Consider the following 57,671-nt stretch of genomic DNA (forward strand, 5'->3'; position numbering starts at 1 on the left):
GACGGCGCCAAGGCCGACATCGCGCCATTGCAGACTGCGGTCGGGCAGCACCTTGTAGATCGCGGCAAACAGCAGCGCGATCAGGGCAAACGAGACAATCCCGTTGACCGCGCTCAGGATGATGGTGCCGAACGGCAGATAGGCGTTGATGACGTCTCCGAGCGCCGAAATCGCGGCGCTTACAACCAAGGACACCAGGAGCAGGAAACCGAGAGCGGCGACCAGGCCCAGGCTTGCAATGCGTGCCCGCACCAGCCGTGAGATCGTTGCTGCCCTCGGTTTGACTTTCCAGATTTCGTTCAGCGCCAGCTGCATTTCGCCGAACACGCCGGATGCGGCGACGAACAGCGTGACCAGCCCCAGAATGCTGGCAAGGGTTCCCGCTTCCTTCTGCGAAGCGTTTTCGATCGTCGCCTGCAGCAGCTCGGCACTTTGCGGTCCCATCAGGCCGGCGATCTGTGCCGAAAGGGCGAGTTGTGCCGCCTCGTGCCCGAAGGCCATGCCGGCGATAGCGACGACGATCAGCAGGATCGGCGCAAGCGAGGTCGTGGCATAAAAAGCTATCGCCGCCCCATGGCTCAGCGCATTGTCATCGATGAAGCCGAGGACGCTCTGCTTGAGGAGCCTCCAGCTCTCTGCTGCCAAATTCCACATGTGGGCCTCGCATGCTGTCAACAAACAAGTAGCGGCGGCGCAGCGCTGGGCGAGGGAGGGGCGCGAAGATCGCAACGGAGCGGCACGACAGGCCACGACAAGAACACCTCTTGCCCGAACACTTGCCAAGCGCCGGCCATCATGATGCCATGGCGCTGTGGAAGATTGCACGCTGGGTTGGGGTGGGCGATGTTGTTTCCAGGTGCAACAGGGCGCATAGGCGTGGCGTTTGCCGCGCTGCTTTTGTGCGCGCTGGTTCCTGCTCGGGGCGAGGAGCCGAAGGCGCTAAAAGGCGTCGCGCTCGTCATCGGGCAGTCCGACTATGAGCATGTCGGCAAGCTGCCCAATCCGGAAAACGACGCCCGCGCCATCGAGGAGATGTTCGACAGGCTCGGCTTCGAAACCGATGTCGCCGTCAATCGCGACGCGCGCAAATTGCGGCGCGACCTCGAAGGCTTCGTCGACGATGCCGAGGGTGCCGACGTCGCCATTATCTACTATTCCGGCCACGGCATCGAAGCCGGTGGCGAGAATTTCCTGGTGCCCGTCGATGCCGACATTGCGGCGCTCGAGGATGCCGGCGAGAAGCTGGTCCCGCTGTCGTCGATCGTGGCCGAACTGAAGGCCAAGGTGCCGGTCACCATCGTGCTGCTCGATGCCTGCCGCAACGACCCGTTTCCGCCGGGCACGCTTTTGAAACTCAAGCCGGGTGAAGCGGGCAAGCCGATCGGCGCCGGCGGCCTCGGCGAAACGCGCAGCGTCGTGGCGCTGAACGACAGCGCGCCGGCCAAGGGTTCGGCTGGCGACAGCGGTTCTGCCGACGACAGCCTGGGCCAGGTCATCGGCTTTGCCGCCGAGCCCGGCAAGGTGGCGCTCGACGGTCCCGCCGACGGCAACAGCCCCTACGCGGCAGCCATATTGCGTCACATCGACACGATGGGCGGCGAGGAATTCGGCACCGTGCTGCGCATGGTCGGCGAGGAGGTCTATCTCAAGACCGGCGGCCGGCAGCTGCCATGGGTCAATGAGAGCCTGCGCCGGCTGCTCTATTTCGGCACGCCCGCCGAGGTGCCGAAAGGCGAGGAAGGCGAGATCCTCTCAGAGCGCCGCCGGTTGCTGCTGACGATTTCGACGCTGCCCGACCCGCAACGCCGCCAGATCGAGACGATTGCCCGCGACGGCGGCGTACCGATGGACGCGCTCTACGCCATGCTGAAGACGCTGGGCACCGAGACACCCAGGGATGCGGCCGAGCTCGACAAATTGCTGCGCGGCCAGACCGAGCGGCTGAAACAGGTACTGGCCGAGCAGGCGACACTGAAGAGCCAGGATCCGGAAATCGTCCGGCTTTCAAAACTGGCCGAACAAGCGGTGCAGGAAGGCGCGCTCGAAGCAGCGCAGAAAATCCATGAGCAGGCCAAGGCCCGCGTTGGCGAACTGTCGAAAACCGTCGACCAGGCCGAGGCCGATCTCAAGGCGCGTCGTTTCGAGTTTGCCGAGGTTTTCGGCGACAGCGCCAAAACCTACGAAATCTCCTTCAGCTATCAGGCGGCAGCCCAGGACTATGCCAAGGCCTATGAGCAGGTCGAGAAATGGGACGACCATGAAGCCTGGTTCTACAAGGCAGCCGAGGCCCAGGCGCTCTCCGCGCATGGTTCTTTCTCGGGCGACAACGCCTTTCTGGTGCAGGCGGTCGCTGCCTATGAAAAGGCGCTGACCTATGTGTCGCGCGAAAACAGCCCGCGGCAATGGGCGGCCATGCAAAACAATCTCGCCACCACACTGTCGACGCTGGGCGAGCGCGAGGCCGGCCGCGAAGACCTCGACAAAGCGGCAGCCGCCTTCGATCAGGCGCTGAGCGTCTACACGCGCGACGCCAATCCGGACGACTGGGCCTCGACGCTAGGCAATCTCGGCACCGTCTATTGGCGGCTCGGCCAGCGCGAGAACGGCACGACGTTGCTCGACAATGCCGTTGCTTCGTTCCGCGCGGCGCTCGAGGTGCAAGTGTCGAAAAAGCTGCCGCTCGAATGGGCGGCGACTGAGAATAATCTCGGCATCGTGCTCTCCGAACTGGGTGAGCGCCAAGCCACCAGCGACAGCTTTCGCGCCGCCATCGAAGCGCATCGCGCCGCGCTGACCGAATACCGCAGGGAGCGCGTGCCGCTCGACTGGGCGTTGAGCCAGGTCAATCTCGGCGCGGCCTTGTTCCGCCTCGGCGAGCGTGAACAAGACGTACCGACGCTTGAGCAGGCCGTTGCCGCCTATCAGGCGGCGACGGAGGAAATGACGCGCGAGCGCGCGCCGGCGCAATGGGCGACGATCCAGAACAATTTGAGTTCGGCGCTGGAATCGATCGGCCAGATCAATGGCGACATTGCTACGCTGCAACGCGCTCGGAAGGCGGCAGAGGCCGCACTGACGGTGTGGACGCGCGAGCACGCGCCGGCGAGCTGGGCAAACGGCCAGTTGACGCTTGGCAATGCCTTGCAGCGCCTCGGCGCCAGGCAGGACGGCGATGACGCACTGCTCAAGGCGGTCGCTGCCTATGAGGCCGCACTTTCTGAATATCCGCGCGAAAAGCTGCCGCTCGACTGGGCTTCGTTGAACCAGAATCTGGGCTCGGTCTATGCGACGCTTGGCGATCGGGACACCGGCATCGACTATCTCCGGAAGTCGGCGTCCGCCTATCGCGAGGCCTCGCAGGTCTATACCGTCGCCGCCGCGCCGCTCGAATTCGCCTCAATAGAGCACAGTCTCGGCAACACGCTGTCGACCTGGGGCGACCGTGCTCGCGACAAAGCGGTCCTTGAAGAAGCGGTCGCCGCCTATGATGCAGCGCTCACCGTGCGAACCAAGGAGAGCGCCCCGAAGGACTGGGCGAAGACGCAGTACCGGCTGGGCGCAGCACTTTCCATGCTCGGCAAGGCCGATGGCGGTTCGGACGAGGCGCTCCAGCGCTCGGCGGTGGCCTATCGCGCGGCGCTCGAAGTGCAGAGCCGTGACAGCGACCCCGACGCTTGGGCGGCAACGCAATGGGGTCTCGGCCATGTGCTCCTGGTTCTGGGCGACCGCACGCAGGACGGCGAAGCGTTCAACCAGTCGGCGACGGCGCTTGAAGCGGCGCTGCCCTTCTACGATCTCGCCACGGTGCCGGAAGATCACGCCCAGCTGCAGAACGAACTCGGCAGCGCCTATTACTACCTTGCCGGCAGCGCCAATGACCCGTCGCTCTACCAGAAGGCGGCGGCCGCGCATGAAAAGGTACTGGCCGTCTATGCCACGCTGCCCGACCGCTCGCTCTGGGCTTCGGTCGAAGGCGACCTCGGCAATGCCCGCATGATGCAGGCAAACGCCAGTTCCGACCCGGACGCCATGGCCAAGTCTGTCCAGGCCTATGAGGCGGCACTGACGGTGATAAGCCGCGACAGGGATGCCGACGAATGGCTGCGCAACCAGACCAATCTGGCCAGCGCGCTTTCGACGCTGGGCTACTGGCGCGACGACGTTGCCCTGCTGAAGCGTTCGGCCGGCATCTATCGTTCGATCCAGAGCGTGCGCACGCGCGACCGCGCCCCCGAACGTTGGGCCAGCACGCAGGCAAGCCTGGCCAATGTGCTTGGCATGATCGGCGCGAAAGAGCCTTCGCCGGCTTTGTTCCACGAGGCGGTCGCCGTCTACCGAGCATTGGCAGACCAGGTCGACCGCGACCGCGACCCCGAGCGCTGGGCGAGCCTGCAAAACGAGATCGGCTATCAGCTGACGCTCGCCGGCCGCGCCGGAAACAACGTCGCCAAATTCGAGGAGGCGGTGCCGATCCTGCGCGAGGCCATCGCCGTGCAGAAGAAGATCGGTTCGGTGCCGGGCATCGCTTTCACCGAGGACAGCCTGTGCGACGTGCTTACCGATCTGGGTGCTGCTCGCAAGCAGAAGGCAATGGCCGAGGAAGCGATAGCCGCCTGCCAGCATGCGCTCGTCATCTTTCGGGATGGCAAGATGGACGACCTTGCCGCCGGCTCCGCAAAGAACCTTGCCGAGGCACAAGCCTTGCTGGCCGAATTGCAATAGCGCACAGGAAAAGGTGGCCGCGGCCGGTTTCGATTGGCAAAGGGTTGCCGTTCCCTGCTATTCCCGCTTCAAATCAAAAAAGCAGTGGACGTTTCCAGCATGACCAATGTCGCCTTGACCGGGCTTGCCCGGGATCTTGCCAAGCGCGCGGCGGAAGGCCGCCCGGTGCGCATCGGTGTCATCGGGTCGGGCGAGATGGGCACCGACCTGGTGACGCAAGGCATGCTGATGCCGGGCATTTCGGTTTGCGCGATTTCGACCCGCCGGCCGCATACGGCGCGTGACGCCATCCGCATCGCCTATGGCGACGAGGCAATGGCAGCCGAAGCGGACAGCGCTTCGAAGGTCAGCCAAGCGATCGAGAGCGGCAAGATCGCAATCACCTCGAACGAGATGCTGGTCACCAATCCGCTCATCGATGTTGTCATCGATGCCACCGGCAAGCCCGGCGTCGCCGCCGATTTCGACCTGATGGCGATGCAGCACGGCAAGCATCTGGTGATGATGAATGTCGAGGCCGACGTCACTATTGGCTGCTACCTCAAGCAGCAGGCCGACCGGCTCGGCGTCGTCTATTCGGTCGGTGCCGGCGACGAACCGTCGAGCTGCATGGAGCTGATCGAGTTCGCCTCGGCGCTCGGCTACACCATCGTCTCCGCCGGCAAGGGCAAGAACAACCCTCTCAACCACGACGCCGTTCCCGACGACTACCGCGAGGAAGCGCTGCGCCGCAACATGAATCCGCGCATGCTGGTCGAGTTCGTCGACGGCTCGAAAACCATGGTCGAGATGTGCGCCATTGCCAACGCCACTGGGCTGGTGCCCGACGTTCCCGGCATGCACGGCCCCAAGGTCGACCGCGACGAGCTGGTCAAGGTGCTGATCCCGCGCGAGCAGGGCGGCATCCTGTCGAAGAAGGGCGTCGTCGACTACACCGTCGGCAAGGGCGTGGCGCCCGGCGTCTTTGTCATCGTCGAGGCGACGCATCCGCGCATCATCGAGCGCATGGACGATCTGCATATTGGCCACGGCCCCTATTACAGCTTCTTCAGGCCCTACCATCTGACCTCGCTGGAAGTGCCGCTGACGGCCGCCCGTATCGCGCTTTACGGCAGGCCCGACATGGTGCCGCTGCCGAGGCCGGTGGCCGAGGTCTGCGCCGTCGCCAAGCGCGATCTGGCGGCAGGCGAGACGTTCGACGCGATCGGCGAGACCTGCTACCGCTCCTGGACCATGACGGTCGAGGAGGCTCGCGCCCACCACGCCGTGCCCGTCGGTCTGCTCGAAGGCGGCAAGGTGCTGAAACCGGTGAGGAAAGGCGAATTGCTCACCGCCGACAATGCCGCGCCCGACCCGACGACCAGGCTATTCGCCTTGCGCCGGCTGCAGGACGAAATGCTGTATGGGGCGGGGTAGGTGCGGTGCAGAAACTTTGACGTCGGCGCGAAGGAGCGCTGCGTAGCGGCTTTTCTACAGGCGGCTATTGCCGCTGAAACGCACGGCAGACCATCGCCGCCGACCGGCTCCCCCAAAAGCCCTACTTCCCCAGCTCTATCGACCGCAGCCGCGCCGCTTCCACCGCCTCGGTGAGCAGGCGTGTCAGCCGGTCCTCGCCCATCAGTACTGCAAGGGCCGCAGCCGTGGTGCCGTTGGGGCTGGTCACCTGCTGCCTGAGCACGCCGGGCTCCTCGCCGCTTTCGGCGGCCAGCGATGCGGCGCCGTAGACCGTCTGCATGGCCAAGAGCTTGGCAGTCCTGGTCGGCAGGCCAGCCTCCTCGGCGGCCACGGTCAGCGCTTCGATGAAATGGAAGATATAGGCTGGACCGGATCCGGAGACTGCCGTCACCGCATCCATCAGGCCCTCGTCATCGATATCGGCCACTTGCCCGCTTGCCGAAAGCAGGTCGGCGACAAGGCGTTTGGTGTCCTCGGAAACCAGCCTGTTGGAAAACACCACCATCATGCCCTTGCCGATAGCCGCCGGCGTGTTGGGCATGCAGCGCACGATCGGCGCGCGGTCGCCGAGAATGCCTTCGAACGTGGCGACCGGCGTCCCGGCGGCGATGCTGAGGAAAGTGGTTCGGCCATCGTTGAAGCGGATGTAGCCAGCCGTCACGTCGCGGATCACCTGTGGCTTGACCGCAAGGACGACGAGGGCCGGCACGGCGTCCGCCGGGATGACGCCGGCATCCGCGGCAGCAGCGCAGCCCAGTGCTTCGGCACGCTTGCGCAACTCGGCATTGGGCTCGACCACGAACACCGCAGCCGGAGCCAGCTTGCCGGCTTTCAGCCAGCCCGAGAGCATGGCGTAGCCCATATTGCCGCAACCGGCGAGAACAAGCCTGATCGTCATCGAAGCTCTCCATTCGAAAGGTTGGCTTTGCCATAGACGTTCATGGGCGGACGGGGAAGCCCCTCTCGGACCTTGATCAGGGGCCGGGTTATGTCGCCGCTTTCGCCGCCTGATCGGGCTCGGTCAGTCCTGACGCGATCACTCTGGACGGCCAGGTTCGGCCCATCCCAGACTAAAAACAGGGATTGCAGACGAGGTGGGAGCGATAGCCTGGATTCTCCAACAGCGCACCAAAAAAGCCGACAAGAAATCCTCCCCAACCAAGCACAACTGCCACGGCCACGACGCCGACTCCCATAGCCATCTTGCAAGCCGCCACGGCCCCTGAAGAAAAGCGCCATGGGCGTATCAAAGCAAGGATTGCGGTCCCTGCCAGCAGACTAAGCACCGGAACTCCGAAGAGCACAGCGTGCATCTCCAGCATCAGCGCAAACGGAGTGTCTGGCGTTATCATACGGATAGCCTCCCCCGAATTCTGACGGTGTTCAAGAAGGCGACTTCATGAACCCTTAACCGACATCCCGCCATTTTTCGAGTGATCGACCAATCGTGGGCGACGAACTCGATGGCATTGTCTTAAGGCGGGAAACGAGGTCTCTCAGCCGACCAAATTAACCTTTTATTTCCTATGCCTGTTTAGCATCGCTTAACCAGTGGGCGGTCGCTACGTCCCAGCCCTAGGGGAAAGCTCCAGGAACCATGGCTTACAGGAATAATCGTGAACACTGGAGGAACGAGCGGTCTTTGCTGTCGCTCGTCGAGGCAGTGCGCGACGAGGACGAAGCATCGCTGGCTTCGCTAGAGGACCGTGCAGGCGCGTCATGGCGCGAGGATGCCGCCACACGGCATCGTCTCGCCCGGTCGCGCCGCGAGGCGCATGCCAGTCCGATCCTGTTGGCAGCCGCCGGCACAAGCCAGCTCCATCCTGATGGGCCGGAGGCCGCCACCATACTGACGGAAGAGCCTGCAGCTGCCGATGTATTGTTCGACCCCGCTGGCTCCGTTGGCGGCCGCGATGCCGGTCCCGCTGAGGACAAAGCGTACCGGGCAGCGCGTCGGGGTCCGATCGGTACCGTGTTGTCAGCGCTGCGCAGGCTCATGCCCGGCAGAGCGCCGGAGGAGATGGCGTCCGGCGAGACTTCCGCCGCGACAAATTCCGGCGCAGCGATGCCGCCTGCCTTCGATCTACAGCCGCTCTATGCCGGACAGCCACCTTATCCGCAGCAACCCACGCCGCAGCATTCGGCCTATACTCAGGCCTGGTCGAAGGAGGCAAATCAGGTTTCGGAAGCCGCCGATCAGCAAAGCCAGATCGAGGAAATCCGTGCCAGCCTGCGTGAATTCCGCGAAGCGGTTCGCGAGCTCACCGAAAACCGCACGCGCCGCTATTTCTAAGCGTCGAATAAAACATGCCGGTTTCGAGTTAGCGGCATGGGACGGCGCATTGACGGGATTGCCCGGCTCGATTTTCGTGAAAATGCCGCGCTGCATGTCCGCCCGGCTGCGCATGGTTCTGGGCAACGACATGCATAAAAGGTATCTGGAGTACGCCGCGGGATGCTTTAACGCGGCAGGCTTAGGCGATCGGCGTCGAGGGTGGTTCATGGCTGAGTTGATTGACGGAAAAAGCGTCGCCGAAGACGTGGTGCGGCGGGTCAAGGCCCTGGTCGCCGAACTGGCGGAAAAGGGCGGACGGCAGCCCGGCCTCGCGGTGGTCATCGTCGGCGAGGATCCGGCGAGCCAGGTCTATGTCGCCTCCAAATCCCGCACCGCCAAGGAATGCGGCTTCCATTCGGTTCAGCACACGCTGCCGGCCGAGACCTCCGAGCCGGACCTGTTGAAGATCATCGGCCAGCTCAACGCCGATCCGGCCATCAACGGCATCCTGGTGCAGCTTCCGCTTCCCGGCCATATCGATGCCGGCAAAGTCATCCAGACCATCGCGCCGGAGAAGGATGTCGACGGCTTCCACTTCATCAATGTCGGCAAGCTCGGCACCGGCGAGTTCGAGACCGCCTTCGTGCCTTGCACGCCGGCCGGCTCGATGCTGCTGATCGAACGGGTGCGCGGCAAGGATCTGTCCGGCCTCAATGCGGTCGTCGTCGGGCGCTCGAACATCGTCGGCAAACCGATGGCGAATCTACTGCTTGCCGCCAACTGCACGGTCACCATCGCACACAGCCGCACCAGGGACCTGCCGGCGCTTGCCCGCACCGCCGATATTCTGGTCGCAGCCGTCGGCCGGCCTGAAATGGTCCGCGGCGACTGGGTCAAGCCTGGCGCCACCGTCATCGACGTCGGCATTAACCGCATCGCCGCACCTGAAAAGGGTGAAGGCAAGGCCCGCCTCGTCGGCGATGTCGAGTTTGCCGAAGCAGCGAAGGCGGCCGGCGCCATCACGCCGGTGCCTGGCGGCGTCGGGCCGATGACCATTGCCATGCTGATGGCCAACACGCTAGCTTCCGCCTACCTCGCAGCCGGGTTGAAACGGCCTTCCTTCTGACCAGAGAGCAGCGTCCTTGCCGAACCTCACTGTTCCCCTAGAACGGCCGGTCACCAATGATCCCGTTCAGGGCGGCCGGCAGTTCGGGTTTCTGCTGGTCGACAAGTTCTCCATGTTCTCGCTGGCCGCGGCAATCGACACGTTCCGGTCGGCGAACCGGCTGCTCGGCCGCGATTTCTATGGCTGGACGACGGTGTCGGCCGACGGCGATGCCGTCATGGCTTCCAACGGCCTGCCGCTCAAGATCGACTACGCCGTTGTCGATCTGCCGCCGGTCGATATCCTTTTCGTCTCGGTCGGGCTGACGACGGAATTTCCCGGCAAGAGCAAGGTGCTGGCGGCGCTGCGCAGCTGGGGCCGGCGCGGCAATGCGCTCGGCGCGCTTTCGGTCGGCTCCTATTTGCTTGCCGAAGCAGGCCAGCTCGATGGCTATCGCTGCACCATCCATTGGGAAAACCGCGCCGGGTTCCTCGAACGCTTTCCGGACATCAACTGCACCGGCAACGTCTTCGAGATCGACCGCAAGCGCTACACCTGCGCCGGCGGCACCACCTCGATCGACCTGATGCTGGAAATCGTGCGCGGCGATTTCGGCTCGAGTCTCGCCAATGGCGTCGCCAACCAGTTCCAGCATGAGCGCATCCGCTCGGCCGGGGACCGCCAGCGCGTCGGCCCGGAACGCGACCTGACCGGCAAGTCGGAGAAGCTGCGCCGCATCGTCGAGCTGATGGCCGACCATCTCGACGAGCCGCTGTCGGCGGTGCAGCTCGCCAAGTCGGCGGGCCTGTCGGTGCGCCAGGTCGAGCGCCTGTTCCTGCGCCATCTCAGTGTGACGCCCGGGCGCTATTACATGCGGCTCAGGCTCGAGCGGGCGCGCGAATTGCTGCGCCAGACCAACATGCCGATCCTCGACGTGGCAATCGCCACCGGCTTCACCTCGCATTCCTATTTTGCCCAGAGCTACCGGCTGCAATTCGGCCGGCCGCCTTCCGAGGAACGCCGCACGACCTATTGAGGGTTTGGCAGAGAGGCGACGCAGCTTCGTACTCCGTCCGGGCTTGTGTCGCGACGCGGCGTCAAATAGCGTTCCGGCGCCGAGCGGCGGCGACTGACGGGGGAGATTTTTGATGGCGGGATTTGTGCGGAGCGTCGCTGCGGCGGCCCTGTTGCTCTGGACGACGGGGTTCGGTTTCGCCGCCGATCGCGTCATCGTCATTCTCGATGCCTCCGGCTCGATGTGGGCGCAGATCGACGGCAAGCCCAAGCTCGAAATCGCCCGTCAATCGCTGCGGAACGTGCTGCAATCGGTCCTGGCCGATGAGGAAATCGGCCTCATGGCCTATGGCCATCGTGAGAAGGCCAGTTGCGACGACATCGAACTCATCGTGCCGCCGCAGGCAGGCTCGGCAAGTGCGATCTCAGCCGCGGCCGACAGCTTGAAATTTCAGGGCAAGACGCCGCTGACCGCCGCTGTCAAGCAAGCGGCGGAAGCATTGAAATACACCGAGGACAAGGCGACGGTCGTTCTCATCACCGATGGCATCGAGACATGCAGCGGCGATCCCTGTGCGCTCGGCAAGGAGCTTGAGGCTGCCGGCATCGACTTCACCGTCGATGTCGTCGGCTTTGGCCTGACGGCTGCCGAAGGCAAGCAGGTCGCCTGCCTGGCCGATAACACCGGCGGCAAATATATCGAAGCATCGGATGAAAAGGCATTGCAGGACGCCCTCGTCGAGACCGTTGCGCCGCCGCCATCCGCTCCTGAACCGGCTGCCGCCCCGCAGCCTGCTCCCCAGCCGGCGCCTGCCCAGCCGGCGGAGTCCAATTTCGTGCCCACCGTCGTGCTTGCCGAAGGTGGCGATCCCGTCACCGACGGCAATGCCTGGGAGATCTATAAGGCGAATTCCGACGGCACGCGCGGCGATCCCGTCGCCACCGAATACGGCGCCTACAAGGGCAATCTGGAGGCGGGCGACTATATCGTCGTCGCGCGCGCCGGCGAGGCCAAGGCCGAACAGAAGATCAAGATCGAGCCTGGCCAGGTCGCCAAGCCGCTCTTCACGTTGAATGCCGGCACGCTGGTTATCCACCCGCGGCCAAGCGAAGGGGCGGACGTTGACGGCGGCGCGGCGGTCGTGATCGCCTATCCAGGCGTCGACACCCTGCCGACCTACTATGGCGACACGAAAGTCGTGCTGCCGGCCGGCGACGAGAAGGTGACCGTCACGATCGGCCAGGGCGTGGTTACCGAGACGGTCCCGCTTGCCGCCGGCAGGGTCATCGACAAGGATATCATCGTCGGCGTCGGGCATGTCGTCGCCAACGCCTACTATGCTGCCGGTGGCGACAAGGCCGAGGGTTCTGGCGTCGGCTTCAAGGTGTTCCAGGCGAAAAAGGACATCGGCGGGACCAGGCAGGAGGTGACCTATGCCTACGGCCCCGACAGCAAGTTCGATCTGCCGCCCGACGATTATGTAATGGTCGCGACCGTCGATCTCGCGGTGGCCGAGCAGCCGTTCAGTGTCAAAATTGGCGAACATCAGGATCTGAAGATCGCCATGAACGCCGGCGTGCTGGCGATCACCGCGCCAGGGGCCTCGAAGATCGAGATATTCGAGGCCAAGAAGAACATCGATGGAACCCGCAAGTCGGTCGGCTACGCCTATGACCAGAAGTATCAGGCCACCTTGTCGGTTGGCGACTACGCGGTGGTTTCGGAGAAGTCGGACAGCAGCTCGAAGGAAGGCGCGGTAACGGTCAGGGCCGGCGCGCGAGCCGAGCTGACGGTTCAATAGATCCAAGGGAGAGCGGCCACCAGCCGCTCTTCCTCATGGCCGAAAAAGTCACGCCACGCCGAAGGCGCTCGCGCCATGGTCGGCGCGGCCCACCATCTGCCGGAACCCGGCGAAGAGCTCCCGGCCGAAGCCGAATTCATTGCCTATGAGGTCGCTGTCCGCGGGCCGGCGCAGTGCGAAATCGCCGGCCGGCACCAGCACCTCGAGCGTTCCGGCCTCGGCGTCGAGCCTGATAATATCGCCGTCATGAATCCTGGCGATCGGCCCGTCCTCCGCCGCTTCCGGCGTCACGTGGATCGCCGCCGGCACCTTGCCGGAGGCACCCGACATGCGCCCGTCGGTAACCAGCGCCACATGCTGGCCGCGGTCCTGCAGGATGCCGAGCACGGTGGTCAGCCGGTGCAATTCCGGCATGCCGTTGGCCTTCGGGCCCTGGAACCGAATGACGGCGATGAAGTCGCCGGTCAGCGACCCCGCCTTGAACGCCTCGTTCAGCCCTTGCTGGCTGTCGAACACCTTGGCCGGTGCCTCGATGATGCGCCGCTCCGGCTTGACCGCCGATGTCTTGATGACGGCGTGGCCGAGATTGCCTGAAAGCACTTTCAGCCCGCCGCTCGGCTGGAACGCCTTCTTGAACGGCGCCAGCACCTTCTCGTCGCCGCTCTGGCGCGGCGAGGCCTCGCGCACGACGCCGCCATCGGCGCCGAGCTTGGCCTCGACCGCGTAGGGGCGCAGCCCTTCGCCCCACACCGTCTGCACATCCTCATGTAAAATGCCTGCGTCGAGCAGTTCGCGGATCAGGAAGCCGAGCCCGCCGGCGGCGTGGAAGTGGTTCACATCGGCAAGGCCGTTCGGATAGACCCGCGCCAGCAGCGGCACCGCTTCCGAGATGTCGGAAATATCCTGCCAGGTAATGGCGATGCCGGCCGCCGCCGCCATGGCGATCAAATGGATGGTGTGGTTGGTCGAACCGCCGGTGGCGTGCAGGCCGACGATACCGTTGACGATCGAGCGCTCATCGATCATCCGCCCGGCTGGCGTGTAGGCGTTGCCGAGCGCTGTGATCGCCAGCGCCCGCTTGGTCGCTTCCCTGGTCAGCGCGTCGCGCAGCGGCGTGCCCGGATTGACGAACGAGGCGCCAGGCGTGTGCAGGCCCATGATCTCCATCAGCATCTGGTTGGAATTGGCGGTGCCGTAGAAAGTGCAGGTTCCCGGCCCGTGATAGGATTTGGATTCGGCTTCGAGCAGTTCGGCCCGCCCCGCCTTGCCCTCGGCATAGAGCTGGCGGATCTTGGCCTTTTCGTCGTTCGGAATGCCGGTCGTCATCGGCCCGGCCGGGATGAAGACCGCCGGCAGATGACCGAAGGTCAGCGCCGCGATCACCAGCCCCGGCACGATCTTGTCGCAGACGCCGAGATAGACGGCGGCATCGAACATGTTGTGCGACAGGCCGATCGCCGCGGCCATGGCGATCACGTCGCGCGAGAACAGCGACAGCTCCATTCCGGGCTGGCCCTGGGTTACGCCGTCGCACATCGCGGGCACGCCGCCGGCCACCTGGGCGATGCCGCCGGCCTCGCGGGCCGCGTCCTTGATCAGTGCCGGAAACGTCTCGAAAGGCTGATGCGCCGACAGCATGTCGTTATAGGAGGTGATAATGCCGAGGTTCGGCACCCGGTCGCCGCCAAGCGCCACCTTTTCGGAAGGACTGCACACGGCAAAGCCATGGGCCAGGTTGCCGCAGGACAGCACGGCCCGGTTGGCGGTGCGGTTCGAGGCTTCGGCGATGCGGCCGAGATAAGCCTCGCGACCGGGCCTGGAGCGCTCACGGATGCGCTGGGTGATGGCTTCGATGTCGCGTCTTGCGGTCATGGCGGTCGGTCCTTTCAGGCGAGGTCCCGCAAACACCTTCCGGCTGTTGCCGGGACCTGCAGCCAAGTTGAGATCAGGGTGCCCAGAAAACCTCTACGGGCTTTTGAGTTGCATCGAGCACGGCGCGAATGGGCTTTCGTGTTCCAACTCCAAGCGCGGCCTCGAATGCGGTGCGTTTTTCCGCGCCCTCGATATGCAGCGCGATGAAGGCGGCATTGATGATCCGCGCCAGTGACAGCGTCAGCCGCGGCTCGCCGGCGCTTGCCGCGTGAACCGGAAGCACGATCCTTTGCGACGACGGATCGAGCAATCTTACCAGGTTGTCGGCATCCGGAAAGAACGAGGCGGTGTGGCCATCAGTTCCCATGCCGAGCACAACAACATCGAGGGGCCAGGGCAGCACTTGCAGCGCCTCACTGTCGGAGACCGCTGCGCCCGCGATAGTTGCCGCAGCGTGGTAGAGCGGCACGAAATTCGCGGCGGCGGCCGCGTTCTGCAGCAGGTTGGCGGCAACCAGACCGGCATTGGAGCGCGGCGACGAGGGCGGCACGAAGCGCTCGTCGACCAATGTTATCGTCACCTTTTCCCAGGCGATAGGAACGGTCGAAAGCGCCGCGAAGAATTTCGCCGGCGTCGTGCCGCCCGAGACTGCAAGCAGTGCCGTGCCGCGCTCGGCGATCGCCTTTGACAGGCGGCCGGCGACGTGGCCGGCAAGCGCTGTCGCCAACTCCTGGCGTCCGGCAAATTCGTGCCAGTTGTAGGCGCCGCCTAATTGCTCTCGTGCCATGTCCGCCCATCGCGTTCGATCAGCGCAATCGAGGCCGAGGGGCCCCATGTGCCTGCGGTGTAGCCTTGCGCCTCTTGCCTTCCGCTTTCCCAGGCGTCCTGGATCGGGTCGATCCATTTCCACGCAGCCTCGACCTCGTCGCGGCGCATGAACAGCGTCTGGTTGCCACGGATGACGTCCATGATCAGCCGCTCATAGGCATCGGGCGCGCGGCCGTCGAAGGATTGCGCAAAACTCATGTCGAGCGGGATCTGGCGCAGCCGCATGCCGCCCGGGCCCGGATCCTTGATCATGATGAACTGCTTGACGCCTTCGTCGGGCTGCAGCCTGATGACCAGTTGGTTGGCGGAGATCGGCCCGGCGCTCTCGCCGAAGATCGAATGCGGGATTGGCTTGAATTCGATAACGATCTCCGAAACGCGGGTCGCCAGCCGCTTGCCGGTGCGGAGGTAGAACGGCACGCTGGCCCAGCGCCAGTTGCCGATCTCGGCCTTGAGCGCAACGAAGGTCTCGGTGTTGCTGTTCTTGCCGAGTTCCTCGACATAGCCCTTCACCGGCCCGCCGGCCGAGGCGCCGGCACGGTATTGCCCACGCACCGTGTGCTTGGGCGCTTCGTTGCCGTTGATGCGTTTCAGCGCCCGCAGCACTTTCAGTTTTTCGTCACGGACGGCATCGGCGTCCATCGACGACGGCGCCTCCATGGCGACGAGGCAGAGCAGCTGCAGCATGTGGTTCTGTACCATGTCGCGCAACGCGCCAGCCTTGTCGTAATAGGTGACGCGGTCTTCCAGGCCGACCGTCTCGGCCACGGTGATCTGCACATGATCGACATTGGCGGAATTCCACAACGGCTCGTAGAGCGCGTTGGCGAAGCGCAGCGCCATCAAATTCTGCACCGTCTCCTTGCCGAGATAGTGGTCGATGCGGAAAATCTGGCTTTCATGGAAGTCGTCGCCGACCAGGTCGTTGAGCGCGCGCGCCGAAGCGAGATCGCGGCCGATCGGCTTTTCCAGCACGATCCGCGAATTCGGCGTGATCAGCCCGTGCTCCTTCAGCTTGTGCGAGATGTCGCCGAATAGCGCCGGCGCCACCGCCAGATAGAAAGCGCGGATGTGTTCGCTGTCGCCGATCGCCTTCTTCAGCCTGTCGAAGCCGGCACCTGTGGTTGCGTCGGCCGGGACATAGGAGAGCCGTGCGAGGAACGTCTTCAGTTCCGTGGCGTCGATATCTTCCGGTTTCACATGATCGGCAATCGCCTGCCTGGCGAAAGACTGGAATTCCTCGTCGGTCATCTTCGAACGTGATGTGCCGATGATGCGCGTCGGCTCGGAAAACTGGTGGTCGCGCTGCCGGTGGTACAGTGACGGCAGAAGCTTGCGTTCCGACAGATCGCCGGTGCCGCCGAAAATGATGAAGTCGAAAGGGTCGACGGGGATGATCTGGCTGGTCATGGTCTGTCCGCTCTGACGCCGGTCGCGATAACGCGGCTGATATAATCTAATCGATTTAAACTTGCCAGTGTCATTGCGTCACATCCGCGTGTGCTCTTGACACCGGCTCTGGCCGGAGGCTTGTCGGCAAGCAATGCTTCCGGGAGCGTTCGCAGGTGCAGCATAGAGCGGGATCAAGGCGAAAGCCAAAGGAGAAATCGGCAATGGACACACATCTTTCGATGGCCATGGCCAAACGCGTCGTCGAGGTCTTCAACGATGAGTGAGAAAAGCATGCGCCTCAAAAACAAGGTCGCCATCATCACCGGCGCTGCCTCGGGCTTTGGCGAGGGCATGGCCAGGCGCTTTGCCGAGGAGGGCGCGCGGGTAGTTGTCGCCGATCTGAACGCCAAGGGCGCAGAGCGCGTCGCCGGCGAGATCGGCGAAATGGCGATCTGGACCCAGACCGACGTCTCGCTGCGGTCCGAGTTCGACGACCTGGTCCATGCTGCAATGAGCGCCTTCGGTCGCATCGATATCATGGTCAACAATGCCGGTTACACCCATCGCAACGGTGACATGCTGGAAGTCGACGAGGCGACCTTCGACCTGATCACGTCAGTCAACATGAAGGCGATCTACAACGCAGCACTTGCCGTGGTGCCGGTCATGGAGCGGCAAGGCGGCGGCGTCATCCTGACGACGGCTTCCACGGCCGGTATCAGGCCGCGGCCTGGTCTCACCTGGTACAACGCATCGAAGGGCTGGGCGATCACCGCGACCAAATCGATGGCGGTGGAACTCGCGCCAAAGAACATCCGTGTCAACTGCCTGTGCCCGGTCGCCGGCGAGACCGGCATGCTTGAGAAATTCATGGGCGCCGACACACCCGAGATCCGCGAGAAGTTCCGCGCATCGATCCCGCTCGGCCGGCTTTCGACGCCGCTTGACGTGGCCAATGCCGCGCTTTGGCTCGCATCGGATGAAGCAGCTTTCATCACCGGCGTGGCGCTGGAGGTCGACGGTGGCCGTTGCATTTGAACCGCCGGCCATCCGGCGACAGGCGGCTGATGGCGAGCGATCCGAGCCGCGATCGCTCTGTCGGCCCTACGCCCCGGTTTTGACGTAGCTCTTGTAGACCCAGCCGCGCTTGCCGTTGTAGACGATCTGGCACCACTGCTTGCAGCTCATCACTTGCACCGAGGTCTTGGCTGGCACGGTGAGAATGGCGGCCGCATTCTTCTTTGGGCCGGTGCGCATGGTGACGGATCTCAGGATGCGTCCGGTACCGGCAGTATTGGCTTTTCCGGATTTTGCCTTGGTGCTGCCGTTGTCGTCCGCGCTCGCGGACTGCGCTGTCGGCAGTTGCGGCTTGGGTGTGGGGATGGCAGCGGTCTGCGCACCGTCGGGCCCTGTGTTTTTCGTCGAGCTGCCGGGAGCCGCCACCTTGGCAAACAATGCCGCAGCGTCGGGTTTCGCTGCCGGATCGGCGAATGCCACCGAAGCAGACGATTTATCGGCCGCCTGCTCGGTCTGGCTTGCCAGTTGGTCGGATGCTGCTGTGGCGGCGGCCGATGCCGTCTTTGGTCCCGTCCAGCGGGGATCGTTGGGAGCCAGCGCCGGTATGTCGGCTTCCGCCGCGGCCACCGCCGGGGAAACCGCGTCGGCCTTGCCCGTCGTCCGCGGCGCCGCAGCGACCTTGGAAGGCAGGATCTTCGTCGTCTTGACCGGAATGGTCGGAACGGTCTGCTCAGGGCTCGCCGCCGCCTGTCGTTCATTGGCCGGCAAGGCCAGCCACAGCGCCACTGCGGCAACGCCGAGCAGTGCTGCCGTGCCAAGCGCAGCGATCACGAGATGCGCGTTCGACCGGACCCCGTGCCAGAACGTCGGCCGCATATCGTAACCGAATTGCATCGCAAGGCGCCGTCGTTCCGGCGCACCGAAACTGAAGGGCTCTCTCACACTTGCCACCTCCATTTGCGGGCCGATGTTCTCACGACCGATGCCGGAGAGCCGGCATTTCGATCGGCATCGTTCCCAAACCAAAAGCGGGCAGGCCCGCAAAAATTCCCCGTTCAGCTGCCCACGAGCATCATCTTTCGCCCGCGATTGTGGCATCACTGCGCCCTTGGCGGGGATTCTGCGCCCTGGTTAAGGATTCTGCAACGCCTGGTTAAATCCTGTCCCGCAACGCGTACCAGTTGAGCGCAAGAAAGAGCAGTGGCGCGCGGAAACGCCGGCCGCCGGGGAAAGGCGGAATCTTCAGATCCTCGATCAGCTTCAGCCGGTCGCGGTTGCCGGCGACCGTCTCGGCATAAAGCTTGCCGAAAAAATTGGCCAGCATGACGCCGTGGCCGGAATAACCACCGACCGAGATCACATTGGGCATGACTTCGCGCACGAACGGCTTTCTCGGTACGGTGATGCCGACATAGCCGCCCCAGCCATGGGTGATCTCAATGTCCTTCAGTGCCGGATAGATCTCGGCGATCTGCCGGCGGATGTGGATGTGAATGTCCTTGGGATCGTTGACTGCGTAGATCTCGCGCCCGCCAAACAGCAGCCGCCCATCCTTCGATTTGCGGAAATAGCGCACGACGAAGCGCGAATCGTCGACCGCCTCGCCACCCGGCAACACTTTGGAATCGGCGCCCAGCGGTACCGTTGCGCCGATGAATGAGCCGATCGGCATGATATGCGAAGCACTCACCGGCTCGAGCGTGCCGCCATAGGCGTTGACCCCGATCAAGCACTTCCCGGCGATGATCGTGCCCTTCGGCGTCGTCACCCTCACTTTGCCGCCGCCGGAGGTGATGCCGGTCGACGGTGTCTGCTCGAAAAGCTTTGCGCCGGCCTGTGCCGCGACTTTTGCGGTGCCGATCACCAGCTTCAGCGGATGGATGTGGCCGGTGCCCGTGTCGCGGGTGCCGCCGAAATAATGCGTCGAGCCGAGCCGCTCGGCTGTCTCCGCGGCATCCATGAATGAGATGTGCGGATAGCCGAACCGGCTTGCCATGATCTCGGCATGCGCCTTGTAGTCGTCGACATAGCGCTTTTTGTGCGCCACCGACATTTGGCCGGGCATATAGTCGATCTCGATCTGGTGCACCGCGGCGAAGTCGAGGAGATGCGCCTTGGCCTCTTCGGCCAGGTCGAACAGCGCCTTGGCGCAGGAAAAGCCGTATTCCGCTTCCAGCTCCTCTGCCCAGGCCCGCTGTCCGGTGCCGAGCTGGCCGCCATTGCGGCCCGATGCGCCGTCACCGAAACGATGCGTTTCGATAAGCACGACATCCGCGCCTGACTTGGCGAGATGAGCCGCAGCCGACAGGCCGGTAAAGCCGCCGCCGACGATCACCACGTCGCATGTCCGGTCGCCGTCGAGCGCCGGATATTCGGGCCTTGGTCCGGCCGTGTCCTCGTACCAGGAGCGGCCGGGGGAGATTGGGGATTGGTAAGTCATGATGCTCGGCTAGGGGAGTAGGGCAGTAGGGCAGTAGGGCAGTAGGGCAGTAGGTGTCTATTCAGCCGACAGCTTGCGGATGAGAAGCCGCAAGAGCTTTCCTACGCTCTCGCTGTGAGGCATCAATGATTCGACTGCCTCGCGAGAGGTAATTCCAACCCGTTGCGCGATTAGAAGGTGTGTCTCCAGTTCCTTGAGTGATCCCTGGGCGATCCTGAGAAACTGCTGGTAGGAAGCTCGGCTTTCTCCGCCGTAACCCTCGGCGATGTTGGCTGGCACAGACGTTGCTGCCCGACGCACCTGACCCGTCAGCCCGTAGAGCTCGTCCTTCGGCCAGGTCCTTGTGACTTGGGAGATTGCAACCGTTAGGTCCATGGCTTGCTGCCAGACGATCAGATCCCTGTACGATGCGATCTTGTCCGTCATCCTTGCCCTACTGCCCTACTGCCCTAACTGCCCTACTGCCATATTGCCCTACTCTCCTACTACACATTCAGCAGCAAATACTCCCGCTCCCATGGGCTGATCACTTCCATGAAGGTCTCGAATTCCGCCCGCTTGATCGCCGCATAAGTCGCTGCGAAGGATTTGCCGAGTAGGGCGCAGAGTTCCTCGTCGGCCTCGAACAGGTCGACGGCTTCGAGCAGGCCGCGCGGCAGGTCGATCTCATCCTCATTGGCGGTCGTCAGTACCGGCGGATCGGCCTTGATCTTATTGGTCATGCCGATCAGCCCGCAGGCGAGCGATGCGGCCAGCGCCAGATAGGGATTGGCGTCGGAGGAAGGAATGCGGTTTTCGACGCGCCGCGCTGCCGGGTCGGAGCGTGGCACGCGAAAGGCCGTGGTGCGGTTGTCGTAGCCCCATTTGTTGTTGACCGGCGCCGAGGCCGCCTGCGTCAGCCGCCGGTAGGAATTGACGTAGGGCGCAAACATCACCAGCGCGTTCGGCACATGTTTCTGCATGCCGCCGATGAAGTGGAAGAAGGCCTCGGTCTCCGAGCCGTCCTCCGCGGAAAAGACGTTCTTGCCGGTCTTCTTGTCGATGATCGACTGATGGATATGCATGGCCGAACCGGGCTGCCCCTGGATCGGCTTGGCCATGAACGTGGCATAGATCTCGTGCTTCAGCGCCGCCTCGCGGATGGTTCGCTTGAACATGAACACCTGGTCGGCGAGCTCGATCGGATCGCCGTGACGCAGATTGATTTCGAGTTGGCCGGCGCCCTCTTCGTGGATCAGCGTGTCGATCTCCAGGCCCTGGCTTTCGGAGAAATGATAGATGTCGTCGATCAGTTCGTCGAATTCGTTGACCCCGGCGATCGAATAGCCGGCGCCGCCGCCGATCGGCCGTCCGGAGCGCCCGACTGGCGGGGTCAGCGGGTAGTCCGGATCGGGGTTCTTGCGCACCAGGTAGAACTCGATCTCGGGCGCCACCACAGGTCTCAGCCCGCGTCTGTCATAGGCGGCAAGCACGCGCTTCAGAACGTTGCGCGGTGTGAACTCGACCGAGCGGCCGTCCTGGTGGACGAGGTCGCAGATGACCGCCGCCGTCGGGTCCTCCTCCCACGGCACCACCGTCAGCGTCGAGAGGTCAGGCATCAGCTTGAGGTCGCCATCGTCCTCCGGATAGTGGAAGCCGTTGCCGTCCTCCGGATAACCACCCGAGATCGTCGTCATGAACACCGCCGAAGGCAGGGCAAGCGAGGTGTTGGAGGTGAACTTCTTCGACGGCATCATTTTGCCGCGCGCAACCCCGGCCTGGTCGGGCGTGATGCATTCGATGTCTTCGATGCCGCGCCATTCCAGCCAGGCGCTGACTTCCTTCCAGTTCTTGACGCCACGTTGGTTTTTCACGAAGGCAGGCGTGCGGGCGCGTCCTCCGCGGCTCGACGGACGGACTTCCTTTTTTGCAGGCGGCATCAATCACCAGATTTGTTGCAGATTGTGGAGTATAGCCGTTGCCGGCGACCAAAGGGAAGGGGAGCCGGCTGGCGTGCGCCTCGATTACCGGGGGAACACAACGACTTCCGGATAAAAACATCCTGGTCTAGGGTCGGCGTCCCGCAACGCCGCAATTGAAGACGCCGAATGCAACACAGCCGCAAACTGACGACGATCGGCTTCGACGCCGACGACACGCTGTGGCAGAACGAACAGTTCTTCCGCATGACCGAGAAGCGCTTTGCCGCGCTGCTCGCCGACCACGCCGAGGAGGACTGGATTTCGGCAAGATTGCTGGAGGTCGAGAAGCGCAACCTCGCGGTCTACGGCTTCGGCATCAAGGGATTTACGCTGTCAATGATCGAGACGGCGATCGAGGTCACCGAAGGCCACGTGCCTGCCTCAACCATTGCCGAAATTCTCGCCGCGGGCCGCGAGATGCTCAGCCATCCGATCGAGCCGCTTCCCTATGCGCGCGAGACCGTGGAAAAGCTGGCCGGCGCCTACCGCCTGGTGCTGATCACCAAGGGCGACCTCTTCGACCAGGAACGCAAGCTCGCGCAATCCGGACTGGGCGAGCTGTTCCATGCGGTCGAAATCGTCAGCGATAAGAGCGCTGCCACCTATAGCCGGATCTTCAGCCGCTACGGCGATGGCCCGGAAAAGGGCATGATGGTCGGCAACTCGCTCAAATCGGACGTCGTGCCGGCAATCGAAGCCGGCAGTTGGGGCATCCACGTGCCGCATGAACTGACCTGGGTGCTGGAGCATGTCGAGCCGCCGGTCTCAGCACCGCGCTTTCGCCAGATAGCCAATCTCGGTGAACTGCCGGGCCTGATCGAGCGTATCGGCGAGATTGATTGATCAGGTCTGCAGTCGACGCGTCGCGATAGAGGTCAGTTGCGGCCGAGCCCGACCAGCCGGTCGATCACCGGCTGCAGCCGTTCGGTGGTGATCGGCTTGACGACCACCGCATCGATGACGCTCGACAGGCCCAGGGTCTCCGGAGTGCCGGTCTTGACTGAGAGCAGGATCACCAACGGAAGCGATTTGCCTGACGCCCTTCGCAGCGCATCGATGCCCGACAGCAAGGCGTCGCAGTCACCGTTCTCCGCTCCGCCGTCGAGAACGACAGTGCCGGGAATCAGCGCGTGCAAGGCCTTTGCCGCGGTTTCGGGAGTTTCCGAGATCGGTTTGAGGCCGGACCGCTCAACGATCTTTGAAACCACGACCCGGTTGATCGGTGATTTTCCGACCACCAGCACCCGCGAGAAATCTGGGAGCATCCGCGTCTCCACGCCCCGGCTAACGAACGCCGCCTGCTTTGCAGTCTCGATTTCGCGATTCGCTGGGCACATGGCGGGGCAGGCCGTTGTTCAGTGTTTCAATGCAGGGTTGAAACTTGAGAGGTAATTGGCGTGAGATCGCTGCTCATGTCAAGCTGAAATGGCATATCAGGAGAATATCGCAAGAAACATTAAAATTAAAATTAAGTGCTTTTCTTTGCCGCCGCTCGAAAGGAGAAGTCGCCATTACAACTGGGCAGGCTTCAGCGAAGTTTGGCTGTGCAGCGCGAACGCATCAACTCGCAGCCGTAGCCGGATTGAAGCAGGTTGGATGAAGGCGAGGCAAGTCTGTCGCGAGCTTGTCGCATCGCCTCGCTGGACTATCCTCCTCGTTGGCTAAGCACGTCTCTTTGAGCGACGGGAGATGACAATGGAACTCGTGACTCATAAGAAATTTAAAAACGGCCGGTTGATGCCATGGGGAAAGGGTACGGTCGTTACCGGCGCAAAGGGGTTTGTCTACCTTTCCGGAAATACCGCGACGGCCGAGGACTACGATCCGATCGGCAAAAGCGGCGGCGGCGCCATTGGCGACGCGGCAGCACAGTGGCGCGCAGTTCTCACCAACATCAAATCAGATCTGGAGGAGCTTGGCAGCGCGCTCGAGCATCTCATCCGGCTGACCTTCTTTGTTAAGGGGCCATTTCCCGATGGCGGCGTTCTGAGCTCCCCCAATTTCCGCTTGGACGTCTTGGACGAATTCTTTGCGGTGCACTGCCCGAAGCACTGCAGCTACAACAACCCGCCGCCCTCGGAAGTTATTGGAGTTGCAGCGCTTGCTCAGTCTGATCTTGTCATTGAAATCGTTGCATTAGCAGCTCTGCCGGACTAGGCAGAGCCGCAGCCTGCGAGGTGCGATAGCATGCGTTCAAAAAGGCGCGGTGCGGTAGAATTCATTAGTCGTGGCTCCGCTGTGTGACGATGACCGGGATCAGCAGATCGCCCCAGTTGCCATCGCCGCCATGGTGACGTGCCGAGCGCACCAGTTCGACCGAGACGCCGGCCTCGACCGCCTTCATCACCGACTGATTGAGCCTGTGCAGATCGTTCGCCAACATGCGAATGGTCGCCTGCTGGTCGACATTCATGCTGGTGGCTTGCTCTTCGGCCCGTTCCTTGACGCGGCTTATCGATGCCATTGGTCTTCTCCTTGTGTTGTCATGCCCGTTTGGGCGTTCCCTCTGTTTGTCTGCTATTCCGCTATTCCGCTGCCGGCCTGAATTGGGCGTGCTCGGTCGATCCATGCATGGCCGTGGTCGAAGACTGGCCACCGGTGATCGCCATCGAGACGGCGTCGAAATAGCCGGTGCCGACCTCGCGTTGGTGCTTGGTGGCGGTGTAGCCATTGGCTTCCGCGGCGAATTCCGCCTGCTGCAGTTCCGAATAGGCCGCCATCTGCCGCTCCTTGTAGCCGCGGGCGAGCTCGAACATGCCGAAGTTGAGCTGGTGGAAACCGGCCAGCGTAATGAACTGGAACTTGTAACCCATGGCGCCGAGTTCCTTCTGGAACTTCGCAATCGTCGCGTCGTCGAGATTCTTCTTCCAGTTGAAAGACGGCGAGCAATTATAGGCAAGCAGCTTGCCGGGATGGTGCTTGCGCACACCCTCGGCAAACGTCCTGGCCTGCGCCAGATCGGGCTTGGAAGTCTCGCACCAGATCAGGTCCGCATAGGGCGCGTAGGCGACGGCGCGGGCGATGCAGGGCTCGATGCCATTGCTGACACGATAGAAGCCCTCCGCGGTGCGGCCGGCGCCATAATCGACGAAGGGCTGGTCGCGCTCATCGATGTCGGAGGTCAAGAGCTGTGCCGCTTCCGCATCGGTGCGGGCCACGACCAGCGTCGGCGTGCCCATGACGTCGGCGGCAAGCCGCGCAGCGTTGAGGTTGCGGATGTGTGCAGCGGTCGGGATCAGCACCTTGCCGCCGAGGTGGCCGCATTTCTTCTCCGAAGCCAGCTGGTCCTCGTAATGGACGCCGGCCGCACCCGCCTCGATGAATGCCTTCATGATCTCGAAGGCGTTGAGCGGCCCGCCGAAGCCGGCTTCGGCATCGGCGACGATCGGCGCGAACCAGGTGTCGACCGACAGCCCCTTGCCTTCGGAAGTCTCGATCTGGTCGGCGCGCTGCAAGGTGCGGTTTATGCGCTTGACCAGTTCGGGCGCCGCATTTGCGGGATAAAGCGACTGGTCCGGGTACATGGCGGAAGCGGTGTTGGCATCGGCGGCGACCTGCCATCCCGACAGATAGATCGCTTTCAGCCCGGCCCGCACCTGCTGCATTGCCTGGTTGCCCGACATGGCACCGAGCGCGTTGACGAAATCCTCTTCATGGATGAGCTGCCACAGCCGGTTTGCCCCCATTTCGGCGAGGCTCTGCCGAATCTGCACCGAGCCGCGCAGCCGTCTCACGTCCTCTGGCGAATACGGCCGTTCGATGCCATCGAAGCGCCCTTGGGGCGCCGACGGGACAAGGTTGTAAAAATCGGTCATTGGTCACTCCAGGCTGGCTTTAATGCCGGTTTCGGAAACGCCGTACAGAAGGAATATGTGCGCCGTGTGCGTGACATCATTTACATGTCGGCACTAGGCAAGCGAGACAAACTCCGAAATTGGCCATGAAATAAGAGAAAACCTGTGTTGTGTTTGACTGATGAGAGCTGTAAATTTGTCATGATTGTAAACGCCGCCATGCCATCAGCGGATGTAAATTCTTGTCAAGGACAGTCGATTGGCCGACCATAAAATCTTTGCCGGGCCGCGCATTCGTCGCATCCGCAACGCCAAGGGCCTGACCCAGACGGCGATGGCCGAAGGGCTCGGCATCTCGCCGTCCTATCTCAATCTCATCGAGCGCAACCAACGGCCGTTGACGGTGCAACTGATCCTGAGACTGGCGTCCGTCTACAAGGTCGACCCACATGAATTGCAGGGCGAGGCGAGGGGTTCGGTCGCCGATTTGAAGGAAGTGTTTTCAGATCCGTTGCTGGCCGGCGAACTGCCAGGCGACCAGGAACTCATCGAGCTTGCCGAGGCGGCGCCCAACGCTTCCGCCGCTGTGATAAAGCTGTTTCGCGCCTATCGCGAGCAGGCCGCGCGGCTATCCGATCTCAACGAGCTGCTCGCGCGTGAGGGCAAAGCCACCGCACTCTCCGGCGCCCGGCTGCCGATCGACGAGGTGCATGAGATTTTCGAACGCCGGCCGAACCATTTTACCGCGCTCGAAGAGGAAGCCGAGGCATTCACGTCGGTGCTCGATCCCGGCGACGATCTGTTCAGTGCGTTGAAGGCTTGGCTGCGGCGTGAATTCGGCGTCGTCGTCAAAGTACTGCCGGTCGCCACCATGCCCAACTGGCGCCGTCGCTATGACCGTCACTCGCAGCGCCTGTTCCTGTCCGAGCGCCTGTCGCCATTCGATCAGCTGCGCGAGGTGGCTATGGAGGCCTGCCTGATCCGCATGAGCGTTGCTGTCGCTGTCGAGATCCAGGCGCTGAAGCTGGCCACGGACGAAGCCCGCCGGCTCGCCCGTTTCGAGCTCGGCCGCTATGCCGCGCACGCGCTGATGATGCCCTATCAGCCTTTTCACGCCGCTGCGGTCCGCGCCCGCTATGACATCGACATGTTGCGGTCGCGCTTCGGCGTTTCCTTCGAGCAAGCGGCGAACCGGCTGACCACGCTGCAGCGGCCGGGTGCGTCGGGCGTGCCGTTCTTCATGCTCGAGGTCGACAGTGCCGGCAATCGCTTCCGCAAGGCGGGCAGCCACGGCTTTCCGCAAAGCCGCTTCGGCGGCGGCTGTCCGAAGCTGCCGGTCCATACCACCTTCGCCCAGCCCGGCCAAATCCTGGTCGAGGCCGTGGAAATGCCCGATGGTGCGGCGTTTCTCTGCATCGCCCGCACGCTCGAAGGCCCGCAGGGCTCGTTTGCCGAGCGACCGCGCCGCACCGCGCTGCTGCTCGGCTGCGACATCGGTTTTCGCGATGAGATCGTCTATGGAGCAGCGTTGCCGGGGCCGGCCGCCATCGGCAAGGCCGGACAGAACGCCACTGTGTCCGCGACGCCGGTCGGCCCTGCCTGCCGGCTGTGTGAACGCATCGGCTGCCTCGCCCGCGCCGAGCCACCGCTGACACGCCCGCTCGGCCTCGACGAGATGGTGACGGGACTGTCGGCGTTCGATTTTCAGTGACGGCAAACAGAGTTGCCGGGGATCGTGCCGCGGGCGCATTCTTCTATCGGCTACCGCTGCCTATCAGAACGTCCATTTCAATCGTCAGCGGCTCTCCAGGGCTCGGCGAAGCTAGCCCGCGCCAGACCTCCTCGCGCACGATGTGCTTCATATCCGGAGGAAGCTGGACATACTCCTGACCGCTCAATGTTGCGCCCTTGGCGATGCCGCTGAAATAGTCGTCGAAGGACGAGAACTTGATGGGCCGCGTTTCGAGCTGGACGTCAATCTTTCGAAACCCGGCGCGATAGAGCAAATCATGCAAGCATGTGGCGTCGGGGACGGAGAAGAAGCGATTTAGCTTTTCAGCTTTCTCAGGGGCATGGCGGGCGATTACCGCACCTATTCTGGCGAACAACGAACGCTCTGGCGTCGTTGTCACGCTAACTGCAGTCCAGCCGTTGGGGCGCAGAACCCGGCGAAATTCCGAAAGCGCTCCAAGCTGGTCCGAGAAGAACATGAGCCCAAGCTGACAGGTCACTGTGTCGAACCGACGGTCCTCATAAGGAAGCGCGTGGGCGTCGAACGTAGCGAGGGTGATTGGCTGGTCTTTCAAATTGCGTTTGGCGGATTCGAGCATGGCCGGCGAGATGTCGCCGCCAATCACGGCGCCGGAAGGGCCTACAATGATGGCAGCGGCTTGCGCTGCCGCTCCGGTGCCCGTTGCGACGTCGAGCACGCGATGGCCAGGCGCAATCCGTGCTGCCTTCAGCAAGGACGGGATAAACGAGTTCGTCGCACGGGCGAACAACTCGTCATAGCCAATCGCCGCCGTTTTGTAGAATGGCTCATCCATGGGGGCGCCCTATACATTTGCACCGTACGTCGAGCATGGGGCGTCTGTCGATGATCGGGCATCTCTGTGCACCTGTCGGTGCGCCAAATGGAACACGATGCTGGATCACTCCCCATCCCCGTCTTTGCGTTACGCGATTAAGGCACGTTTCTGTCGTCCGCTGTGCATCGTGCCGCCTCGAAATCGCCGACAGTCCGACTCATGACCGACATATCATCACCGCAGATCGCTGTTTCGCCTCCGCGAAATGAGGAGCGTATCGGTTTCCTGCTGGTGTTCCTGTCGGCCCTGATGTGGAGCCTCGGCGGTACCATTGCCCGTTTCATCGATGCCGGCGACAGCTGGACGGTGGTGTTCTGGCGCTCGGTCTGGGCCGCCGCCTTCCTGCTCTGCTTCATGGTCTGGCGCGACGGCTGGCGTGGCACGCTGAAGCTGTTTCGCGGCATGGGCCTGGCCGGCCTTGCGGTGGCGTTTTGTTTCGCCACGGCGTCGACCTCTTTCGTCGTGGCGCTTGCATATACCACCGTCGCCAACATCCTGTTGATGCAGGCCGGTGTGCCGCTTCTGGCGGCGTTGTTTGCCTGGGCGCTGTTTCGCGAGCGGGTGGCCGTGGCGACCTGGCTGGCGATCGCCGCCGTCATTGCTGGCGTCGCCATCATGGTCTCGGAATCGCTCGATGGCGCCGTATCGCCGATCGGCGACGGGCTGGCGCTGCTCATTGCCGTCATGTTCTCGATCGCCACCGTCATCACGCGCCGCTTTGCCCATGTGCGTATGACCCCGGCGACCTGCCTCGGCACGATGCTGGCGGCCGCCTTTGCGGCCTCCCAGGCGTCGGCACTCGGCGTTTCCAGCCACGATATGGGCTTCCTCTTTGCCTTCGGCGTGGTCAATCTGGGGCTCGGCCTCGCCTTCTTCGCCACCGGCGCCCGGCTTGTTCCGGCGGCCGTCGCGGCGCTGCTCGGCACGTTCGAGCCGATCCTAGGCCCGATCTGGGTCTGGCTCATTCATTCCGAGGTGCCGTCGGCGCGTACCATCGTCGGCGGTGCGGTTGTCGTCACGGCACTCCTCGTCCATATCGGGCTCGAATTCAAGCGCCAGACGCGGCCGCAACGGGCGGGCGTCACCGGTGTGCCTTCGCCTAATTGATGCAGCGCGCGCGCCAAAGCGAGATGGACCATTGACAATGTCGCAGCCGCGCGGGCAGGCTGCGATCACGGCAACAACAAGACAGGCGTATCTTGCCAAGTCTCCATGCCGGCTGCATCGAGGCCGGACAACATCGTCGTCTCCCTGCGCGCGCCGTAGCGAAAGCTTCTGACGGCGCCGCAACACCACCAACGCCACGCCAAGTCTTCACTGTCGCCTCGTCGCCGAACCATAATGGCGCCGGCAATTCGCGCTTGTCGCCTGCCTGCAAGCTCAATACCCTGAAGCAAATGCCCAGCCGGGCGCACGCCGCGACGAGCTGGCGACGGAACACTCATCAAAGGAGAATAGCATGACCCGCAAAGCGCTCTGGCTTTCGGCGACTTCGGCGTTTCTGGCAGTTTTCACCTTGGGCGCGCATGCCGAGGACCGTGTCGTCAACGTCTTCAACTGGTCGGACTATATCGACAGTTCGATCATCGACGACTTCACCAAGGAAACCGGCATCAAGGTCGTCTACGACACCTATGATTCCAACGAAATTCTCGAAACCAAGCTGCTTGCCGGTGGTAGCGGCTACGATGTCGTGGTGCCGACGGCAAGCCCGTTCCTGGCCCGTCAAATCCAGGCCGGGGTATATCAGAAGCTGGACAAGTCGAAGCTGCCCAACCTTTCCAATATGTGGAACGTGGTGATGGAGCGGGTTGCGAAGTTCGACCCCGGCAACGAATACTCGGTTAACTACATGTGGGGGACCACAGGCATTGGCTACAACACCGAGAAAGTGAAGGAAGCCCTCGGCGTCGACAAGATCGACAGCTGGGATGCGGTCCTGAAGCCGGAGAATATCGCCAAGCTCGCCAATTGTGGCGTGTACTTCCTGGATTCGCCTACAGACATTTTTCCGACTGTGCTGAACTATCTTGGCCTCAAGCCTGACTCGACCTCTCCTGACGACCTTGCCAAGGCCACAGACCTCATGCTGAGCATCCGGCCTTCTATCCGCAAATTCCATTCGTCGGAATACATCAACGCGCTCGCCAATGGCGACGTCTGCGTGGCTGTCGGATTTTCGGGGGATCTCTTCCAGGCCCGCGACCGTGCGGCGGAAGCGAAAAAGGGGGTCGACATCGCCTACACGATTCCAAAGGAAGGTGCGGAAATGTGGTTCGACGAAATGGCGATCCCGGCCGATGCACCGCATGTCGCCGAGGCACACGAATTTCTGAACTACATGATGAGACCAGAAGTTATTGCCAAATCCACCAACTTTGTCTTCTACGCCAATGGCAACAAGGCCTCTCAGCCGCTCGTCAGCAAGGAGATCCTTGATGACCCGGGCATTTATCCGGATGACTCGACGCTGGCCAAGCTGTTCACTGTCGGTCCATATGACCCCAAGACGCAACGTCTCGTCACCAGATCGTGGACCAAGGTCATCACGGGACAATAGTGATCTGACGCGACCCCGGTGGCTGACTGCCGGGGTCGTTTTTCAGGGGCAGAATCAGGCACGGAGTGGGACATGAAATCGCTTGGCAGCATCCGCAGGGATTTCGCGCCATGGAACGATCCGAATGCCAAGCCATACATCCAGTTCGACAACGTCACCAAGAAGTTCGGCGACTTCACTGCCGTCAACAATCTGTCGCTGACCATCTTCGAACGCGAATTCTTTGCCCTGCTCGGGGCCTCGGGCTGCGGGAAATCGACGCTGCTCAGGATGCTTGCCGGCTTCGAGGAACCGACCGCCGGCCGTATCCTGCTCGATGGCCAGGATCTGCGCGGCATCCCGCCATATCGGCGGCCGGTCAATATGATGTTCCAGTCCTACGCCTTGTTTCCGCACATGACGGTCGAGAACAACATCGCGTTCGGCCTCAAGCAGGAAGGCATGGCCAAGGCCGATATCGACAAGCGCGTCGCCGAGATGCTGAAGCTGGTCAAACTCGAGCAGTTCGCCAAACGCAAGCCGCACCAATTGTCGGGCGGCCAGCGCCAGCGTGTCGCACTGGCCCGCTCTGTGGCCAAGCGGCCGAAAGTCCTGCTGCTCGATGAGCCGCTTGGCGCGCTGGACAAGAAGCTGCGCGAGGAAACCCAGTTCGAGCTGATGGATCTGCAGCAGAGCCTTGGCCTCACCTTCGTCGTCGTCACCCATGACCAGGAAGAGGCGATGACGATGGCCGACCGCATCGCCATCATCGACAAGGGCGAGGTGATGCAGGTGGCGACGCCGGCCGAGGTCTACGAGGCGCCGGGTTCCCGCTTCGTCGCCGGCTTCGTCGGCAATGTGAATATGTTCGACGGCAAGATCGCGGCTGGCGAGGCCGGCAGCGCAAGCATCGACGCCGGCAACGGCATCACCATCCGCACCGAAAATGCCGGCCGTGCCGCCGCCGGAACGTCCGTTACCTTTGCTATCAGGCCGGAGAAGATCAAGGTTTCCTCCACGAAACCGGCTGGTGCCGTCAATGCCATCGAGGGCGAGGTCTACGACATCGCCTATCTCGGTGACATGACCATCTATCACGTCAGGCTGGATGACGGTCAGGTGGTGCGGGCAAGTACCATGAACGCGGCACGCATCACCGAGGATCCGCTGACCTGGAACGACCGCGCCTGGGTTTCCTTCCGACCCGACGCCGGCGTCGTGCTGACACGGTAGGGACTGATCATGTCCGCTGTCACCGCCGCAACAAGCTCCTCGGCAAGCGCTGCCGGCAAATCCGCCTTGGCCAGGCTGGGAGCGGCTTTGGTTAGCCGTCTCGTCATCATCATCCCCTACCTCTGGCTGCTGTTCTTCTTTCTCGTCCCCTTCATCATCGTCTTTAAGATTTCGCTGTCGCAGACCGCGATAGCCATGCCGCCCTACACGCCGGTGCTCGATTTCCGCGACGGCGTTTCCGGGGTTGTCGCGTGGTTTGGCGCGCTCAATTTTGACAACTACATCTGGCTGACGCAGGACGCGCTCTACTTCAACGCCTATGTGACGAGCGTCATCGTCGCCGCCATCTCGACGGTCCTGACGTTGGTGATCGGTTATCCCATCGCCTATGGCATGGCACGCGCTCCGGCGACGATCCGCCCGACCTTGCTGATGCTGGTGATCCTGCCGTTCTGGACCTCGTTCCTGATCCGTGTCTACGCCTGGATCGGCATTCTCAAGCCCGAGGGCCTGCTCAACGAGCTGCTGCTCGCCACCGGCATCATCAGCCATCGGCTGATCATCCTCAACACCTACACGGCGATCTTCATTGGCATCGTCTACTCCTATCTGCCGTTCATGGTCCTGCCGCTCTATTCGGCATTGGAGAAGATGGACAATTCGCTGATCGAGGCCGCCAAGGATCTCGGCTGCCCGCCGACCAGCGCCTTCTGGAAGATCACGTTCCCGCTGTCGCTGCCCGGCGTCATCGCCGGCTGCCTGTTGGTGTTCATTCCCGCCGTCGGCGAGTTCGTCATCCCCGATCTGCTCGGCGGCTCACAGACACTGATGATCGGCAGGACGCTGTGGAGCGAATTCTTCGGCAACCGCGACTGGCCGGTGTCGTCTGCCGTTGCCGTCATCTTGCTGCTGCTGCTGATCGTGCCGATCATGCTCTTCCAGCGAGCCCAGGCGCGTGCCCAGGAGCAGGACCTATGAACGCTACCTGGAGCCGCTTCAACATCGTTTCGATCGTGCTCGGCTTTGCCTTTCTCTACCTGCCGATCGTCCTGCTCGTCGTGTTCTCTTTCAACGAGTCGAAGCTGGTCACCGTCTGGGGCGGCTTCTCGACGAAATGGTACGTGTCGCTGTTCCACAATCAGGGTCTGATGGACGCCACCTGGGTGACGGCGCGCGTCGGCGTCATCTCGGCCACCGTGGCGACCGTGCTCGGCACTCTGGCGGCGCTCACCCTGACGCGCTACACGCGCTTTCGCGGCCGGCTGCTGTTTTCCGGCATGGTGTTTGCGCCGCTGGTCATGCCGGAAGTCATCACCGGCCTGTCGCTATTGCTGCTCTTCGTCGCTGTCGGCTTCGACCGCGGCTTTCTCACGGTGACGCTTGCCCACACCACGCTGACCATGTGCTTCGTCGCTGTGGTGGTCCAATCGCGCCTGATCACGTTCGATCGTTCGCTGGAAGAAGCCGCGATGGATCTCGGTGCGCCGCCGGTAAGGACCTTCTTCCAGATCACGCTGCCGGTCATCATGCCGGCGATCGTCTCTGGCTGGATGCTGGCCTTCACGCTCTCGCTCGACGACCTGGTTATTGCCAGCTTCACCTCGGGGCCTGGCGCCACGACGCTGCCGATGAAGATCTACAGCCAGGTCCGCCTTGGCGTGACGCCGGAAATCAACGCGGCGTGCACCATTCTGATCGCGGTCGTCGCAGTTGGCGTGATCATCGCTTCGCTCGCAAACAAACGCCGCGAGGTGCAGCGGCAGCGCGACGAGCAGGCGGCGCAGCGAGGTTGAGTTCCTGCTGCTTACTCGCCTGAAACACCGCGACTTATCGGCGAGATGAACGGCGTGCTCCAGGTGCCGCCGACGAAGAACGACGACTGCTGGGGCGCTTGGCCGTTCGTCTGCGTGGCAGCCTGGCTCGGCTGGACGATGCCGCCGGACAGCGCCAGCCCGCGTCCGGCATAGGATGCGATGCCGGAAAGCCAGATCTTGTATTGCGCGGAATTCACCTCGGCCTTGTCGATGCGCGCCACGCCGTTCGAAACGCTCGCCTTGAGCTCGGCCCCGTCGATCGGCAGCGTTCCGTCCGAGACGTCGTCGAGCGCGAAGAATCCGCCCTGTTCGGTGTGCTTGAGGAACGCCGGCAGGTTAAGCCGGCTCAGCGCACCCGCGCCGAAGGTCGCGGACAGCGAGCCATTGGCGTTTTCGAAAATGGAGTCCCAGGTTCTGCCCGGCCCCTTGAGGATGACCGAAACGGTTCCGGTGCCGATCGGCACCAGCCGCGTCATCCCGGCCGCGGTGCCGAAAGCGCCGCCGTCGATGTCGGAAGCAAGCAGCCGGATCTCGACTTCCGTGCCGGCGGGCTTGCGGTCGAAACGGACGCTGCTTTGGACGTTGCCGCCAAAGGCGGATGCATCGGAGATGTCGAAGACGGCGAGGCCGTTCTTGACCTGGGCGGTGGCGGCGACGTCGGCAAGCTGGATTGCACCTGCCGTGGCATGCGCGGCGGACAGCCTGAGATCGAGATTGATCCGGTCGGCGAAGCTTGTGTCGATCTCGCCCGGACCGGCGGCGCCGGCGGATGGTACGGGGGTAAAGGCGGAGAGAAACGATCTGAGGTCGAGCGTATCGAAGGCAAGTGTGCCGGAGATCACCGGCAGTGCCTCGCCGTAGGTGAAGTCCAGCGCGCCCATTCCAGGGTTGTGGTCGAGGGTCAGGGCCGTATTTTCGAATTTGATGCGCCCGGCCGTCGCGGTGATCTTGCTTGAAACCGAGATCGAGCCGATTGCCGCACCGGGCGCGATGCCGGCCTGCGACCATTCGAGCACGCGTCGCAGCGAAGGTGCGGCAAATTTTGCCTGGCCGTCGAAATAGCCGTTCTCCGACATGCTGGCCAGCCCGTCGAAGGAAAAGCTGGCCGGCGCCGCCTTGAAGGAAAGCGTGACCGGTGCTGCGCCGCCGCCAAACAGCACAAGCGGGTTCGGCGATGCGGCGTCGACGGAAACGCTTTCGCCGCGCCATATCCCGGTTGCCGACAGCGTCGCATTGCTGTTCATCGCGGCCCAATTCGCCTGGCCGCTCAGGCTGCTCAATATCTCCTGGTCCTTGCCGCCGATGGCGGCGACCACGCGGCCGTCCCTGAACTCGACTGTGCCGAACGGATCTGCCGGCAGCTTGCCGAGATCCGGCTTGGCGGGATTTGTGTTGATCACCGCGCGGGCAGCATCGATCGAACGCGTAATGCGCCCGCCGCTCGGAATCGCAGGCAGGAAAAACCCGCTCGCGGTACGCTGAACCCTGATCGTCGGTCGCACCAGCCGCGCAGTCGAAAACACCACGTCGCCACGCAGCGCCGCCATGGCCGAGAGGTCGACCTCGACCCGCTCGGCCTCGATCACAGGCGGTGCATCCGTCTCTGTCCATTGCGACAGCGTCACGTCGCTCAGGATCGCCCGGAAATTCGGCCAGACCTCGATGCGCGGCGCGCCATCGATGGTGACCCTGAAACCGCTCCAGGCGCTCATTTCCCACGCGATGCGGTCACGCACGATACGGGTCGAGGCGATCAACGGCAAGGCTGCGACAACCAGCGCGATGACGATGACGGCTGCGCCGATCGCCCATATTCCGCGTCGGATCAAAGGTGATGGCATATCGCCCCGTATGCTTCCATTCCGACAAAATCGCCCGACGGGTGTAACCGACGGCTGACGCATTTCAAGTCTTTATGGCCCGGCGATGGCATTTGCGCACACCCTGACCGGCGCGGTCCAACAAAATCTTGCTCTGCTGCATCGCGATATGCATAAGCGATGCAGCCTGCGGAGGAACAATGATGGCCGACGACGCACCGCTCTGGATGCCGACGCAAGAGCAGATCGACGCTGCGCCGATGACCGCCTTCATGAATGCCGCGGCGAGCAGGGCCGGCAAGGCTTTCTCCTCCTATGCCGACCTGCATCGCTGGTCGATCGATGACCGCGAGACCTTCTGGAGCCTGGTCTGGGACTTTTGCGGCATCGTCGGCGACAAGGGCGAACGCGTGCTGGTCGATGGCGACAAGATGCCCGGCGCGACCTTCTTCCCTGACGCGAAGCTGAACATCGCCGAGAATCTCCTGAAGAAAACCGGGCTTGGCGACGCCATCGTCTTTCGCGGCGAGGACAAGGTCGAGCGGCGGCTGTCCTGGAACGAGCTGCATGCGCTGACCTCGCGCCTGCAACAGCTCTTCCTGTCGCTCAAGGTGAAGAAGGGCGACCGCATCGCCGCGATGATGCCGAACATGCCGGAGACCGTTGCGGCGATGCTGGCTGCCGCCTCGATCGGCGCCGTCTGGTCGTCCTGCTCCCCCGATTTCGGCGAGCAGGGTGTTCTCGACCGGTTCGGCCAGATCGAGCCTGTCGTGTTCATCGCGCCGGACGGCTATTGGTACAATGGCAAGGCGATCGAAGTCGCCGACAAGATCGCGGCCGTGGTGGCGAAGCTCGCCACCGTGCGCAAGGTCCTGATTATCGATTATCTCGGCACCTCGACCGACGTCGCGGCAACCATCGGCAAGGCGGCTGCGCTGGAGGAGGCGCTGTCACCCTTTGCCGCCAGGCCTGTCAGTTACGAAGGGCTGCCGTTTTCGCATCCGCTCTACATCCTGTTTTCGTCAGGCACGACCGGCATCCCCAAATGCATCGTCCATTCAGCCGGCGGAACGCTGATCCAGCACGTCAAGGAAGAGCGGCTGCATGCCGGCCTGCTCGACGGCGATCGCTTCTTCTATTTCACCACCTGCGGCTGGATGATGTGGAACTGGCTGGTGTCGGGCCTGGCGTCGGGCGCCACCTTGCTGCTCTATGACGGCTCGCCTTTCTACCCGGACGGCAATGCGCTGTTCGACTTCGCCGATGCCGAGAAGATGACCTACTTCGGCACCTCGGCCAAATTCATCGATTCCGTGCGCAAGGCCGGCCTGAAGCCGATCCACACGCATGATCTTTCCAGTGTGCGCACCATCTCCTCGACCGGCTCGCCGCTGTCGCCGGAAGATTTCCGTTTCGTCTATGAAGGCATCAAGAAGGACGTGCATCTCGCCTCGATCTCCGGCGGCACCGATATCGTCTCCTGCTTCGTGCTCGGCGTGCCGATCGAACCGGTATGGCCCGGCGAGATCCAGGGACCCGGCCTCGGCCTTGCCGTCGACGTCTGGGGCGATGATGGCCGTCCGCTTCGCCAGGAGAAGGGCGAGCTCGTCTGCACCAAGCCGTTTCCGGCAATGCCGATCGGCTTCTGGAACGACCCTGACGGCAGGAAATACAAGGCCGCCTATTTCGAGCGCTTCGACAATGTCTGGTGCCACGGCGATTTCGCCGAATGGACCGCCCATGGCGGGCTGATCATCCATGGCCGTTCCGACGCCACGCTCAATCCGGGCGGTGTCAGGATCGGCACGGCGGAAATCTACAATCAGGTCGAGCAGATGCCGGAAATCCTCGAAGCGCTATGCATCGGCCAGCATTTCGACAATGACGTGCGTGTCGTGCTGTTCGTGCGGCTGGCTGCCGGCGTCGAGCTCGATGCCGAGCTGGAAAAACGCATCCGCGCGAAAATCCGCACCGGGGCGAGCCCGCGCCATGTGCCGGCCAAGATCGTCGCCGTCAGCGATATTCCGCGCACCAAATCGGGCAAGATCACCGAGCTCGCGGTCCGCGACATGGTGCATGGCCGCGCCATCAAGAACAAGGAAGCGCTCGCCAATCCCGAAGCGCTCGAGCTGTTCCGCAATCTGCCGCAGCTTGCCGACTGAGCATGAAGCCCGGGCTGGAACCGGGTCATGGTTAACGAAATGTCTCCGCGGAATTTACCTAGATTTCATGAGTGGTACACATTGGTAAATTTTCCGGCGTGCCGGTAAGGATTTGTTAAGGCCCGGCATCGATAGTCGTGCGTAACTTGAGGGAGAAATCCCGTTCCTCTTAGCCCCCAGAGGATCTGATTCGCTCAAGCCCCGTTGTGACAGCAATTCTATCATTCAAGGCGTCCCATTGGACGCCTTTTTTCTTTGCGCAGCCATAGACCTAACCGGCCAGCACGCGGGTCGAGGGGAAGGCGACTTCGACCAGGGTTCCCTCGCCGGGCGTCGAGTTGATGGTGAACCGGGCACGGTTCGCTTCGACCATCGCCTTCGTCAGCGGCAGCCCGAGACCGGTGCCGTCGCCGCGGCCGCGCTTCAGCGCGTTGATCTGCTTGAACGGCTTCAGCGCCTGCTCGATCTCGGACTGGCTCATGCCGATGCCGGTATCGCGCACGCGCATGACGACGTCGCCGGAGAGCTCATAGGCGGTCGACACGATCACCTGGCCGCCGGCCTGCGTGTAGCGGACGGCGTTCGACAAGATGTTGAGCGCGATCTGCCGCACGCTGCGCAGATCGGCCACCACTTCCGGCAGTCGCGAGGCGAAGCTGGAGCGGATGATGACGCGTTCCCGGTTGGCTTGCGGCTGCATCATCGCCACGGTCTCGGCCAGCGTGTCGTTGAGCGACACCGCCTCATAAGCCATCTCCTGCTGACCGGCCTCGATTTTCGAAATGTCGAGCAGGTCGTTGACCAGATCGAGCACGTGGTTGCCCGAACGGTTGATGTCGCGCAGATAGTCGCGATAGCGGTCATTGGCCACCGGCCCGAATTTCTCGTCCACCATCAGCTCGGAAAAGCCGATGATGGCGTTGAGCGGCGTGCGGATCTCGTGGCTGATGCGGGCCAGGAAATCCGTCTTCTGCGACGAGGCGCGTTCGGCGACCGCGCGCGCCTGGGTCAGGTCCTCTTCGGCGCGCTTCCACTGGGTAATGTCGCGCACCACCGCGCAGAAGCCGCTGTCGTTGGGCAGCCTGCCGATGGTCATGAACAGTGGGATGAAGCGCCCCTGCGCCTCGCGTCCGATCACCTCGCGGCCATCGTTCATCACGCTTGCAACGCCGGGCTCCGACAGCCCGTCGAGATAGTCGCGCGCCGCGCGCTGGCTTTCGATCGCAAACAGCGAGACGAACGGTTTGCCGGTCACCTCGTCGCTGTCGAAGCCGAACAGCGCTTCCGCCGGACGGCTAATTGAACGGATCGTTCCGTTACGGCCGATCAGCACGACGCCGTCGGTGGCGGTATCGATGATGGTGCGCATTTCGGCGATGCGCGCCTTGAGCTCGGAGACATCCGGCTGCGTTTGGTCGTCGGCGGCGCCATGTGGAATGGCTGTTGCTTCGTCGTCGCCGGAACGGCGTACGACCAGCATCAGCGCCTTGCCGTTTCCCCAGGGGACGGAGCGTAAAATCGCGTCGATCGGAAACTCCTGACCGTCGCGCGTCTTCAGCCGTAGAGCGCGGTCGCTGCCGTCGGAACTGCCGTCGTCGGCATAAGGGTCGGCAAACAGCGCGCCGAGCCCGCCGGCCTTGTCCAAGGCACTGAGCGTCGCATAGCCGGTCAGGCCGAGGAATTCGTCGTTCGCGTAGTGCAGCTGGTCGCCGGAATGGATAAGCACCGGCACTGGCAGCTTGCCGAGGATCGAGGTATCCGGCCCCTTGTTGTCCTCTCCGGCAAACGCCGACGGCACGAAGCCGTCGAGCTTGAGCGGTGGTGCCAGCGGCCGCCCGATGGGCGGCGCCGAGCCGGCAACGTCGGCTGCGGCTGCGCTGTCCTCGGACCAATCCTCGCTGTCCTCGGCGTCACGGAAATCTTCGGCCGTCATGCTGTCGTCGTCGCCATCCTGCGGCGCTTCGGCGACGATCGTTCGACGGTTCGTGCTGGGCTCAACGCCTTCCTGCGCTTCATCGCTGGGTTCGCGGTCGGCATAGTCGAGCAGCGATCCGGAAACAGGGCGTGTGACGGGTTCGCCGGCTTGCGCCTCTGCTGCCGTCTCGTCGGGTTGCTCGCCGTCGAGCCGGGCAAGGTCCTTCTGATCCTCGGCATCGGCCTCGGGCGGTTCGGCCACCTCGCTTTCCGGACCTGGCGCCGGCATCTCACCCTTGTCCGTCGGACCGGCTTTTTTCAGCTTTGGTTCGTCGGCCTTGCCGGCTGCCTCGACTTTGGTCGCGGTCTCCGCAGCCGGCTTTGGCTTCTCGGCGCTGGGCTGTTCGTCTACCGGCTTTTCGGCCGGGGTGCTGTCCTTCTTGAGACGCTCGCCAATCTCGCGAAACGCGCTGCGTTCCAGCGTCGACAGGCCCTTGTCGTTGGCCGGCTGCCGGTGCTCGGCCAGTCGGATCACCTTGTCGGCAAAGCGCCGCTCGGGCTTTGGCACGATGGTCAGTGCCGGCACTTCGCCTCGGAACGGATCGGCGGCTTTCGGTGTCTCGGGGGTAGGTTCAACGGCTTGCGGCCTGACGCTCGCGGCAGGTTCCTCCTCGACAAGGGCCATGCCGGCCGCGTCCGGATCGACCACCGCATCGCCGCTGCGGGCGACGCCGAAACCGCGAAAACCTTCGAAAACGCGGCTGCGGCTGTAAACCGGGAGCGCCGCCAGATCGACGGGTATTTTCAGATCGGTGCCGGCGACCGGCCACAGCACGGAGCGGCCTGACCAGGTGTCGCGCCGTTCGAGCAGGCCGGCGATCTCGCCTGAGGCATCGAGGCCGTAGGCGGCTGAAACGTCCTCGAAGCGGCGGCCGATCACGTCGGCGGCGGGCTTGCCGACGAGTTCGGCAAATTCCGGTGATAGGGCACTGAACCGGCCCTCTGCGTCGGTACGCCAGACGAAACGCATAGGCGCGGCCGCGCGATCGATCGTGGGGGCGCGGCGTTCGGCCCGGGAAGCGGCTTTGATCGCTTGTGTGGCGCTTTCCTGCGGGGCGTCCAGACCGGCCGGCGAAGCGGCGGGGCTGGCTGGTGTCTCGGCTTCGCCGAACACACCTGCCCCGGGCGGGACCTGTGTGTCGTCGCCCGCATTGAAGTACCAATGGTCATGCTGCGTCGGCGTTTCGCCAGCCGTGTGCTGATTGTCGGCCCCCGAAACCTGCTTGGCTGTGTCGGCAGGCTCGTGCTCCGCCGATGCGGAGCTGCCTTCGATCGCCGCAAGGTCGATCTCCGCCGCGCCGGTGGTGGTGATTGGCGGATCGGCGATTGGCTGCTCGTTGTCCTGGTCAGTTGGCTGGGAAAGACCGCTCGGCGTCGCCGCTGCCTCGCTGCCGGCTTCCGCGCCGGCGCGCTCGCCAACAGGAGCCTCGCCGTCAAGCCGGTCCTCGTCGATCACCACAAGCAGGTGCCGCTCGTCCGTCAGCCGGGCAAAGCCTGCCGGATAGGAGTTGGACCCGCCCGGAACCAGGCGCTTGACGATGCGGTCGCTCTCATTCGCCACGTCGGCGACAAGCGCGGCCAGCGTCTCAGGCTGGATGCCGAGCGACGAAAAGCCGTCCGACGCGGCGTCGATATTGCCCTTGGCGTCGACAAAGGCGATGTAGTGGCCGTCTTCGGTAAAGCCACTGATGGCGCGATCGGCGATCTCGGCGGCGCTGCGCGAGCCGGTCTGCGCCGCCGGCAGCGCCAGCATGACTGCTTCCTCGCCATCGGGCATGGTCACCGCGCTGGCCAGGAAACCGACCGCGCGGCTGGTCAGCCCGGTCGCCAGCCGGACCGTGATGGCACGGTCGCGGCCGATCTGCGGAAAACCGCTGGTTGCCATGATCTGGCGCCTGGCGATCAGCGGCAATCCTGCCGAGGCGCCGATGATGGCTCCGATGTCCGGATAGCCGAATACCGCTGCGCCGGGACCGTTGGCCCATATCACCTGCTCGAGATCCGCCGACAGAATGGCGATCGCGTCGCCAGCGGCGAAGCGCAGGCGAACCGCGTCGAGCACGGCAACATCGAGGAAGGAGTAGTTTTCAGCCGGCATGCGCTTGGCGACCCTCACAGAGCGGGCAATTTGCGGTTAACGCTTTGTTAATAAAAGCCGACGGCGCGAAGGTCCACAAGTCATAGCGTGCAACCAGCGGAATCTCTAGGCGCGTGGTTAACGTCGCGAAACAAATAATCAATGGTGCGATGCAACAAACATGTTGCAATGCACAAAATTTGCCTTTATATTGCCATGATAGATGAACGAGACGGCTTTCTGTCAAAGCCGCTGCCGCTGAAAAGGATGGAAAATGTCCAGGACCAAGACCGCCGACACGATCGAAAACGTTGAATTCCCAAGCTTCGACGCTTCCAAGGCCACCGATCAGATCCGCGCCTTCGCCGAAAAGGGCGTCGAGCAGTCGAAAGAGGCCTATGCCAAGCTGAAGACCGGCGCCGAGGAGACCCAGAAGGCTCTGGAGTCGTCCTACGAGACCGCCAAGACCGTTTCCAGCGACCTGTCGCTCAAGACCATCGCCGCCCTGCGCGCCAATGCCGAGGCCGGCTTCTCGCATTTCGAAGCCCTGATTGGCGCCAAGTCGCTGTCGGAAGTCGTCGAGCTGCAGACTGCGTTCCTGCGCAAGCGCGTCGAAATGACCGTTGAGCAGGCCAAGGACTTCCAGGCGGTTGCTGCCAAGGCGGCTGAGGACGTATCCAAGCCGATCAAGACCGCCTTCGAGAAGGCCGTGAAAGAAATTAAGATCGCCTAATATTTGCACACAGTTTGACGATGCATCAAAAGGTCGCATTTCGTCAGACAAATAGATGTGCGATATAGTGGTTTAAGCGAATACCCGGCGGGTGGAACCTCCTCCCTCTGCTCACCGGGATAACCAGCCAGCACCTCCTCCCGCTGGCTCGTAACAGGAAAAGGCCGGCACCTCCTCCCGCCGGCCTTTTCTTTGTCCGGCGAAAAATGACGCTATGCCGGAGCGATCTTTTGCTTTGCCAAAAGCCTTGAATTAAACTCCGATAGCCCGTATGGACGCATCGCCGAACGACAGAGCGGGTCCCGGAGAATGAACGTTCCGTCTGGATATCGCTCGGGCAAGCGTGCCGTTGTAGCTCAGATGGTTAGAGCGCCGGATTGTGGATCCGGAGGTCGCTGGTTCGATCCCAGCCAACGGTACCATTCAGCTTTCAGCCAGGTTTCTGACCAATAGCGCCAAGCGATCTCTACGACCCTGGCGCGGTCACCTGCGATCCCGCCTGACGCGCACCGCGCAGGTGATCCACAAGGGCTCTCAGCTTCGGCGCGATATTCCGTCGGCTGGGAAAATAAAGATAGAAGCCCGCAAACGGCGGAAAATAGTCGTCGAGGATTGGCACAAGCTCGCCGCGGTCGATCCAGGGGCGGAATGTGTCCGCCATGCCGAACGTGATTCCGGCGCCTGCAACGGCCAGCCGGATCATCAGCCACATGTCGTTAGTGGTGATCTCGGGCGCAACCGCCACGTCGAACTCGCGCCCGTCCTCGCCAAACTCCCACCGATAGGGCGAAACTCCCGGCGCCGGCCGCCAGCCGATACAACGATGAGCCACAAGCTCGCGCGGATGGGCGGGTGCTCCGAACTTTTCGAGATAGCGCGGGGCGCAGACGGCCATCTGTCGCTGATCGCCCGATACCGGCACGGCAATCATGTCCTGCTCGATCACTTCGCCGAGCCTCACGCCCGCATCATAACCTTCGGCAACGATGTCGAATTCCTCGTCGGTGACCACGATATCCAGATGCACCTCGGGAAATCTTTCTGCAAAGGACGCCAGCAACGGCCCTGACAGAAACGTCTCCGCGATCGACGAAACCGCGATCCGCAGCCGGCCGCGTGGGCGGTCCAGAAACTCCGTGGTGGCTTCGATTGCCGCGTTCACGTCGGCGATCGCCGGTGCGACGCTCGCCAGCAGGCGCTCGCCCGCCTCGGTCAGATTTACGCTGCGTGTCGTGCGCTGCAGCAATGCGATGCCAAGGCGCTGTTCAAGCCTGAGGACGCTCTGGCTGACCGCCGAGCGCGTCACGCCCAGCCGGTCTGCCGCAGCGCGGAAATTGCGTTCCTCGGCCACTGTGACGAAGACGGCAATTGCATTGAGATCGACGTCCATTGGTTAGTAACGCTTACCATCGAGGTTAAGAGCGGGCGGGTTATCGTGACAATGCCATGGCTCTATCTCTGTCGCAACGGCAAGAAGGCTTGATCCTCCCGATCCAAGCCGATGCCGGCCGACAAAGGAGATAACCCATGACATCACTGCCTTCCTCCTGGAACCTGGATGGAAAAGTTGCCCTCGTGACGGGCTCGGCACGCGGCATCGGCCGCTGCACGGCGGAGCTGCTGCGAGTGCGGGGCGCCCGGATCGTGGCAAGCGATCTCAGCGAGACTGTACGCGAATTGGAAGCCGAGGACGTGGCAACGCTGGTCGGCGATGTCGCCGACGAGGATCTGGCCAGACGCTCGGTCGAACTCGCGGCGAGGCGCTTCGGACGACTGGACATCGTCGTGAACAATGCCGGTCGCACGCTCAACAAACGTCTGACGGAGACCTCGGTCGACGACTATGACCGCATCCTGCAGATCAATGCGCGCGGCAGCTTCGTCACCGCCCGTGCCGCGGTGGAATTGATGGCCGCCGGCGGTGGCGGCGCGATCGTCAACGTCTCGTCGATCTCGGCCGTCGCGGCCTTCGAGACGCAGGCGGCCTATGCCTCCTCCAAGGCGGCTGTCGCACAGCTGACCAAGGTGATCGCGATCGAATACGGGCGCATGGGCATTCGCTGCAACGCCGTTGCCCCTGGCGTGATCGAAACCGACATCATGGAAGGTGTGGTGGAGAATGGCCGGGAGATGCTGCGCAGCTTTGGCGATGCGCATCCGATCGGCCGGATCGGCCAGCCGCAAGAAGTTGCCGAGGCCATCGCCTTCCTAGCCTCGCCGGCGTCCAGCTTCATCACCGGGGCCCTGCTTCTGGTTGATGGCGGCTACACCGCCCAGTGACCCAAATAAGGCTGGCGTCCCGCGGGAGCTCACCCGCACGCCATCCCTTCACATCGTGAAAAGAACCAAAAGGATCATCTCGATGACCATGAACAAAGTTGTTCTGATCACCGGTGCCTCCAGCGGCATCGGTGCTGGCATCGCCCGCGAACTTGGCGCGGCAGGTGCAAAGCTGATGCTTGGCGCACGGCGCACCGACCGCCTTGAAGTCCTCGCAGCCGAAATCGAGGCAGCTGGTGGAATCGTTCGCGTACGAGCGCTCGACGTCACCAAAAGGGCGGATGTCGCAGCATTCGCCGATGCTGCGCGGGCCGAATGGGGCCAGGTCGACGTCATCGTCAGCAATGCGGGCGTCATGCCGCTCTCGGCCATGGCAGCCATGAAGGTCGACGAGTGGGAGCTGATGGTGGACGTCAACATCAAAGGTGTTCTGTACGGCGTCGCGGCGGTGCTGCCGGAGATGACGGCACGCGGCTCCGGGCATATCATCAATATCGGTTCCATCGGCGCACTGGCCGTCTCGCCCACGGCTGCCGTTTATTGCGCAACGAAATACGCTGTCCGCGCGATTTCCGTTGGGCTCCGCCAGGAGAGTGACGATATCCGCGTAACCTGCATTCATCCCGGTGTGGTGGAAAGCGAGCTGGCCAACACGATCACGGACGAAGCCGCTGCCGCCGCCATGAAAACCTGGCGTGCTATTGCCCTGCAACCCGATGCCATCGCCAGGGCAGTGCGCTACGCAATCGAACAGCCCGACGATGTCGATGTCAACGAGATCGTCGTGCGTCCGACGAAGGCGGCGCATTGATGCGATCCACTTTGGCCTCAATGCTTACGGGTATTGCCGTTGCTGTAGCCCCAACCGGCCTGACCCTTCCTTCAACTCCAATCCTTGCGGAGGAATCAATGACGCGCCAAGATCACCCCTATGTCGGAATGTGGGTCACCGAGGATCGCCATATCAGGCACGAACTCCTGCCGAACGGCCGTTATGACGAAGCGCGCGGTGACCGCGAGAGCGCCTATCGGGGACGCTATGAAGTGCAGGGCAACCACATAGAATACTGGGACGATGCGGGCTTCACCGCGGACGGTGAGTTCGTCGAAGGCGTTCTCTATCATGCCGGCATGATCCTTTATCGCCAGCGGTAGAGAGCCACCCTGAGACAAGCAATTCAGGGTTCCACAAGACGCTATTGCATGCCTTGCATGAGGCGCTCGGCAGTTTGCACCGCAAGGCTCGCCACACCACATATCTCCCAGCAAGCGCGGCGGAAAGAAGCAGGATCGCGGGCAGAGTCGACATTGTAAATGGTTGTCACTATATAGCGGCGGCTTTGACGGCTCGCCTTTTACCTGGTGCCGGCGAGTGCGCGGTAAATGTGCTAGCTATTGTGTTATCTATTGTGATCTAAAACGGCTTGAAAACCGAAAAAAAGCAAATAGAAACAATAGCGCGGGTCAAACGAGTTTCGTCGAGAGAATCAGTCCTCAAGAACCAGAACGTGCTCCTTGAACCCACCATTCCCTTCAGCTCTGTGGACCTCGGACAAGTTCGGCTTGCCGGGCGAAGCCGACTCGGCTCGAATGGCAGCACGCATCTTTTCGAAGATGCCGACGTTTATGATTACCAATCGGCATAGCCGCTAGGGAAACAGCAGTATGAGTGAACACGCGATCGAGTTCTTGCGCGGGTGGATTGGCGAAAAAGTCCATTGCCAGCCCTCGCCAGCCAGAATCGAGAAGCAGGCCGAGACCCTCGCCAGGGAATGTGCGGCCAAAGCTGCCGAAGCCGGCATACCCCTGGAGGATATCCAGGAAGAGGTCGGCGACATTCAGGAGCTCATTGCTTCGAGGCTCGAAGAGGCGGCCGAGGCCGATCAGGACGAGCAGAATTCCAACAAGCCTGCCGGCTGACGGATCGCCCCCGGCAAAACCTGCCGGGCGATTATTGCCTGTCTGATGCAGTTGCGCGGTCTTATCGCCGCGCAGCCTTGCCAAATCTCGCCTCGAGCCATGCTTTCGGCAACGCCGGCACGAAATTGCCGTCGCGCCCGGTCATGTCATCATTGGCGACCAGCGCGTTGAGGATGGCTTCCTCCACGCTCTGAACGACGGCGTCGAAGAACGGGTTGATGTCGGCATCCGGTATGTAGCCGGCGCTGACCAGCTTGCCGGCGGCGCCGCGCGCCGCATCGGCATTGGCCGTGCTGACGGCGAGAAAAATATCGCCGGATGAATTGTATCCATAGCCGCCGGTCAGCGCGACGCCGAGCGGCACGCGTTTCGCCAGTCTTTTCAACTGATGCGGCATGAATGGCGCATCGGTGGCGACGATCGCGATGATCGAGCTCTTTTCCGCTCGCGGCGTGTTGTCCCGGATCGCCGGTTCGGCGAGTTCCGCTCCGGCCCTGACGCCACGCACGACAAGGTTCCGCCGCGCACCGAAATTCGACTGGACGAAGCAGCCGATCGTGAAACGCTCTCCGTTCCAGTCGACGCTGCGCGAGGATGTGCCCGATCCCGCCTTGAAGCCAAAGGTGATCATGCCGGTGCCGCCGCCGACGCTGCCCTCTTCGATCGGCCCGCTTTCAGCCGTCTCGAGCGCCGAAAATACATGCTCGAAGCTCACATGGTGGCCGTTGATGTCGTTTAGAAAGCCGTCATAAGTCTCGCCCGCTACCGGCAGTGCCCAGGCGCTGTCGAGCGATTGCGGCAGCACCTTCTGCATCCAGCGCAGCGTTGCGTCGCGGCTGACGCCGCAGGAATGCGTGTTGGTGATGGTGATGGGAAGATTGAACGCTCCGAGTTCCTCTATCAGATGCGAGCCGGTCAGTTCGCCATTGCCATTGGCGCTGAACACGCCGGCGAACGCCGGTACGGCCAGTTCGCCCCTGGGCCGTGGCAGGATCGCGGTCACGCCGGTGCGTACCGGACCCTTGCCGACAACGAGCGGCCCGTCCCCTGAGATCAGCGTGGTATAGCCGACCGTCACGCCAGGCACATCGGTGATGGCGTTGAAGCGGCCCGGCGTGCCATCGAATGGGATCACGAAGGCGCGGGCGCGCGGTTTGCCCGAGGGCGTCGCAAGATGAGGGTCGGTCATTTCTTCCTCAGAAAAGCGAACCTTGGCCGCCCGGCGCCTTGAGCTTGGCCGCGGGCTTGGCAACCGTCTTCGGCCGCGCCGTGCCAGTGATGGCGACTGCATCCGCGGTGCCGTCGGCGAACTCCAGCGAAAGCGCCATTCCCGACACCACGTCCGCCGCATGCTTGACCACCGCGCCGTCCACATCCTTGACCAGTGCGAAGCCCCGCGCCAGCACGGCCTTGTGCGAGAGCGTCGCCAGCAACCGATCGGCCTGCGTCAGTTTTCCACGCAGACGGTCCAGTCGTCTCGAAATCGCGTGGTCCTGCCGTCGCGTCAGGGCCAGCAGGGCATCGCCTTGCAGTTTCTGCCGCCTCGCGATCGGCGCCGGTGACAGTCTGGCCGCCGTGCGCGAAAACCGCGCCCGACGCTCGCGCACGATGGCAAGGAACGCCGCTTGCGCACGGGCGAGGTCGCGGCGGGTCAGCGTGCGGGCTTCGTTCATGCGCCGCGACAAGGTGGCCGGCGTCAGCCGCTGCCCCAGAAGCCTGGCCCGCTTGCGCTCGACGCTGACCGACAGCGCCCGGCCAAGCCGGCTCGTCGCCTCGTCGAAGCGCCGCCGCGGCAGCGCCAGCAACTGGTCGGGCGAGGGCAGCGCACGGGCGGCCGCGCGCGCCGCCTGCCGCTTGCGTTCGAAATTGCGCGACACCGCGGTCTTCAACCGCGCGCTGAGGCCGGCAAGCGTCGCTTCGAGGTCGACCTTGACCGGCACGGCGATTTCGGCGGCGCCCGTCGGCGTCGGCGCTCGCACATCCGCCGCCAGATCGACCAGCGTCCAGTCGGTCTCGTGGCCGACCGCGGAAATCAACGGAATGGCCGAAGCGGCGACGGCCCGGGCGAGCGCTTCGTCGTTGAAGCCCCACAGATCCTCCAGGCTGCCGCCGCCGCGTGCCACGATCAACAGGTCGGGCCGCGGGATGGCGCCGTCCGATGGCAGTGCGTTGAAGCCGTTGACGGCAGCGGTCACCTCCGCTCCCGCCATTTCGCCCTGCACCCGCACCGGCCAGACGAGCACATGCAGCGGAAAGCGGTCCTTGATGCGGTGGATGATGTCGCGGATGACGGCGCCTGTCGGCGAGGTGACGACGCCGATGACGCGCGGCATGAAGGGCAGCAGGCGCTTGCGGCCGGCGTCGAACAGGCCTTCGGCCTGCAGCCGGCGCTTGCGCTCTTCCAGCAGCGCCATCAGCGCGCCGGCACCGGCCGGCTCAAGATTGTCGATGACGATCTGGTAGTTGGACTTTCCGGGATAGGTGGTCAGCCTGCCGGTGGCGATCACCTCCATGCCTTCCTCTGGACGGAATTTCAGCCGGCTCATCGTGGTCTTCCACACCACGGCGTCGAGCCGCGCGCGATCGTCCTTCAGGCAGAAATAGGCATGGCCGGAGGAATGCGGCCCGCGATAGCCGGAAATCTCGCCGCGCACCCGTACATTGCCGAAGACGTCCTCGACCGTGCGCTTCAGCGCGCCGGAAATCTCGCTCACCGTATACTCGGTGGCGTTGGTGCGTGATTCGGATGCTGTGTCGCTCATCGGCCGATTGGGGGACGGTTGTTGGCCGCCGTCAAGGCGCCTGTATCCGGCCGCGTGTCATAACGCGATCCCATCATCTCGCTACGGCCAAAAATTCGGCAGCCAGATAATCGCTGAACGCTCGAACTGCCGGCAACAGGCTGCGCCCCGAAGGCGACAGCAAAGTGATCCCAGCCTCTCCCGCCGTCCATTGCGGCAGGATGCGTTGCAATATGCCATTGCCTGTTTCGGCCTGGCAGAAATAGGCCGGCAGCGCCACGATCCCCAGGCCCGCGATGGCAGCCTGTTTCAGTGTTCCCAGATCGTCGCTGCGCAAGCGCGCCGTGAACGGCATCAGCACAGTCTCGCCGCCGGTGTTGCGCAGATTCCAGACCGCCCCGCCGGTCGGCCCGTTCAATGCCAGGCCGCCATGGCCGGCAAGGTCCTGTGGGCTTGTCAGTATGCCTGCGCCGGCAAGATAGATGGGTGCGGCGAAAAGATGCCAGGGCGTCGGCGCGAACCGACGCTGGATCAGGCTGGAATCGGGCAGCGGCTCGACATGGCCGCGAAGTGCAAGGTCAAACCCCTCGTCGACAAGATCCACATACCTGTTGGTCGCGTGCTGGATGATGTTTACCTGGGGAAACTTTAAAAGGAACCGGGGTAGCAATTCCGCCAGGAACGACTGCGCCATGCCGATCGAGCAGGTGAAGCGGACCGTACCGCTGGGCTCGGCCAGTCGTCGCGCCGCGGCGCCTTCGGCCGATTCCGCCTCGACCAGCATTCCCACAGCAAACTGATAGACCTCCTGGCCGATATCAGTGACGGCGAAGCTGCGGGAGGTTCGCTGGATAAGACAGACGCCCAGCTGCTTCTCGAGCTCGATGATGCGCCGGCTGATGTTGGACTTTGATCGTCCAAGCGCGTGGCTTGCGGCAGTGAAGCTCTGTTTCTCGACCACCTTCGCAAAATAATAAAGATCGTTAGATCCAGCACAGTCGCACATCGTTGCCAATAGAGGACGATACTTCCAATTCTATACCATTTTGGCTGTTTCGTCCAGATATTGCCTTGCCAATTGCCGCGCTGATCAGCAGGTGCTGGGCTCCATTTGGAAAAGGAATAGGCATGACCGACCAGTTGAATATGAGCCACCACTCGAGCGTGGCTGACGTATCGGCCCGACCACGGTTTGGTCTGGTTTTGACATTGCTGGCTTTTGCCCAGCTTATTATTTCGATCGACTACAATATCGTTTTTGTCGCTTTGCCCGAGATCGGCCTGGGCCTCGGCTTCTCGGCGCAGACCCTGCAATGGGTCGTGGGTGCGTATGCGGTTGCGTTTGGCGGCTTCCTCTTGCTTGGAGGCAGGGCATCCGACCTGCTTGGGCGGCGGCGAATGTTCGTTTTCGGGCTTGTCCTCTACGCAGTGTCTTCGCTGGTCGGCGGTTTCGCCACTTCGCCTCAGATCCTGATTGCCGCGCGCGCCGTGCAGGGCTTGGGCGGCGCTTTTCTTTTCCCGGCCACCCTGTCGCTGGTCAACACCACCTTCAGCGAAGGTCGCGAACGCAATATCGCTTTGTCCGTATGGGCCGGCTCTGGTGCCGGGGGCATGGTTCTGGGCTCGTTGCTTGGCGGCGTGCTGACCCAGGCATTCGGCTGGGAGGCGGTGTTCTTCGTCAACGTGCCTTTGGCCGGCATCGCGATCGTGGCGGCCTTTCCGGTGATTCTAGGAGACAGCGGGTACCAGTCAGGCGGCAAGTTCGATCTGCCGGGCGCATTGACGGCGACGGTCGGTACCACCCTGCTCGTTTTCACGCTCGTCCAGGGTCCAGAGTACGGCTGGGCCTCACAGGGTATTCTGGTCAGCGCTGCCGTTGGGATCCTGTTGCTGGCGCTCTTCGTGGCCATAGAGGCGCATAGCCGCGACCCGTTGCTGCCGCTGCGGCTGCTGGCCAACCGCAACCTCAGCACCGGCGTCGTCACCACATTCCTGTTCACCGCCACGTTCGGTTCTTTGCTCTATTTCCTGTCTTTCTACTTCCAGACAGTGCAGGGCTTCGGCGTTCTGCAGACTGGTTTCGCCTTCATGGCCCCGAGGTTGGCCGTCTTGTCGGGCAATGCGCTGAGCGGTCGGATGGCGACCCGTCTGGGTACACGAAACACGCTCGTCGTCAGCCTTGCGATCGGCGCGATTGGTACGGCGGGCCTGGGCATGGCCATGTCGGCGGACAGCACTTATGCCGACCTGGTCCCCGGACTGATTGTCTTCAGCCTCGGCGGCGGCATCACCTTTCCAACAATGTTCGCAGCCGCAGCCAAGGGCGTTGCCGCGCATGAGCAAGGCATCGCCTCAGGCATTGCATCCACGGGTCAGCAGGTCGGTAGCGCGGTGGGGCTGGCTGTCCTGGTAGCCGTTGCAAACGCCGGCACCGGCGGTTTGACAGGAGAAGCGCTGCGCGTCGCTACCGCTGAGGGTGTGCGGATGGCCGTCTATCTCGCCGCTGCCGGTACCGCGGCGATGATCCTCGTCGCACTGAATTTCCGTCGTCATTGAGCCCTAACTTGCATCGGCTCCGCGGTGGCAGGCCCCATGGCGCTATGAGACACGAAGCCCTACCAGCCCGGCAGGATCTGGTTCGGCTTGGTCCGCTTCATCTTCGCGAAGGCGAGGGCGGCGAAATCGAACGTGCCGGTCTCCTCGCCGAGCGGCACGGAAATATTGTCGAGGCTTTCCGAAATATGGCGGGCGAGCGCGTCGACGATCTCCGGCCGCGAGGTCTGGCCGCGCATGATGCCGATGCGGCAATCGGGCAGGGCGCCGAAACCGTCGGCCTCGCCCAGCACCCGCATGCCGGGCCGCAGCGCGCATTCCGGCAGCACCGAGATCGCCAGGCCGGAAAGCACCGCCGCGGCGATAACGGTGGCCGAGAAGCTGGTGAACAGGATGCGGTAGTCGCGGTTCTGCTGGTCGAGCACGTCGGCGGCGGCCCGCCGCCAGATGCAGTTCGGCCGGCCGAAGGCCATCGGCAGGATCGGCTGCTCATGCGTCGCATGATTGGCCGAGGTAACCCACAGCAGCGGTTCGCGCCGCACCACTTCCGATTGGCCGCGCGCGTCATTGTGCGTCACCAGCGCCAGGTCGAGATTGCCGCGCTTGATGTGTTCGACCAGTCCCGGCGTCGGTTCGCAGATAACGGTCAGTTCGACATGCGGGTTGGAACGGGCAAACCGCGCCATGATCTCGGGCAGGAAGCGATCGGCATAGTCGTCCGGCGTGCCGATGCGGATGGTGCCTTCGAGCCGGCGGTCGTCGAAGGCGGCCAGTGTTTCCTTGTTGAGATAGAGCAGCCGCCTTGCGTAGGAGAGCAGTCTGTCGCCTTCCTCGGTCAGCCGGTTGGTGCGGCCGTCTTTTTCGAACAGCGGCTTGCCGATCCGCTCTTCGAGCCGCCGCATCTGCATCGACACCGCAGACTGGGTGCGATGCACGGCTTCCGCCGCGCGGGTAAAGCTGCCGGTGTCGACAATCGAGATGAAGGTCTGCAACTGATCGAGATCGAGCGGCGCTTTCATCGGTCTAATCCATCATTGATGTTGATGCTAAAGATTAGAAACATTCGTTGGATTAATCAATCGCGCCGTGGCAAATTCCGACTGTCCACATGAAGGCATGTGAATCGAAGCCGGAACGGCCGCTGTCGCCAGCGCCCGATCGACTGGTTTCGCTCGTTCGAATGTGAAGGAGACCGACATGGCTACGTTTGATTTCGCTACCGAGACCTCGCGCATCACCTCGCGTCCGGCCGTTGCGACGCGCGTGGCCAATGCCGCTGCCAATGTTTACCGCGCCTGGAAAAACCGTCGCGCCTTTTATCGCCTCGGCGAGATGTCGGATGCCGAGCTCGCCGACATCGGCCTGACCCGCGCCGACCTGCACGTCGCTGTCGGTGTGCCCTTTGGCCGCGATCCGACCGAGAGGCTTCGCGTCATCGCGGTCGAGCGCGCCGAAACGATCGAGGATATTGCCCGCAAGGTGGCCTGATCGCACAAATTCGCGATTTTGGTCGCATTGAACCTTTTTGAGGCACGAAGCCACCAAGTTACGCAGGCTCCCCACTCCCTGCCGGATCCCCCCGGCCAGCCTGCGCGCTGCCCGGTCCTCCCAGGACCGGGCTTTCTTTTTTGGGCGGCACTGATGATTGGATGCCGGTGTCTAGTCTACCGCCGGCCCATACCCTGCTTGAACTGGTCGAAGATCGACTCCATGCCTTTCTGGTAGTCGTCGCGCTGCTGGGCACCCGTCTCGAACATCTTGCCGAACAGGTCGTCGAACGGATTTCTCGGCCTGCCGCTCGGATTGGCCTGCGGCTGCGGCGCCTGGGGCTGCTGGGGCGCCTGACGCGCCTGCGGCTGCGGTTGTTGCGCACCACCGCCGAACATGTCCTGCAGTACTTTGCCGAGCGGATTGTCACCATAAGGGTTCTGTGTCTGCTGGGGCTGGTTCTGCGGCTGCTGCGGCTGTTGCGCGCCGCCGCCGAACATGTCCTGCAGCACCTTGCCGAGTGGATTGTCGCCATAAGGGTTCTGTGTCTGCTGCGGCTGGGTTTGCGGCTGCTGCCCGCCGCCGAACATGTCCTGCAACAGCTTGCCGAGCGGGTTGTCGCCGTAAGGGCTCTGCGTCTGTTGCGGCTGCTGTGCGCCGCCGAACATATCCTGCAGGACCTTGCCGAGCGGATTGTCCGCCGGGCCTGCAGGCTGAGGGGCCGGCGCCTGGCTGCCGCCGCCCGCCTGCCGCATCATCTGCTCGATGAGCTCGCCGAGCGGATTGCCGCCGCCGGGCCCACCCCCTGCCGCATGCATCTGCCCGCCTAACTGGTTGGTGGTCTGCTTGAACAGCCCGCCCATCATCATCGAGGCAATTGCCGGCAGCATCTGCTGCAACACCCGCTGGCTGACACCGCTCGCCTGCGCGGCCTGGCTGGCGACGGCGCGTGACAGATCCTTCGAGCCGAACAAATGCCCCAGAATTCCGTTGCCTTCATCGAGGCCCTGCGGCGAGAAGGCCCGGCTTGCATCCTCGAAATATTTGGCGTGCTGGCCGCTGGCCATCGCCGTCATGAAGGAGCCGAGTCCATAAGGGTCCGCTGTGTTGCGCTTCAGCCCCTGCGAAAAGGCCGGCAGCAGCGCCGCGACCGCCGCCTGCGTCTGCTGCTGCGAAAGCCCGAACTGCTGGGCCAGCGCCTGCATGCCATTGCCGTTCTGGGCCTGTGCCAGAATATCGAACAAGGAAGGCATTGTTTTCTCCTCCGGCAAATCCTCGTTTGGAGAAGCCTAGTTCGTTTCCATCACTGATTGAAGCGAATTTGCCGGACCGTGGCTCATGCGGATAGCGAAGCGTTAATACGCGTATTCCATGAACACCGGCTCGATCGAGCCGCCCCAGCGTGTGTGGTAGGCCGACAGCATCTCTTCGGCGCTGGTCGTGCCGCGCGCGACGACCTCGTCGAGCGTGTTGAGGAACGAGGTCTCGTCATAGCCGTCGCGGTTCTTGCGGCCGCGGTTCTTCAGTCCCATGCGCGAGATGACGAGCACGTCGCGGGCGATCTCGCGCAACGTCGTGTTGCGGAAGGGCGCTGAAATGCCCTGTTCCGGCACTGCGTTGCGCATTGCCAGCACTTCGTCATAACTCCAGCTCGAAGTCAGCGCCTCGGCCGCGTCGAGCGCAGCCGCATCGTAGAGCAGCCCGACCCAGAAGGCCGGCAGCGCGCAGATGCGCCGCCACGGCCCGCCATCGGCGCCGCGCATTTCGAGAAAGCGCTTCAGCCGCACGTCCGGGAACAGCGTCGACAGATGGTTCGCCCAGTCGCCCATCGTCGGCAGCCCGTCCGGCAGTTCGTTATGGGCAGCACCTGCCATGAACTGGCGGAAGGTGATGTGCGTCATGTCATGGTACTGGCCGTCGCGGATGACGAAATACATCGGCACGTCGAGCGCCCATTCGACATAATCGGCAAAGCCGAAATCGGGCGAGAAGCAGAATTCGAGCAGGCCGGAGCGCCGGTTGTCGGTGTCGCGCCAGATCTCGCCGCGCCAGCTCTGCAGGCCGTTCGGCCGACTTTCGGTGAAGGGCGAGTTGGCAAACAGCGCCGTCGACAGTGGCTGCAATTTCAGCGACACCTGCATCTTGCGGCGCATGTCGGCTTCGCTCTCGAAGTCGAGGTTCACCTGGATGGTGCAGGTCCGGTACATCATGTCGAGGCCCTTGGTACCGACCTTGGGCATGTAGCGGGTCATGATCTCGTAGCGCGATTTCGGCATTTTCGGCGTCTCGGCCAGCGACCATTTCGGGCTGCCGCCAAGGCCGAGAAAACGAATGCCCATCGGTTCGGCGATCTCGCGTACCTGCGCCAGATGCGCATTGCCTTCGCGGCAGGTCTGGTGGATCGTCTCCAGCGGCGCGCCGGACAGCTCGAACTGGCCGCCGGGTTCCAGCGAGATCGCGCCCTGGCCGGTCGGCTCGACCAGGCCGATGATGCGGCCGGCATCCATGATCGGGTCCCAGCCGAGTTTGTCCTGCATGCCTTCGAGGATGGCGCGGATGCCGCGCTCGCCGCCATAGGGCACCGGCGCATTGCCGTCGATATAGAACGGGAATTTCTCGTGCTCGGTGCCGATCCGCCATTTGTCGCGCGGCTTGTTGCCTTCGGCCAGGTGCTCGACGAGTTCGTCGACGCTTTCTATCGGCCGGAAATCGGTAGTATCGCGCGCCATAATAGCCCTCCGCACATGACCCCGAAAATCGGCTTCGATTTTCGGAAAGGATCATGTGCCCAATCAATATGCTACAGCGTCCTTTGCGCGCCCGAAAGGACGCGCTGCGCTGCAGAGCGGCCGGACGACCGCCGGCGCTAGATGGACGAAATGTCAGTAGCCGATCAAGCGAAAAATCCTGAGCCAGAGGGTAACGGGAATTGATCACCAATCGCCGATTGTCGCCTGGATCAGCGCCAGTGCCGCCACCGCCGCCGTATCCGCTCGCAGGATGCGCGGCCCGAGCGGAATGGCGGTAACGAACGGCAGCGCTCTCAGCATCCTGCGTTCCTCGTCGGAAAAGCCGCCCTCCGGCCCGACTAGCAGCGCGAGCTTGTTCTCCCGCACCGCCTGCAATGCCGGCAGGAGATTGTTGGTGGCGGCATCCTCGTCGCAGAAGATCAACCGCCGCTCACGATCCCAGTTGCCGAGCAGGCGCTCGAATTTTTCCGCTTCGCGCACATCCGGTACCGCCAATATGCCGCATTGTTCGGCCGCCTCGACGACATTGGCGCGCAGGCGCTCGATGCCGGGTTTTGCCACTTGCGTATGCTGGGTGATGACCGGCTGCAGGCTGCCGGCGCCCATCTCCACCGCCTTTTGCACGAGGTAGTCGAGCCGTCCTTGCTTCAGCGGCGCGAAGCAATAGACGAGATCGGGCAGTGGCGGCTGCGGCCGCTGCAGCGCCATCACCTTCAGGCGCAACGCCTTCTTCGATTTCGCGGCGATCGCCGCCGACCATTCGCCGTCGCGGCCGTTGAACACCAGAACCTCGGCGCCTTCGCCGAGCCGCAGCACATGCGAGAGATAATGGCTCTGCTGCGGGCCGACCTCGAACTCGGTATCCGGTCCAAGCTCGTCCGGCACGAACAGCCGCTGCATCTTGTAATTGGCGCGCATCGCCGAGGAATGCGGCAACGTCACCCTCGGCGTCAAGCCTCGGCGGAAGGATGCCAGACAGGCTCGTAGCCTTGCTGCAGCACCGAAACAGTTGTCGCCGGCGTGAGCATGTGGATTGGACCGTCGGTAAAACCGCCGAACCCCACCGGTTCGCGATAGCCGCCGAAACTCCAGGACAGCGCGGCGCCGTCAAACAGGGCGTACGCCCTGTTTCCTGACGAGATCATCGTGCCGTCCGGCAAGTCCGCAAGCGCCTCCGGTTCCGGTCTCGGCGCCGGTCCGCCCGATGCCAAGCGCTCCTTGTGCAGGCGCTTGTCGAGTTGCGGCGCGCGCGGCTCGGCAATGCCGAAGGCGTCGCCGAAGCGCTGGACAAAATCCCTGGCTCGCTCGCGCCGGCAGAAAAA

Annotated in this window: 48 protein-coding genes and 1 tRNA gene (2 of these 49 cut by a window edge); 24 read left to right on the forward strand and 25 right to left on the reverse strand. The window is 63.1% G+C overall.

From position 1 onward, the window contains the following. Nucleotides 1-654, reverse strand: partial view of a YihY/virulence factor BrkB family protein gene (locus NKH01_RS18165; protein ID WP_023719423.1) — the 5' portion only. 228 nt of this gene lie to the left of the window's left edge; 654 of the gene's 882 nt are visible here — the first part of the coding sequence; it begins with the start codon at nt 652-654; the stop codon falls past the left edge of the window. Nucleotides 655-876: 222 nt separating this feature from the next. On the opposite strand from NKH01_RS18165, the gene NKH01_RS18170 reads away from it, so the two are divergent. Together NKH01_RS18170 and NKH01_RS18175 are read left to right on the forward strand one after the other, a co-directional pair. Next, nucleotides 877-4,722: a caspase family protein gene (locus NKH01_RS18170; RefSeq protein WP_353021485.1), complete on the forward strand. Its 3,846-nt coding sequence runs from the start codon at nt 877-879 to the stop codon at nt 4,720-4,722. Between the two features lie 99 nt (nt 4,723-4,821). Next, entirely contained in the window at nt 4,822-6,138 is a 1,317-nt protein-coding gene (locus NKH01_RS18175) for an NAD(P)H-dependent oxidoreductase (RefSeq protein WP_352885312.1), read from the forward strand. Nucleotides 6,139-6,259: 121 nt separating this feature from the next. Here NKH01_RS18175 and proC read toward each other — a convergent pair whose 3' ends face one another. Both proC and NKH01_RS18185 read right to left on the reverse strand, forming a co-directional pair. Then, the gene (gene proC / locus NKH01_RS18180; RefSeq protein ID WP_353021487.1) at nt 6,260-7,075 is read right to left on the reverse strand and encodes a pyrroline-5-carboxylate reductase; all 816 of its coding nucleotides are present in this window, start codon (nt 7,073-7,075) and stop codon (nt 6,260-6,262) included. A gap of 172 nt (nt 7,076-7,247) precedes the next feature. Further along, a complete protein-coding gene (locus NKH01_RS18185; RefSeq protein ID WP_353021490.1) occupies nt 7,248-7,529 on the reverse strand; it encodes a hypothetical protein in 282 nt (93 codons plus the stop codon). Nucleotides 7,530-7,819: 290 nt separating this feature from the next. Between NKH01_RS18185 and NKH01_RS18190 the strand changes: the two genes are divergently transcribed. The 4 genes from NKH01_RS18190 to NKH01_RS18205 all read left to right on the forward strand — a co-directional run bounded on the left by NKH01_RS18190 (nt 7,820) and on the right by NKH01_RS18205 (nt 12,373). Further along, nucleotides 7,820-8,470, forward strand: coding sequence for a hypothetical protein (locus NKH01_RS18190; RefSeq protein WP_353021492.1), 651 nt, complete (start codon nt 7,820-7,822; stop codon nt 8,468-8,470). Nucleotides 8,471-8,678: 208 nt separating this feature from the next. After that, nucleotides 8,679-9,578, forward strand: coding sequence for a bifunctional methylenetetrahydrofolate dehydrogenase/methenyltetrahydrofolate cyclohydrolase FolD (gene folD, locus NKH01_RS18195; protein WP_352849515.1), 900 nt, complete (start codon nt 8,679-8,681; stop codon nt 9,576-9,578). Between the two features lie 16 nt (nt 9,579-9,594). Further along, complete coding sequence (locus NKH01_RS18200) at nt 9,595-10,593, forward strand: GlxA family transcriptional regulator (RefSeq protein WP_023719415.1); 999 nt, start codon at nt 9,595-9,597, stop codon at nt 10,591-10,593. 112 nt (nt 10,594-10,705) lie between these two features. Continuing rightward, entirely contained in the window at nt 10,706-12,373 is a 1,668-nt protein-coding gene (locus NKH01_RS18205) for a vWA domain-containing protein (protein WP_353021495.1), read from the forward strand. 48 nt (nt 12,374-12,421) lie between these two features. Here NKH01_RS18205 and edd read toward each other — a convergent pair whose 3' ends face one another. From edd to zwf, 3 genes are all read right to left on the reverse strand, one after another. Then, on the reverse strand, nt 12,422-14,245 hold the full coding sequence (gene edd / locus NKH01_RS18210; RefSeq protein WP_352482395.1) for a phosphogluconate dehydratase: 1,824 nt from the start codon (nt 14,243-14,245) through the stop codon (nt 12,422-12,424). Between the two features lie 73 nt (nt 14,246-14,318). Further along, a complete protein-coding gene (gene pgl / locus NKH01_RS18215; protein WP_353021498.1) occupies nt 14,319-15,032 on the reverse strand; it encodes a 6-phosphogluconolactonase in 714 nt (237 codons plus the stop codon). Continuing rightward, nucleotides 15,014-16,483, reverse strand: coding sequence for a glucose-6-phosphate dehydrogenase (gene zwf / locus NKH01_RS18220; protein ID WP_352482393.1), 1,470 nt, complete (start codon nt 16,481-16,483; stop codon nt 15,014-15,016). Before zwf ends, pgl begins: the two co-directional genes overlap by 19 nt. 273 nt (nt 16,484-16,756) lie before the next feature. Between zwf and NKH01_RS18225 the strand changes: the two genes are divergently transcribed. After that, complete coding sequence (locus tag NKH01_RS18225; RefSeq protein WP_352482391.1) at nt 16,757-17,503, forward strand: SDR family oxidoreductase; 747 nt, start codon at nt 16,757-16,759, stop codon at nt 17,501-17,503. A 66-nt stretch (nt 17,504-17,569) separates the two neighbouring features. Here NKH01_RS18225 and NKH01_RS18230 read toward each other — a convergent pair whose 3' ends face one another. The 4 genes from NKH01_RS18230 to NKH01_RS18245 all read right to left on the reverse strand — a co-directional run bounded on the left by NKH01_RS18230 (nt 17,570) and on the right by NKH01_RS18245 (nt 21,841). Beyond that, on the reverse strand, nt 17,570-18,376 hold the full coding sequence (locus NKH01_RS18230) for an SH3 domain-containing protein (protein ID WP_353021503.1): 807 nt from the start codon (nt 18,374-18,376) through the stop codon (nt 17,570-17,572). A gap of 259 nt (nt 18,377-18,635) precedes the next feature. Continuing rightward, nucleotides 18,636-19,922 (reverse strand): NAD(P)/FAD-dependent oxidoreductase, encoded by a 1,287-nt coding sequence (locus NKH01_RS18235; RefSeq protein WP_352885315.1) that lies wholly within the window; start codon nt 19,920-19,922, stop codon nt 18,636-18,638. A 57-nt stretch (nt 19,923-19,979) separates the two neighbouring features. Continuing rightward, nucleotides 19,980-20,348, reverse strand: a complete 369-nt coding sequence (locus NKH01_RS18240; protein ID WP_353021506.1) for a four helix bundle protein — start codon at nt 20,346-20,348, stop codon at nt 19,980-19,982. Between the two features lie 59 nt (nt 20,349-20,407). Then, nucleotides 20,408-21,841 carry a glutamine synthetase family protein gene (locus tag NKH01_RS18245; RefSeq protein ID WP_023719406.1) on the reverse strand — a complete coding sequence of 478 codons (1,434 nt, stop codon included), beginning with the start codon at nt 21,839-21,841 and terminating at the stop codon, nt 20,408-20,410. 168 nt (nt 21,842-22,009) lie between these two features. Between NKH01_RS18245 and NKH01_RS18250 the strand changes: the two genes are divergently transcribed. Further along, entirely contained in the window at nt 22,010-22,726 is a 717-nt protein-coding gene (locus NKH01_RS18250; protein ID WP_352493833.1) for an HAD family hydrolase, read from the forward strand. A gap of 32 nt (nt 22,727-22,758) precedes the next feature. On the opposite strand, the gene NKH01_RS18255 is transcribed toward NKH01_RS18250, so the two are convergent. Then, nucleotides 22,759-23,148, reverse strand: a complete 390-nt coding sequence (locus NKH01_RS18255; RefSeq protein WP_156948085.1) for an ANTAR domain-containing protein — start codon at nt 23,146-23,148, stop codon at nt 22,759-22,761. A gap of 430 nt (nt 23,149-23,578) precedes the next feature. On the opposite strand from NKH01_RS18255, the gene NKH01_RS18260 reads away from it, so the two are divergent. Then, a complete protein-coding gene (locus tag NKH01_RS18260) occupies nt 23,579-24,040 on the forward strand; it encodes a RidA family protein (RefSeq protein ID WP_023719403.1) in 462 nt (153 codons plus the stop codon). A gap of 64 nt (nt 24,041-24,104) precedes the next feature. Here NKH01_RS18260 and NKH01_RS18265 read toward each other — a convergent pair whose 3' ends face one another. Beyond that, complete coding sequence (locus NKH01_RS18265; RefSeq protein ID WP_023719402.1) at nt 24,105-24,347, reverse strand: SMc00767 family acetate metabolism repressor; 243 nt, start codon at nt 24,345-24,347, stop codon at nt 24,105-24,107. Between the two features lie 61 nt (nt 24,348-24,408). Beyond that, nucleotides 24,409-25,698: an isocitrate lyase gene (aceA, locus tag NKH01_RS18270; protein WP_023719401.1), complete on the reverse strand. Its 1,290-nt coding sequence runs from the start codon at nt 25,696-25,698 to the stop codon at nt 24,409-24,411. Between the two features lie 238 nt (nt 25,699-25,936). On the opposite strand from aceA, the gene NKH01_RS18275 reads away from it, so the two are divergent. Beyond that, nucleotides 25,937-27,388 carry a helix-turn-helix domain-containing protein gene (locus NKH01_RS18275; protein WP_352482384.1) on the forward strand — a complete coding sequence of 484 codons (1,452 nt, stop codon included), beginning with the start codon at nt 25,937-25,939 and terminating at the stop codon, nt 27,386-27,388. A 43-nt stretch (nt 27,389-27,431) separates the two neighbouring features. On the opposite strand, the gene NKH01_RS18280 is transcribed toward NKH01_RS18275, so the two are convergent. Further along, nucleotides 27,432-28,223, reverse strand: a complete 792-nt coding sequence (locus NKH01_RS18280) for a class I SAM-dependent methyltransferase (protein ID WP_352547848.1) — start codon at nt 28,221-28,223, stop codon at nt 27,432-27,434. 201 nt (nt 28,224-28,424) lie between these two features. Between NKH01_RS18280 and NKH01_RS18285 the strand changes: the two genes are divergently transcribed. From NKH01_RS18285 to NKH01_RS18305, 5 genes are all read left to right on the forward strand, one after another. Continuing rightward, nucleotides 28,425-29,372 (forward strand): DMT family transporter, encoded by a 948-nt coding sequence (locus NKH01_RS18285; RefSeq protein WP_352885458.1) that lies wholly within the window; start codon nt 28,425-28,427, stop codon nt 29,370-29,372. Between the two features lie 352 nt (nt 29,373-29,724). Beyond that, nucleotides 29,725-30,825, forward strand: a complete 1,101-nt coding sequence (locus NKH01_RS18290) for a polyamine ABC transporter substrate-binding protein (RefSeq protein WP_353021513.1) — start codon at nt 29,725-29,727, stop codon at nt 30,823-30,825. Between the two features lie 72 nt (nt 30,826-30,897). Next, nucleotides 30,898-32,037 carry an ABC transporter ATP-binding protein gene (locus tag NKH01_RS18295; RefSeq protein ID WP_352791194.1) on the forward strand — a complete coding sequence of 380 codons (1,140 nt, stop codon included), beginning with the start codon at nt 30,898-30,900 and terminating at the stop codon, nt 32,035-32,037. A gap of 9 nt (nt 32,038-32,046) precedes the next feature. Then, entirely contained in the window at nt 32,047-33,015 is a 969-nt protein-coding gene (locus NKH01_RS18300) for an ABC transporter permease subunit (RefSeq protein ID WP_031194151.1), read from the forward strand. Next, on the forward strand, nt 33,012-33,830 hold the full coding sequence (locus tag NKH01_RS18305) for an ABC transporter permease (RefSeq protein WP_352791192.1): 819 nt from the start codon (nt 33,012-33,014) through the stop codon (nt 33,828-33,830). The genes NKH01_RS18300 and NKH01_RS18305 overlap by 4 nt, the downstream gene beginning before the upstream one ends. Nucleotides 33,831-33,841: 11 nt before the next feature. Here the strand turns inward: NKH01_RS18305 and NKH01_RS18310 are convergent, their stop codons facing one another. Next, entirely contained in the window at nt 33,842-35,692 is a 1,851-nt protein-coding gene (locus NKH01_RS18310) for an AsmA family protein (RefSeq protein WP_353021518.1), read from the reverse strand. Between the two features lie 182 nt (nt 35,693-35,874). On the opposite strand from NKH01_RS18310, the gene NKH01_RS18315 reads away from it, so the two are divergent. Further along, nucleotides 35,875-37,833: an acetoacetate--CoA ligase gene (locus NKH01_RS18315; protein WP_353021521.1), complete on the forward strand. Its 1,959-nt coding sequence runs from the start codon at nt 35,875-35,877 to the stop codon at nt 37,831-37,833. 271 nt (nt 37,834-38,104) lie between these two features. Here the strand turns inward: NKH01_RS18315 and NKH01_RS18320 are convergent, their stop codons facing one another. Beyond that, nucleotides 38,105-41,905 carry a PAS domain S-box protein gene (locus NKH01_RS18320; protein WP_353021524.1) on the reverse strand — a complete coding sequence of 1,267 codons (3,801 nt, stop codon included), beginning with the start codon at nt 41,903-41,905 and terminating at the stop codon, nt 38,105-38,107. Nucleotides 41,906-42,158: 253 nt separating this feature from the next. Between NKH01_RS18320 and NKH01_RS18325 the strand changes: the two genes are divergently transcribed. Then, nucleotides 42,159-42,617, forward strand: a complete 459-nt coding sequence (locus NKH01_RS18325; RefSeq protein ID WP_353021527.1) for a phasin — start codon at nt 42,159-42,161, stop codon at nt 42,615-42,617. A gap of 345 nt (nt 42,618-42,962) precedes the next feature. Then, nucleotides 42,963-43,039: transfer RNA gene (locus NKH01_RS18330), tRNA-His, on the forward strand. 44 nt (nt 43,040-43,083) lie between these two features. Here the strand turns inward: NKH01_RS18330 and NKH01_RS18335 are convergent. After that, nucleotides 43,084-44,007: a LysR family transcriptional regulator gene (locus NKH01_RS18335; RefSeq protein ID WP_353021530.1), complete on the reverse strand. Its 924-nt coding sequence runs from the start codon at nt 44,005-44,007 to the stop codon at nt 43,084-43,086. 137 nt (nt 44,008-44,144) lie between these two features. Between NKH01_RS18335 and NKH01_RS18340 the strand changes: the two genes are divergently transcribed. The 4 genes from NKH01_RS18340 to NKH01_RS18355 all read left to right on the forward strand — a co-directional run bounded on the left by NKH01_RS18340 (nt 44,145) and on the right by NKH01_RS18355 (nt 46,817). Next, the gene (locus tag NKH01_RS18340) at nt 44,145-44,897 is read left to right on the forward strand and encodes an SDR family NAD(P)-dependent oxidoreductase (protein WP_353021533.1); all 753 of its coding nucleotides are present in this window, start codon (nt 44,145-44,147) and stop codon (nt 44,895-44,897) included. Nucleotides 44,898-44,979: 82 nt separating this feature from the next. Continuing rightward, nucleotides 44,980-45,708 carry an SDR family oxidoreductase gene (locus tag NKH01_RS18345; protein WP_353021536.1) on the forward strand — a complete coding sequence of 243 codons (729 nt, stop codon included), beginning with the start codon at nt 44,980-44,982 and terminating at the stop codon, nt 45,706-45,708. Beyond that, complete coding sequence (locus tag NKH01_RS18350; protein ID WP_502912642.1) at nt 45,708-46,052, forward strand: Atu4866 domain-containing protein; 345 nt, start codon at nt 45,708-45,710, stop codon at nt 46,050-46,052. The genes NKH01_RS18345 and NKH01_RS18350 overlap by 1 nt, the downstream gene beginning before the upstream one ends. Nucleotides 46,053-46,562: 510 nt before the next feature. Beyond that, nucleotides 46,563-46,817: a DUF768 domain-containing protein gene (locus NKH01_RS18355; RefSeq protein WP_023719384.1), complete on the forward strand. Its 255-nt coding sequence runs from the start codon at nt 46,563-46,565 to the stop codon at nt 46,815-46,817. Nucleotides 46,818-46,878: 61 nt separating this feature from the next. Here the strand turns inward: NKH01_RS18355 and NKH01_RS18360 are convergent, their stop codons facing one another. The 3 genes from NKH01_RS18360 to NKH01_RS18370 all read right to left on the reverse strand — a co-directional run bounded on the left by NKH01_RS18360 (nt 46,879) and on the right by NKH01_RS18370 (nt 50,564). After that, complete coding sequence (locus NKH01_RS18360) at nt 46,879-48,006, reverse strand: DmpA family aminopeptidase (RefSeq protein WP_353021539.1); 1,128 nt, start codon at nt 48,004-48,006, stop codon at nt 46,879-46,881. A gap of 7 nt (nt 48,007-48,013) precedes the next feature. Next, nucleotides 48,014-49,579 (reverse strand): exodeoxyribonuclease VII large subunit, encoded by a 1,566-nt coding sequence (gene xseA, locus NKH01_RS18365; RefSeq protein WP_353021542.1) that lies wholly within the window; start codon nt 49,577-49,579, stop codon nt 48,014-48,016. Nucleotides 49,580-49,652: 73 nt separating this feature from the next. Further along, on the reverse strand, nt 49,653-50,564 hold the full coding sequence (locus NKH01_RS18370) for a LysR substrate-binding domain-containing protein (protein ID WP_353021562.1): 912 nt from the start codon (nt 50,562-50,564) through the stop codon (nt 49,653-49,655). A 122-nt stretch (nt 50,565-50,686) separates the two neighbouring features. Between NKH01_RS18370 and NKH01_RS18375 the strand changes: the two genes are divergently transcribed. Next, nucleotides 50,687-52,114, forward strand: a complete 1,428-nt coding sequence (locus NKH01_RS18375; RefSeq protein ID WP_353021544.1) for an MFS transporter — start codon at nt 50,687-50,689, stop codon at nt 52,112-52,114. Nucleotides 52,115-52,173: 59 nt separating this feature from the next. Here the strand turns inward: NKH01_RS18375 and NKH01_RS18380 are convergent, their stop codons facing one another. After that, complete coding sequence (locus NKH01_RS18380) at nt 52,174-53,130, reverse strand: LysR substrate-binding domain-containing protein (protein WP_023716458.1); 957 nt, start codon at nt 53,128-53,130, stop codon at nt 52,174-52,176. 178 nt (nt 53,131-53,308) lie between these two features. Here NKH01_RS18380 and NKH01_RS18385 point away from each other — a divergent pair, with 178 nt between their 5' ends. Continuing rightward, nucleotides 53,309-53,599 (forward strand): DUF1127 domain-containing protein, encoded by a 291-nt coding sequence (locus tag NKH01_RS18385; protein WP_023716459.1) that lies wholly within the window; start codon nt 53,309-53,311, stop codon nt 53,597-53,599. Nucleotides 53,600-53,775: 176 nt separating this feature from the next. Here the strand turns inward: NKH01_RS18385 and NKH01_RS18390 are convergent, their stop codons facing one another. From NKH01_RS18390 to NKH01_RS18405, 4 genes are all read right to left on the reverse strand, one after another. After that, nucleotides 53,776-54,852 carry a DUF937 domain-containing protein gene (locus tag NKH01_RS18390; protein ID WP_353021546.1) on the reverse strand — a complete coding sequence of 359 codons (1,077 nt, stop codon included), beginning with the start codon at nt 54,850-54,852 and terminating at the stop codon, nt 53,776-53,778. Between the two features lie 102 nt (nt 54,853-54,954). Next, complete coding sequence (locus NKH01_RS18395) at nt 54,955-56,328, reverse strand: glutamate--cysteine ligase (protein ID WP_352791181.1); 1,374 nt, start codon at nt 56,326-56,328, stop codon at nt 54,955-54,957. A 204-nt stretch (nt 56,329-56,532) separates the two neighbouring features. Next, nucleotides 56,533-57,267, reverse strand: a complete 735-nt coding sequence (locus NKH01_RS18400) for a 16S rRNA (uracil(1498)-N(3))-methyltransferase (protein WP_353021563.1) — start codon at nt 57,265-57,267, stop codon at nt 56,533-56,535. A 32-nt stretch (nt 57,268-57,299) separates the two neighbouring features. After that, nucleotides 57,300-57,671: the 3' portion of a hypothetical protein gene (locus NKH01_RS18405; protein WP_353021548.1), read on the reverse strand. It continues 291 nt past the right edge of the window; the window shows 372 of its 663 coding nt (coding positions 292-663); its start codon lies off the right edge, out of view — the gene reads right to left on this strand; the stop codon is at nt 57,300-57,302.

Source organism: Mesorhizobium sp. M1403, from assembly GCF_040317695.1.
Taxonomy (GTDB): Bacteria; Pseudomonadota; Alphaproteobacteria; order Rhizobiales; family Rhizobiaceae; genus Mesorhizobium.

Coding starts and splice junctions, on each gene's coding strand:
- NKH01_RS18175 (WP_352885312.1), top strand. CDS start 4,822: ATGACCAATGTCGCCTTGACCGGGCTTGCCCGGGATCTTGCCAAGCGC.
- proC (WP_353021487.1), bottom strand. CDS start 7,075: ATGACGATCAGGCTTGTTCTCGCCGGTTGCGGCAATATGGGCTACGCC.
- NKH01_RS18185 (WP_353021490.1), bottom strand. CDS start 7,529: ATGATAACGCCAGACACTCCGTTTGCGCTGATGCTGGAGATGCACGCT.
- folD (WP_352849515.1), top strand. CDS start 8,679: ATGGCTGAGTTGATTGACGGAAAAAGCGTCGCCGAAGACGTGGTGCGG.
- NKH01_RS18205 (WP_353021495.1), top strand. CDS start 10,706: ATGGCGGGATTTGTGCGGAGCGTCGCTGCGGCGGCCCTGTTGCTCTGG.
- edd (WP_352482395.1), bottom strand. CDS start 14,245: ATGACCGCAAGACGCGACATCGAAGCCATCACCCAGCGCATCCGTGAG.
- pgl (WP_353021498.1), bottom strand. CDS start 15,032: ATGGCACGAGAGCAATTAGGCGGCGCCTACAACTGGCACGAATTTGCC.
- zwf (WP_352482393.1), bottom strand. CDS start 16,483: ATGACCAGCCAGATCATCCCCGTCGACCCTTTCGACTTCATCATTTTC.
- NKH01_RS18225 (WP_352482391.1), top strand. CDS start 16,757: ATGCGCCTCAAAAACAAGGTCGCCATCATCACCGGCGCTGCCTCGGGC.
- NKH01_RS18230 (WP_353021503.1), bottom strand. CDS start 18,376: ATGCAATTCGGTTACGATATGCGGCCGACGTTCTGGCACGGGGTCCGG.
- NKH01_RS18235 (WP_352885315.1), bottom strand. CDS start 19,922: ATGACTTACCAATCCCCAATCTCCCCCGGCCGCTCCTGGTACGAGGAC.
- NKH01_RS18240 (WP_353021506.1), bottom strand. CDS start 20,348: ATGACGGACAAGATCGCATCGTACAGGGATCTGATCGTCTGGCAGCAA.
- NKH01_RS18245 (WP_023719406.1), bottom strand. CDS start 21,841: ATGCCGCCTGCAAAAAAGGAAGTCCGTCCGTCGAGCCGCGGAGGACGC.
- NKH01_RS18250 (WP_352493833.1), top strand. CDS start 22,010: ATGCAACACAGCCGCAAACTGACGACGATCGGCTTCGACGCCGACGAC.
- NKH01_RS18255 (WP_156948085.1), bottom strand. CDS start 23,148: ATGCTCCCAGATTTCTCGCGGGTGCTGGTGGTCGGAAAATCACCGATC.
- NKH01_RS18260 (WP_023719403.1), top strand. CDS start 23,579: ATGGAACTCGTGACTCATAAGAAATTTAAAAACGGCCGGTTGATGCCA.
- NKH01_RS18265 (WP_023719402.1), bottom strand. CDS start 24,347: ATGGCATCGATAAGCCGCGTCAAGGAACGGGCCGAAGAGCAAGCCACC.
- aceA (WP_023719401.1), bottom strand. CDS start 25,698: ATGACCGATTTTTACAACCTTGTCCCGTCGGCGCCCCAAGGGCGCTTC.
- NKH01_RS18280 (WP_352547848.1), bottom strand. CDS start 28,223: ATGGATGAGCCATTCTACAAAACGGCGGCGATTGGCTATGACGAGTTG.
- NKH01_RS18285 (WP_352885458.1), top strand. CDS start 28,425: ATGACCGACATATCATCACCGCAGATCGCTGTTTCGCCTCCGCGAAAT.
- NKH01_RS18290 (WP_353021513.1), top strand. CDS start 29,725: ATGACCCGCAAAGCGCTCTGGCTTTCGGCGACTTCGGCGTTTCTGGCA.
- NKH01_RS18295 (WP_352791194.1), top strand. CDS start 30,898: ATGAAATCGCTTGGCAGCATCCGCAGGGATTTCGCGCCATGGAACGAT.
- NKH01_RS18300 (WP_031194151.1), top strand. CDS start 32,047: ATGTCCGCTGTCACCGCCGCAACAAGCTCCTCGGCAAGCGCTGCCGGC.
- NKH01_RS18305 (WP_352791192.1), top strand. CDS start 33,012: ATGAACGCTACCTGGAGCCGCTTCAACATCGTTTCGATCGTGCTCGGC.
- NKH01_RS18310 (WP_353021518.1), bottom strand. CDS start 35,692: ATGCCATCACCTTTGATCCGACGCGGAATATGGGCGATCGGCGCAGCC.
- NKH01_RS18315 (WP_353021521.1), top strand. CDS start 35,875: ATGGCCGACGACGCACCGCTCTGGATGCCGACGCAAGAGCAGATCGAC.
- NKH01_RS18320 (WP_353021524.1), bottom strand. CDS start 41,905: ATGCCGGCTGAAAACTACTCCTTCCTCGATGTTGCCGTGCTCGACGCG.
- NKH01_RS18325 (WP_353021527.1), top strand. CDS start 42,159: ATGTCCAGGACCAAGACCGCCGACACGATCGAAAACGTTGAATTCCCA.
- NKH01_RS18335 (WP_353021530.1), bottom strand. CDS start 44,007: ATGGACGTCGATCTCAATGCAATTGCCGTCTTCGTCACAGTGGCCGAG.
- NKH01_RS18340 (WP_353021533.1), top strand. CDS start 44,145: ATGACATCACTGCCTTCCTCCTGGAACCTGGATGGAAAAGTTGCCCTC.
- NKH01_RS18345 (WP_353021536.1), top strand. CDS start 44,980: ATGACCATGAACAAAGTTGTTCTGATCACCGGTGCCTCCAGCGGCATC.
- NKH01_RS18350 (WP_502912642.1), top strand. CDS start 45,708: ATGCGATCCACTTTGGCCTCAATGCTTACGGGTATTGCCGTTGCTGTA.
- NKH01_RS18355 (WP_023719384.1), top strand. CDS start 46,563: ATGAGTGAACACGCGATCGAGTTCTTGCGCGGGTGGATTGGCGAAAAA.
- NKH01_RS18360 (WP_353021539.1), bottom strand. CDS start 48,006: ATGACCGACCCTCATCTTGCGACGCCCTCGGGCAAACCGCGCGCCCGC.
- xseA (WP_353021542.1), bottom strand. CDS start 49,579: ATGAGCGACACAGCATCCGAATCACGCACCAACGCCACCGAGTATACG.
- NKH01_RS18370 (WP_353021562.1), bottom strand. CDS start 50,564: ATGTGCGACTGTGCTGGATCTAACGATCTTTATTATTTTGCGAAGGTG.
- NKH01_RS18375 (WP_353021544.1), top strand. CDS start 50,687: ATGACCGACCAGTTGAATATGAGCCACCACTCGAGCGTGGCTGACGTA.
- NKH01_RS18380 (WP_023716458.1), bottom strand. CDS start 53,130: ATGAAAGCGCCGCTCGATCTCGATCAGTTGCAGACCTTCATCTCGATT.
- NKH01_RS18385 (WP_023716459.1), top strand. CDS start 53,309: ATGGCTACGTTTGATTTCGCTACCGAGACCTCGCGCATCACCTCGCGT.
- NKH01_RS18390 (WP_353021546.1), bottom strand. CDS start 54,852: ATGCCTTCCTTGTTCGATATTCTGGCACAGGCCCAGAACGGCAATGGC.
- NKH01_RS18395 (WP_352791181.1), bottom strand. CDS start 56,328: ATGGCGCGCGATACTACCGATTTCCGGCCGATAGAAAGCGTCGACGAA.
- NKH01_RS18400 (WP_353021563.1), bottom strand. CDS start 57,267: ATGCGCGCCAATTACAAGATGCAGCGGCTGTTCGTGCCGGACGAGCTT.